The 55,735-nt window shown below is 72.1% G+C and carries 54 protein-coding genes (1 of these 54 cut by a window edge); 31 read left to right on the top strand and 23 right to left on the bottom strand.

Features of this window, described 5'->3' with window-relative positions; genetic code table 11:
- Positions 1-168, top strand: the end of a protein-coding gene (locus tag ACZ4VA_RS36580; RefSeq protein ID WP_356169635.1) for a DsrE family protein. Its footprint begins 195 nt before the window's first position; only the last 168 of its 363 coding nucleotides appear in the window; its start codon lies beyond the left edge, outside the window; it ends in the stop codon at positions 166-168.
- A 31-nt stretch (positions 169-199) separates the two neighbouring features.
- On the opposite strand, the gene ACZ4VA_RS36575 is transcribed toward ACZ4VA_RS36580, so the two are convergent.
- From ACZ4VA_RS36575 to ACZ4VA_RS36540, 8 genes are all read right to left on the bottom strand, one after another.
- Positions 200-463, bottom strand: a complete 264-nt coding sequence (locus tag ACZ4VA_RS36575) for a DUF3099 domain-containing protein (RefSeq protein WP_355779619.1) — start codon at positions 461-463, stop codon at positions 200-202.
- A gap of 89 nt (positions 464-552) precedes the next feature.
- Positions 553-840, bottom strand: a complete 288-nt coding sequence (locus tag ACZ4VA_RS36570; protein ID WP_054232391.1) for a DUF1416 domain-containing protein — start codon at positions 838-840, stop codon at positions 553-555.
- Positions 841-885: 45 nt separating this feature from the next.
- The gene (locus ACZ4VA_RS36565; protein WP_355779616.1) at positions 886-1,725 is read right to left on the bottom strand and encodes a sulfurtransferase; all 840 of its coding nucleotides are present in this window, start codon (positions 1,723-1,725) and stop codon (positions 886-888) included.
- Positions 1,726-1,876: 151 nt separating this feature from the next.
- Positions 1,877-1,957, bottom strand: coding sequence for a putative leader peptide (locus ACZ4VA_RS36560; RefSeq protein ID WP_350310325.1), 81 nt, complete (start codon positions 1,955-1,957; stop codon positions 1,877-1,879).
- Positions 1,958-2,188: 231 nt separating this feature from the next.
- Complete coding sequence (locus ACZ4VA_RS36555) at positions 2,189-2,932, bottom strand: LmeA family phospholipid-binding protein (RefSeq protein ID WP_355779614.1); 744 nt, start codon at positions 2,930-2,932, stop codon at positions 2,189-2,191.
- 124 nt (positions 2,933-3,056) lie between these two features.
- Positions 3,057-4,379 (bottom strand): hypothetical protein, encoded by a 1,323-nt coding sequence (locus ACZ4VA_RS36550; RefSeq protein WP_356242924.1) that lies wholly within the window; start codon positions 4,377-4,379, stop codon positions 3,057-3,059.
- A gap of 8 nt (positions 4,380-4,387) precedes the next feature.
- Positions 4,388-4,642: a MoaD/ThiS family protein gene (locus tag ACZ4VA_RS36545; RefSeq protein ID WP_355793193.1), complete on the bottom strand. Its 255-nt coding sequence runs from the start codon at positions 4,640-4,642 to the stop codon at positions 4,388-4,390.
- Positions 4,643-4,704: 62 nt separating this feature from the next.
- Positions 4,705-5,559, bottom strand: coding sequence for an alpha/beta hydrolase (locus ACZ4VA_RS36540; RefSeq protein ID WP_355793195.1), 855 nt, complete (start codon positions 5,557-5,559; stop codon positions 4,705-4,707).
- A 280-nt stretch (positions 5,560-5,839) separates the two neighbouring features.
- Here ACZ4VA_RS36540 and ACZ4VA_RS36535 point away from each other — a divergent pair, with 280 nt between their 5' ends.
- Together ACZ4VA_RS36535 and ACZ4VA_RS36530 are read left to right on the top strand one after the other, a co-directional pair.
- Positions 5,840-6,679, top strand: coding sequence for a response regulator transcription factor (locus ACZ4VA_RS36535; RefSeq protein ID WP_355793197.1), 840 nt, complete (start codon positions 5,840-5,842; stop codon positions 6,677-6,679).
- A gap of 23 nt (positions 6,680-6,702) precedes the next feature.
- Positions 6,703-7,725 (top strand): LacI family DNA-binding transcriptional regulator, encoded by a 1,023-nt coding sequence (locus ACZ4VA_RS36530; RefSeq protein ID WP_356169643.1) that lies wholly within the window; start codon positions 6,703-6,705, stop codon positions 7,723-7,725.
- Positions 7,726-7,777: 52 nt separating this feature from the next.
- On the opposite strand, the gene ACZ4VA_RS36525 is transcribed toward ACZ4VA_RS36530, so the two are convergent.
- Positions 7,778-9,532, bottom strand: coding sequence for a trypsin-like serine protease (locus ACZ4VA_RS36525; RefSeq protein WP_355793436.1), 1,755 nt, complete (start codon positions 9,530-9,532; stop codon positions 7,778-7,780).
- A 347-nt stretch (positions 9,533-9,879) separates the two neighbouring features.
- Here ACZ4VA_RS36525 and ACZ4VA_RS36520 point away from each other — a divergent pair, with 347 nt between their 5' ends.
- The 7 genes from ACZ4VA_RS36520 (at position 9,880) to ACZ4VA_RS36490 (ending at position 17,635) form a co-directional block, all read left to right on the top strand.
- Positions 9,880-11,070 carry a S1C family serine protease gene (locus tag ACZ4VA_RS36520; protein ID WP_356169646.1) on the top strand — a complete coding sequence of 397 codons (1,191 nt, stop codon included), beginning with the start codon at positions 9,880-9,882 and terminating at the stop codon, positions 11,068-11,070.
- Between the two features lie 40 nt (positions 11,071-11,110).
- Positions 11,111-11,302 (top strand): hypothetical protein, encoded by a 192-nt coding sequence (locus ACZ4VA_RS36515; protein ID WP_356169649.1) that lies wholly within the window; start codon positions 11,111-11,113, stop codon positions 11,300-11,302.
- A gap of 165 nt (positions 11,303-11,467) precedes the next feature.
- A complete protein-coding gene (locus tag ACZ4VA_RS36510) occupies positions 11,468-12,199 on the top strand; it encodes a response regulator transcription factor (RefSeq protein ID WP_355794427.1) in 732 nt (243 codons plus the stop codon).
- Positions 12,196-13,653, top strand: coding sequence for a sensor histidine kinase (locus ACZ4VA_RS36505; protein ID WP_388905039.1), 1,458 nt, complete (start codon positions 12,196-12,198; stop codon positions 13,651-13,653). The genes ACZ4VA_RS36510 and ACZ4VA_RS36505 overlap by 4 nt, the downstream gene beginning before the upstream one ends.
- A gap of 135 nt (positions 13,654-13,788) precedes the next feature.
- Entirely contained in the window at positions 13,789-14,211 is a 423-nt protein-coding gene (locus ACZ4VA_RS36500) for a DUF6507 family protein (protein WP_356169655.1), read from the top strand.
- On the top strand, positions 14,208-16,775 hold the full coding sequence (locus tag ACZ4VA_RS36495; RefSeq protein ID WP_356242911.1) for a hypothetical protein: 2,568 nt from the start codon (positions 14,208-14,210) through the stop codon (positions 16,773-16,775). The genes ACZ4VA_RS36500 and ACZ4VA_RS36495 overlap by 4 nt, the downstream gene beginning before the upstream one ends.
- Before the next feature lie 59 nt (positions 16,776-16,834).
- Positions 16,835-17,635 (top strand): immunity 49 family protein, encoded by an 801-nt coding sequence (locus tag ACZ4VA_RS36490; protein WP_468084146.1) that lies wholly within the window; start codon positions 16,835-16,837, stop codon positions 17,633-17,635.
- 85 nt (positions 17,636-17,720) lie between these two features.
- On the opposite strand, the gene ACZ4VA_RS36485 is transcribed toward ACZ4VA_RS36490, so the two are convergent.
- Positions 17,721-19,520 (bottom strand): bifunctional metallophosphatase/5'-nucleotidase, encoded by a 1,800-nt coding sequence (locus tag ACZ4VA_RS36485; protein WP_356242905.1) that lies wholly within the window; start codon positions 19,518-19,520, stop codon positions 17,721-17,723.
- Positions 19,521-19,753: 233 nt separating this feature from the next.
- Between ACZ4VA_RS36485 and mshD the strand changes: the two genes are divergently transcribed.
- Entirely contained in the window at positions 19,754-20,680 is a 927-nt protein-coding gene (gene mshD, locus ACZ4VA_RS36480; protein ID WP_468084144.1) for a mycothiol synthase, read from the top strand.
- Between the two features lie 34 nt (positions 20,681-20,714).
- Here mshD and ACZ4VA_RS36475 read toward each other — a convergent pair whose 3' ends face one another.
- Genes ACZ4VA_RS36475 through ACZ4VA_RS36455 form a run of 5 tightly spaced genes read right to left on the bottom strand, consistent with a single transcriptional unit; the run spans position 20,715 to position 25,177 of the window.
- A complete protein-coding gene (locus tag ACZ4VA_RS36475) occupies positions 20,715-21,368 on the bottom strand; it encodes an ABC transporter (RefSeq protein WP_388905050.1) in 654 nt (217 codons plus the stop codon).
- Complete coding sequence (locus tag ACZ4VA_RS36470; RefSeq protein WP_468084142.1) at positions 21,365-22,909, bottom strand: ABC transporter permease; 1,545 nt, start codon at positions 22,907-22,909, stop codon at positions 21,365-21,367. The genes ACZ4VA_RS36475 and ACZ4VA_RS36470 overlap by 4 nt, the downstream gene beginning before the upstream one ends.
- Positions 22,906-23,787 (bottom strand): ABC transporter ATP-binding protein, encoded by an 882-nt coding sequence (locus tag ACZ4VA_RS36465; RefSeq protein WP_356169672.1) that lies wholly within the window; start codon positions 23,785-23,787, stop codon positions 22,906-22,908. The genes ACZ4VA_RS36470 and ACZ4VA_RS36465 overlap by 4 nt, the downstream gene beginning before the upstream one ends.
- The gene (locus tag ACZ4VA_RS36460) at positions 23,784-24,638 is read right to left on the bottom strand and encodes a zf-HC2 domain-containing protein (protein ID WP_355794605.1); all 855 of its coding nucleotides are present in this window, start codon (positions 24,636-24,638) and stop codon (positions 23,784-23,786) included. The genes ACZ4VA_RS36465 and ACZ4VA_RS36460 overlap by 4 nt, the downstream gene beginning before the upstream one ends.
- Positions 24,635-25,177, bottom strand: coding sequence for an RNA polymerase sigma factor (locus ACZ4VA_RS36455; RefSeq protein WP_356169678.1), 543 nt, complete (start codon positions 25,175-25,177; stop codon positions 24,635-24,637). Before ACZ4VA_RS36455 ends, ACZ4VA_RS36460 begins: the two co-directional genes overlap by 4 nt.
- A 167-nt stretch (positions 25,178-25,344) precedes the next feature.
- On the opposite strand from ACZ4VA_RS36455, the gene ACZ4VA_RS36450 reads away from it, so the two are divergent.
- The 10 genes from ACZ4VA_RS36450 (at position 25,345) to pstB (ending at position 37,462) form a co-directional block, all read left to right on the top strand.
- On the top strand, positions 25,345-25,761 hold the full coding sequence (locus tag ACZ4VA_RS36450; RefSeq protein WP_355793854.1) for a GntR family transcriptional regulator: 417 nt from the start codon (positions 25,345-25,347) through the stop codon (positions 25,759-25,761).
- Entirely contained in the window at positions 25,758-26,657 is a 900-nt protein-coding gene (locus ACZ4VA_RS36445; protein WP_468084139.1) for an ABC transporter ATP-binding protein, read from the top strand. The genes ACZ4VA_RS36450 and ACZ4VA_RS36445 overlap by 4 nt, the downstream gene beginning before the upstream one ends.
- On the top strand, positions 26,654-28,708 hold the full coding sequence (locus tag ACZ4VA_RS36440) for a hypothetical protein (RefSeq protein ID WP_389392116.1): 2,055 nt from the start codon (positions 26,654-26,656) through the stop codon (positions 28,706-28,708). Before ACZ4VA_RS36445 ends, ACZ4VA_RS36440 begins: the two co-directional genes overlap by 4 nt.
- A 153-nt stretch (positions 28,709-28,861) precedes the next feature.
- Complete coding sequence (locus ACZ4VA_RS36435; RefSeq protein ID WP_388905046.1) at positions 28,862-31,228, top strand: RNA degradosome polyphosphate kinase; 2,367 nt, start codon at positions 28,862-28,864, stop codon at positions 31,226-31,228.
- Positions 31,209-32,390 carry a CHAD domain-containing protein gene (locus ACZ4VA_RS36430; RefSeq protein WP_356169690.1) on the top strand — a complete coding sequence of 394 codons (1,182 nt, stop codon included), beginning with the start codon at positions 31,209-31,211 and terminating at the stop codon, positions 32,388-32,390. The genes ACZ4VA_RS36435 and ACZ4VA_RS36430 overlap by 20 nt, the downstream gene beginning before the upstream one ends.
- Positions 32,391-32,452: 62 nt before the next feature.
- The gene (locus ACZ4VA_RS36425) at positions 32,453-32,866 is read left to right on the top strand and encodes an NUDIX hydrolase (RefSeq protein ID WP_355794344.1); all 414 of its coding nucleotides are present in this window, start codon (positions 32,453-32,455) and stop codon (positions 32,864-32,866) included.
- A gap of 473 nt (positions 32,867-33,339) precedes the next feature.
- Positions 33,340-34,470 (top strand): phosphate ABC transporter substrate-binding protein PstS, encoded by a 1,131-nt coding sequence (pstS, locus tag ACZ4VA_RS36420; RefSeq protein WP_355794343.1) that lies wholly within the window; start codon positions 33,340-33,342, stop codon positions 34,468-34,470.
- A gap of 100 nt (positions 34,471-34,570) precedes the next feature.
- Positions 34,571-35,578, top strand: coding sequence for a phosphate ABC transporter permease subunit PstC (gene pstC, locus ACZ4VA_RS36415; protein ID WP_355795725.1), 1,008 nt, complete (start codon positions 34,571-34,573; stop codon positions 35,576-35,578).
- Complete coding sequence (pstA, locus tag ACZ4VA_RS36410) at positions 35,575-36,639, top strand: phosphate ABC transporter permease PstA (protein WP_356169695.1); 1,065 nt, start codon at positions 35,575-35,577, stop codon at positions 36,637-36,639. Before pstC ends, pstA begins: the two co-directional genes overlap by 4 nt.
- 46 nt (positions 36,640-36,685) lie before the next feature.
- Positions 36,686-37,462, top strand: coding sequence for a phosphate ABC transporter ATP-binding protein PstB (pstB, locus tag ACZ4VA_RS36405; RefSeq protein ID WP_355783931.1), 777 nt, complete (start codon positions 36,686-36,688; stop codon positions 37,460-37,462).
- Between the two features lie 137 nt (positions 37,463-37,599).
- On the opposite strand, the gene ACZ4VA_RS36400 is transcribed toward pstB, so the two are convergent.
- Both ACZ4VA_RS36400 and ACZ4VA_RS36395 read right to left on the bottom strand, forming a co-directional pair.
- Positions 37,600-38,598: an inorganic phosphate transporter gene (locus ACZ4VA_RS36400; protein WP_355783928.1), complete on the bottom strand. Its 999-nt coding sequence runs from the start codon at positions 38,596-38,598 to the stop codon at positions 37,600-37,602.
- 7 nt (positions 38,599-38,605) lie between these two features.
- A complete protein-coding gene (locus tag ACZ4VA_RS36395) occupies positions 38,606-39,226 on the bottom strand; it encodes a DUF47 domain-containing protein (RefSeq protein ID WP_355783925.1) in 621 nt (206 codons plus the stop codon).
- A gap of 236 nt (positions 39,227-39,462) precedes the next feature.
- Here ACZ4VA_RS36395 and ACZ4VA_RS36390 point away from each other — a divergent pair, with 236 nt between their 5' ends.
- Entirely contained in the window at positions 39,463-39,819 is a 357-nt protein-coding gene (locus tag ACZ4VA_RS36390; protein ID WP_355783922.1) for a metal-sensitive transcriptional regulator, read from the top strand.
- Positions 39,820-39,912: 93 nt separating this feature from the next.
- Here the strand turns inward: ACZ4VA_RS36390 and ACZ4VA_RS36385 are convergent, their stop codons facing one another.
- Together ACZ4VA_RS36385 and ACZ4VA_RS36380 are read right to left on the bottom strand one after the other, a co-directional pair.
- Positions 39,913-40,101: a hypothetical protein gene (locus tag ACZ4VA_RS36385; protein ID WP_355783919.1), complete on the bottom strand. Its 189-nt coding sequence runs from the start codon at positions 40,099-40,101 to the stop codon at positions 39,913-39,915.
- Between the two features lie 116 nt (positions 40,102-40,217).
- Positions 40,218-41,060: an SCO4651 family lipoprotein gene (locus tag ACZ4VA_RS36380; protein WP_356169700.1), complete on the bottom strand. Its 843-nt coding sequence runs from the start codon at positions 41,058-41,060 to the stop codon at positions 40,218-40,220.
- A gap of 121 nt (positions 41,061-41,181) precedes the next feature.
- On the opposite strand from ACZ4VA_RS36380, the gene ACZ4VA_RS36375 reads away from it, so the two are divergent.
- Entirely contained in the window at positions 41,182-41,346 is a 165-nt protein-coding gene (locus ACZ4VA_RS36375; RefSeq protein ID WP_356169702.1) for a hypothetical protein, read from the top strand.
- Positions 41,347-41,551: 205 nt separating this feature from the next.
- On the top strand, positions 41,552-43,117 hold the full coding sequence (locus ACZ4VA_RS36370; RefSeq protein WP_468084133.1) for an FAD-binding oxidoreductase: 1,566 nt from the start codon (positions 41,552-41,554) through the stop codon (positions 43,115-43,117).
- A gap of 6 nt (positions 43,118-43,123) precedes the next feature.
- Here the strand turns inward: ACZ4VA_RS36370 and ACZ4VA_RS36365 are convergent, their stop codons facing one another.
- The 3 genes from ACZ4VA_RS36365 to ACZ4VA_RS36355 form a co-directional block, all read right to left on the bottom strand.
- Entirely contained in the window at positions 43,124-43,828 is a 705-nt protein-coding gene (locus ACZ4VA_RS36365) for a phosphatase PAP2 family protein (protein ID WP_355779656.1), read from the bottom strand.
- Between the two features lie 220 nt (positions 43,829-44,048).
- Positions 44,049-45,056 (bottom strand): C40 family peptidase, encoded by a 1,008-nt coding sequence (locus ACZ4VA_RS36360; RefSeq protein WP_356169730.1) that lies wholly within the window; start codon positions 45,054-45,056, stop codon positions 44,049-44,051.
- A 333-nt stretch (positions 45,057-45,389) separates the two neighbouring features.
- Positions 45,390-46,151 carry a trypsin-like serine peptidase gene (locus ACZ4VA_RS36355; protein WP_355779651.1) on the bottom strand — a complete coding sequence of 254 codons (762 nt, stop codon included), beginning with the start codon at positions 46,149-46,151 and terminating at the stop codon, positions 45,390-45,392.
- Between the two features lie 126 nt (positions 46,152-46,277).
- Here ACZ4VA_RS36355 and bla point away from each other — a divergent pair, with 126 nt between their 5' ends.
- The 7 genes from bla (at position 46,278) to ACZ4VA_RS36320 (ending at position 55,034) form a co-directional block, all read left to right on the top strand.
- The gene (gene bla, locus ACZ4VA_RS36350) at positions 46,278-47,345 is read left to right on the top strand and encodes a class A beta-lactamase (RefSeq protein ID WP_468084197.1); all 1,068 of its coding nucleotides are present in this window, start codon (positions 46,278-46,280) and stop codon (positions 47,343-47,345) included.
- A 418-nt stretch (positions 47,346-47,763) separates the two neighbouring features.
- A complete protein-coding gene (locus tag ACZ4VA_RS36345; RefSeq protein ID WP_099503752.1) occupies positions 47,764-48,072 on the top strand; it encodes a hypothetical protein in 309 nt (102 codons plus the stop codon).
- A gap of 186 nt (positions 48,073-48,258) precedes the next feature.
- Complete coding sequence (locus ACZ4VA_RS36340; RefSeq protein WP_468084130.1) at positions 48,259-49,104, top strand: hypothetical protein; 846 nt, start codon at positions 48,259-48,261, stop codon at positions 49,102-49,104.
- Positions 49,094-50,422, top strand: a complete 1,329-nt coding sequence (locus ACZ4VA_RS36335; protein ID WP_468084129.1) for a hypothetical protein — start codon at positions 49,094-49,096, stop codon at positions 50,420-50,422. Before ACZ4VA_RS36340 ends, ACZ4VA_RS36335 begins: the two co-directional genes overlap by 11 nt.
- The gene (locus ACZ4VA_RS36330) at positions 50,419-51,978 is read left to right on the top strand and encodes an SCO6880 family protein (RefSeq protein WP_355779642.1); all 1,560 of its coding nucleotides are present in this window, start codon (positions 50,419-50,421) and stop codon (positions 51,976-51,978) included. The genes ACZ4VA_RS36335 and ACZ4VA_RS36330 overlap by 4 nt, the downstream gene beginning before the upstream one ends.
- A 14-nt stretch (positions 51,979-51,992) precedes the next feature.
- The gene (locus tag ACZ4VA_RS36325) at positions 51,993-53,417 is read left to right on the top strand and encodes an ATP-binding protein (protein WP_356169717.1); all 1,425 of its coding nucleotides are present in this window, start codon (positions 51,993-51,995) and stop codon (positions 53,415-53,417) included.
- Positions 53,418-53,489: 72 nt separating this feature from the next.
- Positions 53,490-55,034 (top strand): type IV secretory system conjugative DNA transfer family protein, encoded by a 1,545-nt coding sequence (locus tag ACZ4VA_RS36320; protein WP_468084127.1) that lies wholly within the window; start codon positions 53,490-53,492, stop codon positions 55,032-55,034.
- Between the two features lie 34 nt (positions 55,035-55,068).
- Here ACZ4VA_RS36320 and ACZ4VA_RS36315 read toward each other — a convergent pair whose 3' ends face one another.
- Positions 55,069-55,614: a GNAT family N-acetyltransferase gene (locus tag ACZ4VA_RS36315; protein ID WP_355789962.1), complete on the bottom strand. Its 546-nt coding sequence runs from the start codon at positions 55,612-55,614 to the stop codon at positions 55,069-55,071.
- Positions 55,615-55,735: the final 121 nt, after the last annotated feature.

Here is a 55,735-nt window from a genome sequence, read left to right as displayed (position 1 = left end):
GAGCTGATCCACTCGATCATGTCGGCCGGCCGCATCACGCTGTGCACGCAGTGCGCGGCCCGCCGGGACATCGCGGAGAAGGACGTCATCGAGGGCGTGCGCATCGCGGGCGCCCAGGTGTTCGTGCAGGAGGCGATGGCCGACGGGACGCAGGCGCTCGTCTACTGAGACACCCCCGGGGGGCCGGGCCGTGTCCGGCCTACGGCTGCCGGCGGCGCTTCCCGTCGAGTTCGTCCCACCACTCGTCGGACGTGGCGTCGCCCGAGGGGTCGTCCCACCAGCGGTCCTCGGGCCCGCGCCGGTTGGCCACCATCGCGGCCACCGGCGGGATCACCATCGCGACCACGCACATGCCGACGGCCACGGGAACGGACCAGAGCCGGACGACTCCCCAGGCCAGGACGAACAGGCCGATGCACGTCGCCATGAGGGCGAAGTAGGCGTGCCGCCGTCGCGCGTACATACGTCCAGCGTAGGACGGGAACAGCCGAAGGGCCGCACCCCGAGCGTCCAACCCTGGGGTGCGGCCCTCCGGCCGTTCATGTGGTCTCGTCAGACGGCGATCGCGACCTCGGCGAGGCCACCCGTCTGCGCGACGACCGTGCGGTCCGCGGTGCCGCCGGGGACCAGCGCCCGGACGGTCCAGGTGCCCTCGGCCGCGTAGAAGCGGAACTGTCCGGTCGCCGAGGTCGGGACCTCGGCGGTGAACTCGCCCGTCGAGTCCAGGAGCCGGACGTAACCGGTGACGGGCTCGCCGTCGCGGGTCACCTGGCCCTGGATGGTGGTCTCACCGGGCTTGATCGTCGAGGCGTCGGGGCCGCCGGCCTTCGCTCCACACATATGTTCTGTCCTTCGGGTGATGAGAGGGGTCGCGGAGGCCGCGGGTTACTTGTTGGCGCCGAGCTCGATCGGCACGCCGACCAGGGAGCCGTACTCGGTCCAGGAGCCGTCGTAGTTCTTGACGTTCTCGACACCGAGCAGCTCGTGCAGCACGAACCAGGTCAGCGCGGAGCGCTCGCCGATGCGGCAGTACGCGATGGTGTCCTTGGCGAGGTCGACCTGCTCGGCGGCGTAGAGCTCCTTGAGCTCCTCGTCCGACTTGAAGGTGCCGTCGTCGTTGGCGTTCTTCGACCACGGGATGTTGCGGGCGCTCGGGACGTGGCCCGGACGCTGGGACTGCTCCTGCGGCAGGTGGGCCGGGGCGAGCAGCTTGCCGGAGAACTCGTCGGGCGAGCGCACGTCGACCAGGTTCTGCGAGCCGATCGCGGCGACGACGTCGTCACGGAAGGCGCGGATCGCGGTGTTCTGCGGCTTGGCCTTGTACTGCGTCGTCGGCCGGCTCGGGACCTCGTCGACCAGGTCACGGGAGTCGAGCTCCCACTTCTTGCGGCCGCCGTCGAGCAGCTTCACGTTCTCGTGGCCGTAGAGCTTGAAGTACCAGTAGGCGTACGAGGCGAACCAGTTGTTGTTGCCGCCGTAGAGGACCACCAGCGTGTCGTTGGCGATGCCCTTCTCCGACAGGAGCTTCTCGAAGCCCTCCTGGTCGACGAAGTCACGGCGGACCGGGTCCTGGAGGTCCTTGGTCCAGTCGATCCGGATCGCGTTGCGGATGTGGTTCTTCTCGTACGCGGACGTGTCCTCGTCGACCTCGACGACGGCCACGTTCGGGTCGTCCAGGTGCTCCTGGACCCAGTCGGCGTCTACCAGGACGTCGCTGCGGCTCATGCTCGTTCTCCTCCGGGGCAGTTGCGGCGGGGCTGTGCGGTGGGGCGGCGTGCGCGGTACACGGTCACGACAGCGGTGGCGTACGCGGCGCACGAGGGGCCCTGACGGGGATGGCCGAGGGCCGGGAATGCGGAAGTACGCGGACTTCCGCTCAGAAGGTGCGACAGAGCATGGCGGCGACGCGGCACAGGTCTACTGCCCGCCGCTTCGTGAGATCCGCCTGTCGCTTCATGACTGCGATCGTAGGGACGGACGGGCGCGGATGTCACCGGTGTGTCGCATTATGAGACGCGATCGTCCGTGATGTGGGATGCGGAGCCCTGCCGCGTCCGTGTCGCCCCCATTTCCCGGGCCCGCGGCGGCCGTCCCCGCTGCCGGCCGGACCGGGCATCTCGCTCTTCGGACACCAGTCCGAACGCGCCACGGGACGGAGTGCCGTGCCCCTCCCGGGCGCCCGGCTGGCCTAGCCGACGAGCCGGACGTTCGAGCCCTTCACCTTGATGTCGACGCCGTTCTCGGCGGCCTCGACCTTGTCCAGCTCGACGCCGCCGGGGAGTTCGTCGATCTTCTGCTGGAAGTCGGTTATGGCGCGGATCTTGCCCTCGGCGAGTTCGACGCCGAGCTTGGGCAGCGAGTCGGCGTGCACCCGCACCTTGTCGCCCGACACGCTGACCGAGCTGAGCACGGCGACCGGCTGGGGCAGCTTGGCGCCGAGGACGGTCGCCTCGACCTTGACCTTGATCTTGCCGTTCCCGCCGTCCGAGAGCCCGACGACCTTGGCGGTGACCCCGGGAGCGACCTGCACCGGCTCCGACTTGGCGGCCTTCAGCAGCTCGTCGTAGGCGATGGTGGCGGTGCCGGTGGCGCTGTCGGCGGTGGCCGAGCTGTAGTCGCCGCTGAACTCGACGCCGTGCATCTCGGCGTTCAGGTCGTCGATGCGGATCGAGTCGCCCGCGGCGCCCGTGCCGTCGGTCGAGGCCTGGTAGTTCTTGATGCCGATCTCGACGTCGTCCAGTTCGCCGCCCGCGACCTGGGTCAGGAACGGGAAGCCCTTGATGGACACGTCGGGGGTCTCGGCCAGGCTCTCACTGCTCTTGATCCGGTCGGCCGCCTCGTCCTCGGCGAAACCGACCGCGACACGGTCCGCGATCACGAAGAGACCGCCCAGGATCACGGCGACGATCAGAAGTATTCGCAGTGCGCGCATGCTCGGTGTTCCCCCAGTCGGCGGCCGGCCGACGACCTGGCCGGCCGTCCAGCGTGAGCCTAATCCCGCGGGGCCCCGGATCGGAGGGCCCCGCGGAGTTGTCGATCAGCTGTGACGAACGCCCCTACTGGCCGAGGGCGCGGCCCAGCAGGTAGACCGCCGGGGCCGCCGCGGTGAGCGGGAGCGCCACACCGGCCGTCATGTGGACGAAGCGGGACGGATAGTCGTACGAGGCGACCCGGTGGCCGATGAGCGCGCAGACACCCGCGCCGAGGCCGAGGAACGCGCCCCCGGTGCCCAGGTGCGTCAGTCCGCCCACCGCGATGCCCGCACCGGCGGCGGCCAGCAGCGCCACGACCACCGAGGCGGCCGTGGGCAGCGGCAGGGCGCGGGCCAGGACCGCGACGGCGACCGAGGCGGCGCCGACGGTCACGGCGTCCGGCTCGGCGGCGAGATGGCCGGTCGCGACGATCGCCAGAGCGGCCGAGACGACCGTCGCCATCAGCCCGTACATCCGGGTGTCCGGGTCGGCGTGGCTGCGCAGCTGGAGCACGAGGGTGAGCAGCACCCAGACCCCGAGCGTGCCGAGGATCGCAGCGGGCGCGTTCTCCCGCCCTGCCGCGAACAGGGCGGCGTCCGCGGCCAGCGCACCGGCGAACGCCAGCGCGATGCCCTGCCGGGCCGGCCACATGCCGTTCAGCCGGAACCAGCCGGCCGCGGTGACCGCCTGGAGCAGCACCAGCGGGACGGCGAGCGCGTACTGCCCGACCGCCGCGCCCCCGGCCAGCAGCAGCCCGAGCAGGGCGGTCAGGGCGGCGGGCTGCATCCCCGGCTCGATGATCGGCGATCGGCCCTCGGCCCTGGCCCGCTGGGCGTCGGTGATGCGGGCGTTGCCGGTGACGGTCGGCGGCCCGTAGCCGGGGGCGTCCTCACCGGCGGCCGGCACGGCCGCGCCGACGGGCGGGACCGGTGCGGCCGGGGCGGCCGCGGCCGGCTCCTGGTGGGCGGGACCGTAGCCGGACCCGGCGGACCCGTACCCGGGCCCGTCGGAACCGGTCCACTGGGCGCCGGGGTCCGCGGCGCCGGTCCAGCGGCCGTCGGAGGGGGCCCCGCCGTTCCACCGCTCACCGGGGTCGCCCGCGTCGCTCCACGCGCCGGCCGGGGCCTCGGGCGGCAGCGGCTGCCCGGCCGTGCCGTACGGGGACGGCACGGCGTACCCCTGCGGCGGCAGGTAGGCGGTGTCCGCGGCGGCGTGGGGCTGCGTCTGGGTCTCCCAGGTCTGGCCCTCCCACTGCTGCGTGTACTGGTGGGACTGCTGCGCCTCGTCGTACCCCTGCTGCCCGGGCCAGCCGGACTGCTGCGGGGCCGGAGGCTGCTGCTGAGCCTGCTGGTACGGGTCGTACCCCTCGTACGGGGGTTCGTACGGCTCGTAGGGCTGGTTGCTCATGCTCTCGGTCACCCTCCTGCGAACGGCGGGAGCACCTCGACCGTGCCGCCCTCGGCCAGCCGTACCGTCTCATGTGCGCGGGTGCCCACCGGGTCACCGTCGATGAGGAACGAGCACCGCTTCAGGACCCGGACGAGTTCGCCGGGGTGTCGCTCGCGTGCCGCGTCGAGCGCCTCGGCGAGCGTGCCCGCCTCGTACGGCTCCTCGGCGACGCCGGCCGCGGCCTTGGCGGCGGCCCAGTACCGCACCGTGCCCTTTGCCATCTGGTTCCTCGATCAGTGATGAAGTCGGCGCCGGCGTCGTCGATGACACCGGCACCGCCAGGCTAGCCCGCGTGCCGCGCGACCCAGCGCCCGATACGGGCCAGCAGCTCGTCCCCGGCCGCGTTCTCGGCGTGGCCCATCCCGTGCTCCAGCCACAGTTCGGCGTTGTCTCCGGCCGCCTCGGCCAGCATCTTGGGGTGGTCGACGGGGAAGTAGCCGTCTCGGTCGCCGTGCACGATCAGCAGCGGGGTGGGGGCGATCCGCGGGACCGACTCGACCGGGGACGGCGGCACCGGGTCCCACTCGCGGTGGTGGATGCGGGTGCGCAGTCCCACGCGGCCGACGACCCGGCCCACCGGGCGGGTTACCAGCCAGTGCAGGCGCCGCATAGGGGCCGTACCGCGGTAATACCAGCGAGCCGGGGCACTCACCGCCACCACGGCGTCGACGCGCGCCTCCGTGCGCCCCTCGTGCTGCGGAACCGCCGCGGCCTCGTCCGCCCCGGCATGGCGCAGGACCACCGAGCCGCCCATCGAGAAGCCGACGGTGGCGACCCTGGTGTGCCCGAGTTCACGTGCCCACGCCACCGCCGCCGCGAGATCGAGGACCTCGCGGTCGCCGACCGTGGAGCGGCCGCCGGAGGCCCCGTGGCCTCGGAAGGAGAACGTCACGACGGCCGCGTGACCGGCGAGGACGTCCGCCGCGCGGCGCAGGTGCGGGCGTTCCAGATCGCCCGTGAAACCGTGCGCGACGACGATGACCAGCTCGTCGGAGGTCCCCCTTCCGGGGGTGTACGCCGCGTCGATGCTGACGCCGTCGGAGGTGCGCAGAAACCTGCGCAAAGGGGTGCGGGCGCCTGTCTCACCTGGTGGAATTCTGTGAGATCGCGTCACACGACCTGCCGTACCTGAGCTCATGTGGGCTATTCTGCTGGGCAGAGGACTCGGGCAGAGAAGCCCCCGGGTCCTTTTGTGCTTTCCGAAGCGTTGTATACGAAGCCGGTATACGAAAGCGTTTCGGATCCGGTGCAGCGGATTCCTGGGCGCGGGATCCGCATCGCAGTACGAAGCAGTGCCGCAGACTCCCCCACCGCCCCCAAGGCGTGGGAGGTGCCCCCATCAGGGACCGAGGAGGAACCAGACGTATGGGCGAGCGAACCGTGCACGAACGTAGGACGACCCAGGCAGGTGGGGCGCGATGAGTTCTCTGCTGCTCCTGACCAACGCCCTTCAGCCGTCGACGGAGGTGCTTCCCGCTCTCGGCCTGCTCCTGCACACCGTGCGCGTGGCTCCGGCGGAAGGGCCCGCGCTGGTCGACACCCCGGGTGCCGACGTCATCCTCATCGACGGGCGCCGCGACCTCCCGCAGGTCCGCAGCCTGTGCCAGCTGCTGCGGTCCACCGGGCCCGGCTGTCCGCTGATCCTCGTCGTGACCGAGGGCGGCCTCGCGGCCGTCACCGCCGACTGGGGCATCGACGACGTCCTCCTCGACACCGCGGGACCGGCCGAGGTCGAGGCACGGCTGCGGCTGGCCATGGGCCGCCAGCAGATCGTCAACGACGACTCCCCCATGGAGATCCGCAACGGCGACCTCTCCGTGGACGAGGCGACGTACAGCGCCAAGCTCAAGGGCCGGGTCCTGGACCTGACCTTCAAGGAGTTCGAGCTCCTGAAGTACCTCGCGCAGCACCCGGGCCGCGTCTTCACCCGTGCCCAGCTGCTCCAGGAGGTCTGGGGCTACGACTACTTCGGCGGCACCCGCACGGTCGACGTCCACGTCCGGCGGCTGCGCGCGAAGCTCGGTCCCGAGCACGAGTCGCTGATCGGCACCGTCCGGAACGTCGGCTACCGGTTCGTCACCCCGGAGAAGGCCGACCGGACCGCCGCGAGCCCTTCCCGGCCGGGCGCGGCCGAGAGCGAGCAGAAGGCCGGGCCAAAGCCGGACGAGGCGGACGAGACGGCTCACCTCGACGCCGTGGCCGCCCCCGAGGTCGCGGCGGCGGCGCAGGAAGCGGCCGTACGCCCTGCCCAGAGGTAGGTCCATCCGCGTAGACTCCGCCCGTGGCCAAGGTGACTCGGGATGACGTGGCACGACTGGCGGGTACCTCCACCGCCGTCGTCAGCTATGTCATCAACAACGGACCCCGGCCGGTCGCCCCGGCCACGCGCGAGCGTGTCCTCGCCGCGATCAAGGAGCTGGCGTACCGCCCGGACCGGGTCGCCCAGGCCATGGCCTCGCGCAAGACCGAGCTCATAGGCCTGATCGTCCCGGACGCGCGCCAGCCGTTCTTCGGGGAGATGGCGCACGCGGTCGAGCAGGCCGCCGCCGAGCGCGGAAAGATGGTGCTCGTCGGCAACTCGGACTACATCGCCGAGCGCGAGGTCCACTATCTGCGGGCCTTCCTCGGCATGCGGGTCTCCGGGCTGATCCTCGTGAGCCACGCCCTGAACGACAACGCCGCCGCGGAGATCGAGGCCTGGGACGCCCGGGTGGTCCTGCTGCACGAGAAGCCCGAGGCCATCGACGACGTCGCCGTCGTCACGGACGACACGGGCGGCGCCCAGCTCGCCACCCGCCACCTGCTGGAGCACGGCTACGAGTACGTCGCCTGTCTGGGCGGTACGGCCGAGACGCCCGCGGTGGGCGACCCCGTCTCCGACCACGTCGAGGGCTGGCGGCGCGCGATGCAGGAGGCCGGCATCCCCACCGAGGGCCGCCTCTTCGAAGCCCCGTACAACCGCTACGACGCCTACCAGGTGGGCCTCGAGCTGCTGGCCGGGCCCGACCGTCCGCCGGCCATCTTCTGCTCCACCGACGACCAGGCGATCGGCGTGCTGCGGGCCGCCCGCGAGCTGCGCATCGACGTCCCCGGCGAGCTGGCCGTGGCCGGCTTCGACGACGTCAAGGAGGCGGCGCTCACCGACCCGCCCCTGACGACCATCGCCTCCGACCGCTCCGCGATGGCCCGCGCCGCCGTCGACCTCGTCCTGGACGACGGTCTGCGGGTGGCCGGATCGCGGCGGGAGCGGCTGAAGCAGTTCCCGTCCCGGCTGGTCGTACGACGGTCCTGCGGCTGCGAGTAGAAGCGGGGACCCGCGGGGCCGGTCACGGCCGTCCGCGGATCCCCGGGTACTCCTAGAACAGCAGGTTGTACTGGTTGAATCCGGTGCCCAGGCTGATCCGCGTGCCGAACAGGCCGCTGGACGCCTTGTTGGTGCCCGGGTAGAGCCAGAGCGTGCCGCCGGAGTCTCGGGCCATGACGTCGGCGACGCCGTCGCCCGTCACGTCGCCGTTCGCCACGTACGAGGTGAAGTTCCAGCCGGTACGGGCCTGGATCCGCGCGGACCACGGGGTGTGCTCCTGCTGGGTGCCCCGGTAGAGGTACAGGACGCCCGAGCTGTTGCGGACCAGCAGGTCGGCCCGGCCGTCGCCGGACAGGTCGCCGTGACCGAAGATCTTCACGTTCTTCCAGGCCCGGTCGACGACCTTGACGCGGGGGTAGAACTGGCCGGTGCCCTTGCCCGGGTACAGGTAGACCGAGCCGTCGGCGTCCACCGCGACCAGGTCGGGGCGGGCGTCACCGGTCATGTCGCCGGGGACCGCGTACGACTTGTAGCCGCCCCACACCGAGCTGATCTGCATCCAGGTGTACTCGCCGGAGGCGTGGTCCAGGTACTCGCGGTAGATCTTGCCGTCGGTCTTGTCGCGGACGATCCAGTCCTGGAAGAAGTCGCGGTCCAGGTCGGCCTGAAGGCCCCAGCTGATGCTCTCCCAGCCGCCGCCCAGGTACTTCCGCTGCGCGAGCGAGGTGCCCTTGCTGTCCTGCTCGAAGAGGCCGCCGGAGGGCGTGCGGGCCAGCAGGTCGGCGCGCCCGTCGAACGACTCGTCCGTGTCGTCGATGCGCGGCTGGGCCGCCCAGGTGTACGACGAGACCTTGGTGAACACCGGGTAGGCGCCCTCGGCGGTGCAGCCGGCGACACCCCACGAGACGATGCCGACGATCTTGCCGCCCAACACCACCGGGCCGCCGGAGTCACCGTTGCAGGGGCTCTTGGTGCCCTCGTCCGTGCCCGTCGCCGGGGTGCCCGCGCAGAACATGGAGCCCTCGACGAAGTCGTCCTCGCCGAGCACCGAGCGCATCGCGGAGTCGCAGGTGGCGTCGGCGACCATCGGCAGGTTCACCTTGCGCAGCGTCGCCGACAGGTCGGCGTCGGCGGCACCGGAGGTCAGGCCCCAGCCGTAGACCGTGGCCTCCTGCCCCGGGGTGTACCAGGGCGTGTCGTTGGCCGCCGCCAGGCGCATCCAGGGCTGCTCCAGCGGCCGGTCGAGGGTGAGCACCGCGATGTCGTTCTGGATGGTGTCGGGGTTGTAGCGCGGGTGGTTCCACTGGCGCCAGACCCCCGCGACGGTGCCGGTCGTGTCGTCGAGGAGACCGGCGGTGCCGGCTACCACGGCGCCGTTGCCGACCCAGTCGAGGCCCGCGACGCAGTGCGCGGCGGTGAGGACCTTGTTCGGGGCGACCAGGGTGCCGCCGCAGAAGTAGCCGTCGCCGGTGGCCGGGTCGTAGTAGGAGAGCTGGACCATCCACGGCGCGGACGAGATGCCGGTCGTGCTGCCGCCGATGATGAACGGGGTCTTCCGGGGCGTCTTCTCCGGGGTCGCCTGGTCCTGGACGGCCTTCAGGTAGCGGGCGCGCAGCTCCGCGTCGGAAGCCACCGGCGCGGGGGCCGCGGGCTGGGCGAGGCCCGCTTCGGGCAGTCCGGGCGGGGCGTCGGCGGCGGTGGCGGGCTGCGCCGCGAGGACGCCGGCGCAGCTCAGCGCCAGCGCGAGTGCGGCCGCGGGAAACGCCGTGGCGGGGCGTCTCAGACGGGCGCGCAGGGCACGTATCACTCAGGGCTCCTGGGTGGGTGTCGCCCGGGCCCTTCGAGACGTACGGGGCCCGGAAAAGGACTGACGGGACCCGAGAAGGGCGTACGACGCACCCGGCCCGGACCGCGCGTGGCGATCGGGCGAAACCGCGGAGCCCCCCTCCGGCGCGGTGATCGTAGGCCGCGCGCACCACCGGGCACACGGGCCGCACGGCGGGCAGACAAGTATTCGTCCGGCGCGTCCCGTGCCATCACGCCCACGCAACCCGCCGTTTCCCCGGGCGTCTTTATATCGGGCATACGAGGTTCTGTCGGGCTTCTCAGCGGCCCCTCAGGGAGCTCTCATGATGGGGCGCGAGTCTGCTTTCCATGACCGAGAGCTTCCGCCGCAGCGGCGAGTACGAGCACCCCCAGCGGGGCGACCAGTCCGGGTACGTCCAGGGCGACCAGCAGCCCGCGTACCCCCGGCAGCAGCACGCCTCCTCCCCCGTCGACCCCGAGTGGCCGCCCCCGCCGGCCTACGAGCCCGGCACTCCGGTCGCCGTCGCGCCGGGCACCACGGTGTGGCCGGGCGCGGGCCACCAGAGCGGCGGCCACGGCGACGGCGGCGCCTTCGGCGGGCACGGCAACCCCCCGCCCTCCCCGCCGGTCCCCGGTGCCGGGCCCGCCCCGGCCCCCGGACGGCGGGCCCGGGGTCCGCTGGGCCTGCTCGCCGCCGTGGCGATCGCGGCGGCGGCCGTGGGCGGCGGCACCGCGTACGCCTTCCAGGAGCTGACCGGCCCGGACACCGTGGCGACCAGCCCGAGCACCAACGTGGTCCCCGCCGCCAAGAAGGGCACCGTCGCCGGGGTGGCCTCGGCGGTCAGCCCGAGCATCGTGGAGATCAGCGCCACCTCGAACGCGGGCCGGTCCACCGGCTCGGGCGTGATCATCACCTCCGGCGGTGAGATCGTCACCAACAACCACGTCATCTCCGGCGCGTCCTCGATCAAGGTGACGACGAGCAAGGGCAAGACCTACACCGCGAAGGTCGTCGGCACCGACAGCAAGAAGGACCTGGCGCTGATCGAGCTGGAGCACGCCCCGTCCGGCCTGAAGGCGGCGAGCCTCGGCGACTCCTCCGCCGTCCAGGTCGGCGACCAGGTCGTCGCGATCGGCTCCCCCGAGGGCCTGACCGGCACCGTCACCAGCGGCATCGTCTCCGCGCTCGACCGCGACGTAACCGTCTCCACGGACGAGAGCCAGGGACAGCAGGGCGGCGGCAGCGGCCAGTGGCCCTTCGAGTACGGCGGCCGGGAGTTCAACGGCGACACCGGCTCCTCCACGACGACGTACAAGGCGCTCCAGACGGACGCCTCGCTGAACCCGGGCAACTCCGGCGGCGCGCTGATCGACATGAACGGCAACATCATCGGCATCAACTCCGCCATGTACTCGGCCGCCTCGGACTCCTCGTCCGGCTCGTCGGACGCCGGCAGCGTCGGCCTCGGCTTCGCCATCCCGGTCAACACCGTCAAGGCCGACCTGGACACCCTTCGTGCCGGCGGCTCGGACAGCTGAGCCGCCCCCGTCCGGGGACCGGCCACCTCAGGAGGTCGACATGATCACGCGTGCTCCGTTCCGGCAGGTCGTCCACTCCTCGGCGGGCGGTGACCCGGCCGGCCTGGGCCTGGCCCTCGCCGTCGCCCGAGAACTCCATCCGCCCCTCGCGCGGGCCCCCGAGGTGGCCGCGGCCGCCGCCCGGCCCGTCCGCGCGAACCGCACCCGCCGCCGTACCGCCCCGCGGGCCTGACCGGCAGCCGCGGCGCCGCGCGGGCCCGCCCCCGCCGACGTGCCGGGCGGCTGCACGCGCCGCCCGGTCCTCGCACCCGGCCGGCCCTGCGGAAGCGGCCGCCGACGTGCGAGGCTGAAAGTCCCCGCACCCGCCGTCCCATCGCACCCGAGGAACAGAACGCCGATGAGCCCCGCCGAAGGCGACCGTGAACCCCAGCGCATCCTGATCGTCGACGACGAGCCCGCGGTGCGCGAGGCGCTCCAGCGCAGCCTCGCCTTCGAGGGGTACGGCACCGAGGTCGCCGTGGACGGCGCGGACGCCCTGGAGAAGGCCATCGCCTACCAGCCCGACCTGGTCGTCCTCGACATCCAGATGCCCCGGATGGACGGCCTGACGGCGGCCCGCCGGATGCGCGGCGCGGGCACGACCACGCCGATCCTCATGCTCACCGCCCGCGACACCGTCGGCGACCGCGTCACCGGACTCGACGCGGGCGCCGACGACTACCTCGTCAAGCCCTTCGAGCTCGACGAGCTCTTCGCCCGCATCCGGGCACTGCTGCGCCGCAGCTCGTACGCGGCCACGGCGATCGGCACCCCGGAGGACGACGCGCTCACCTTCGCCGACCTGCGCATGGACCTGGCGACGCGCGAGGTCACCCGGGGCGGACGGCAGGTCGAGCTGACCCGCACGGAGTTCACGCTCCTGGAGATGTTCCTCGCCCACCCGCGCCAGGTCCTCACCCGCGAGCAGATCCTCAAGGCCGTCTGGGGCTTCGACTTCGAGCCGAGCTCCAACTCCCTGGACGTGTACGTGATGTACCTGCGCCGCAAGACCGAGGCGGGCGGCGAGCCGCGGCTCGTCCACACGGTGCGGGGCGTGGGCTACGTACTGCGCTCGGGCGGCGCCGAGTGAACCGAGTCCTGCGCCGGTTCCGGTCCCTGCCGATCCGGTCCCGGCTCGCCCTGCTGGTCGCGGCGGCGGTGGCCTTCGGGGTGGCGGCGGTGTCGGTGACGTGCTGGTTCATCGTGCGCGGGAAGCTGTACGACGAGATCGACGAGAACCTCCACTCCGTGAACGCGCCGCTGGAGAAACTCGACGTGGCGAGCGTGGCGAGCGACTGCCCCGCGGAGCCGTCCACGACCGTGCCGGGCGGTCCGCGGGGCAGCACGTACTACAGCCAGCTGGTCAAGGCGGACGGAACGGCCTGTGTGTTCCCGCTCTCGGTCGGCTCGGTCGAGGTCACCGACGGCGACAAGGCCGTGGCGAAGGACCCCTCGCCGGGCCTGGAGAAATACCGCAACGGCACCGACAGCGAGGGCAGGCCCGTCCGGGTCATGACCGTGCCGGTGATCGTGCAGGGCCCCGGCGGCCAGGCGATGGCGCGCGACACGGCCCTGCTCGTCGCGGTCCCCCTCAAGGACACCCAGTCCACCCTCAACGAACTCGCCCTGCTCCTCCTCCTCGTCTCCGGTATCGGTGTCGTCGGTGCCGGGGCCGCCGGGCTCGCCGTGGCCCGGGCCGGGCTCAGGCCCGTCGACAAGCTGACCGAGGCCGTGGAGCACGTCGCGCGGACCGAGGACCTCGCCGTCCGCATCCCGGTGGAGGAGGACAGCGAGGACGAGATCGCCCGGCTGTCCCGCTCGTTCAACTCGATGACCGCGTCGCTGGCGAACTCCCGGGAGGTGCAGCAGCAGCTGATCGCGGACGCCGGCCACGAACTGCGCACGCCTCTCACCTCGCTCCGTACCAACATCGAACTGCTCACCCGCAGCGAGGAGACGGGCCGCGCGATCCCGCCCGCCGACCGCAAGGCGCTGCTCTCCTCCGTGACCGCGCAGATGACCGAACTGGCCGCGCTGATCGGCGATCTGCAGACCCTCTCGCGGTCGGAGTCGGCCCAGTCGGGGGACCGCGTGCAGGTGGTCGCGCTGCGGGACGTCGTGGACGCGGCGCTGCGCCGGGCCCGGCTGCGCGGGCCGGAGCTGACGATCTCGGCGGACCTCCACCCCTGGTTCGTACGGGCGGAGCCGGCCGCGCTGGAGCGGGCGATCGTCAACGTGCTCGACAACGCGGTGAAGTTCAGCCCCGGCGGCGGCACCGTCGAGGTCGCGCTCGACGGCGGCGTCCTCACCGTCCGGGACCACGGCCCCGGCATCCCCGCCGACGAACTCCCCTACGTCTTCGACCGGTTCTGGCGCTCGCCCTCGGCGCGGGCGCTGCCCGGCTCGGGCCTCGGCCTGTCCATCGTGGCCCGCACCGTCCAGCGGTGCGGCGGAGAGGTCTCGCTGACCCCGGCGGAGGGCGGCGGCACCGTCGCGACGGTGCGGCTGCCCGGCGCGCCGACACCCCCGCCGGAGACTCCCTAGGCACCGTTCGGCCCCCAACTGGGCACGCGGGGAACTGCGTTGCCGCCGCACGCGTCTCTTTGGTACGAATGATCGGCCATTGCCGAGAAAACGTGTCTGATGAACGTGACTGTCAAAGGCTTTACGGGGGCTGGAATGACAGCTTGGGACATCGATCCCGTCGGCGTGCAGGCCACGCTGACGACGACGGGCGAGGCGGGCGGGGACCTGGAGAAGGCCGCCACCTCGCTGGTGACGAACATGGCGAGCGCGGCGTCCTCGGCGGGGACGGCCGTGCCGGGAGGGCAGTTCAGCGGGCCGATGGTCGGCCCGGTGCCGGCCGGCACCCCGCGCGTACCGGTCGGCCCGGTCGCCGCCGCGCTGAGCCAGTACCTGGAGGAGCGGCAGAAGAAGCTCGCCTACATGGCGCAGCGGACCGTGAACTCCCTGAAGGGCGCGGTGGCGGCGACCAACGCCTACAACCAGGGTGACCTGGACATGGCCGCCGAGGCGCAGGCGGCGGCGCTGAAGGAACCGAAGATCGATCTGCCGGGCGCTCCCGCGGGCGGTGCCAAGTGAGCGACCAGACGGCACTGAACCCGGCGGAGATACCGAAGTTCACCGGAAATCTGGAGCAGCTGGAGAAGGACGTCTCCGCGCTGAGCACGGACGCGTTCAACCTGTGGGACGCCGGATCGCAGATCGACACCCGCTTCAAGGGGCTGTCCGCGTACTACGAGGCGCCCGAGGCGGAGAAGCTGTTCGCCACCACCGCCCCGGTGGCCAAGGCGGGCGACGAGCTGTGCACCGAGGTGGGCACGGTCGCCTCGGCGCTGAGCGCCTACGCGTCGGAGATCCGGCCCATCGTCGCCAAGTTCGAGAGCCTGCGCCATGACGCGGCGGCCTTCGCGAGCAGCATCGCGGACGACGACGACTGGCGCGAGGACGCCGACCTGGTCGACGAGAACAACGCCCGGCGCAACGAGGTCAACGCGGCCTGGGCGGCGTTCCAGGCGGCGGAGCGCACCTGCTACGGCAAGATCGTCGCCCTGATCGGCGGGGCCCCGCTCACCGTGAACGACGGGTCCAACAAAGAGGGCATGTACGGCTACCGGGCCGAGGACCTGAACAACGCCCAGGGTCTGCCCTGGGGCGACCCGGTCGAGGAGTCCACGCCCTGGTACCAGATCCACGAGCACCTGTGGGACTTCACCAAGGGCTTCTTCGTCGACGGCGTGTGGGGCACGATCAAGGGTCTCGGCACGCTCGTCGGCTTCGACGGCTGGGACGCGGCGGGCCAGGCCTGGACGGGCCTCGGCAAGCTGCTGACCGGCCTCGTCATCACCGGCATGCCGATCGTCGGCACCGCCTACTGGCTGGTTCCCGACGACAAGCTGCCGTCCTGGCTGCGGGACTCGCGCACCGCGGTCGTGGAGACCGGCAAGGCCCTGATCGCGTACGACGAGTGGGGCAAGAACCCCTCGCGCGCGGCCGGTGCCGTCACCTTCAACGTCCTCACCACGGTCTTCACCGGCGGCACGGGCACGGCCGCGAAGACCGGCGCCATCGCCAAGGCCATCTCCTTCGCCGGCAAGGCGGGCCGCATCGTCGACCCGATGACGTACGTCGCGAAGGGCGTCGGCGTCGGCATCACGCGGCTCGGCGACGTGATGGCGAGCCTCAAGGCCGTCACCAACGGCACGTACATCAAGCTCGCCGACAGCACGTTCAAGATCACCGACCAGCCGCTGAAGATGGACGACCTCCCCGCGGGCCTGACGCCCGAGAACACGGTCCGCATGGAGACGCCGAAGGGCGAGGTCGTCTTCCTCGACACCAAGACGCTGGTCATGCACAACGCCGACGGCACCGTGCGGGAGTCCCTCGCGGACATCGCGCACGAGGGCACGGCCGCCGAGCGCGCCACCTCCGAGCACGGGGCGACCCCCGGCCGGGACGGCGAGCTGGTCGGCGTCGGCGCGCACACCGCCGACACGGCCGGCACGGTCGGGCGGGGCGGCGACCCGGTCGGCACCGGCGGGACCGGCTCCCACCTGCCCGGCGGCCACGGCACCGACACGCTGCCGCCGCGCACGGGCGGCCACGGCACCGGCGGGACGGGCGGCACCGGCGGCTTCGACGGCCTGGACGACCTGGGCCGCGGCGGCGACGACGGTCTCGGCGCCGGCACGCACGCGGACGACACCGCCGGGCCCACCGGCGGCGACCACACCCCCGGCGAGCCCCAGGGCGGGCGCCCGGCGGAGGGCACCCCGCGCGAGATCATGCAGCGCCACGTCGACCTGGCCAACAACGACCCGGCGTGGTTCAAGGAGCACTACCGGTCCAACGGCTACCGCCGGTTCGCCGAGGAGGAGGTGTTCGGGCAGCGCCTGCCGACCCTGGTCCCCGACCCCGCCAACCCCGGCAAGTGGATCTCCAAGAGCGACCTGCCGCCGGCGATTCCCGCGAAGTACGTCGACACCGGTTTCCCGTCCGGCGCTCGGACGACCATCCCGTCCGACACCCTGCACCAGCTGGACAACTGGGCGCACAACCGCCAACACGCCATCACGGCCGACAACACCGCCGAGGCGAACCTCGAGGCGGCCGAGAAGGCCTACAAGGCCAACCCCACACCGGAGTTGGAGGCGGCCCGGGACGCGGCCGAGGCCGCGCACTCGCCGCTGCACGGCGACATGCTCAAGCAGAGCGAGCTGTTCGGTGAGAACGTCGCGGAGACGCACGCGATCCCCGAGCACTACCCCAACGCGACCCGCGTGGACGACGGCGCCTTCGGCAACAACCGCTTCGACCAGGTCTACCGGACGCAGGACGGCCGGTACGTCGTCGTCGAGGCGAAGGGCTCGACCACGGCCCGGCTCGGCGATCGCACGAGCCACCTCGGCAACCGGGTCCAGCAGGGCACCCGGGAGTACTTCCAGACGATCCTGCACGAGATGGAGAAGCGCGCCCAGACCTCGAACAACGTGGACGAGATGGCCCTGGCGCAGGACCTCCGCCGAGCACTCAAGAACGGCGACGTGGACTACGTGCTCGTGAAAGCCGATGCCACCAAGGCCGGAACGTACGCTGGCTATGAGATGAAGCAGTTCGATATCGGCAAGCCCGGGAGCAACTGATGCCCACACACGTGCCACGTCAAGAGTTTCCGGGCGGCGATCCCACCCGGATCATCGAAATGAGCGATCAGGGCGCGATCGAGCAGATCGAGGACCTCGAAGAGTCCCCCGAGATGTTCGGCCTGACCTTCAACAGTGTGCTGAGCACGGCGAACCTGCACTGCCTCCACGACCCCACCGCCAACACCTCCGAGACGTGGGAGGCGTGGGTCGCCGCGATGCAGGTCGGCTCCGCGCTGTTCGCGGCGGCCACCACCGACGCGGACTCCGTCGAGTGCGTCATCGCGCACAAGACGCGGACGATCCCGGCCACCGGCCCGCGGCACTTCACCGACGCGGGCAACTGGATCACCGCGTTCTGGCTGGCGGTCGTCTGCCGCGACCAGACCCGCATGACCCAGCTGGCCGGGGTGCCGATCGAGGTGCTGCGGGCGTCGGGCGCGGTCTACGACGACTACGTCTACGACTGGGTGGACGCGCTCCAGACGTACTGGACGGAGCGCCCCGGGCTCGGTGAGAAGTTCTCCGCCGCCTTCCGCGGCACCGACCCGGATGTGCTCCGGGTCGCCGACCGGGAGCTGATGCTGCAGATCCTCTACCCGCCGCTGAACCTGTTCCTGCAGTTCCTCAAGCGGGACGCGGAGCAGTTCAACGAGGGGCTGGCCCAGGCGCTGCGGCTGCACAAGGTGTACTGGACCAAGGACGAGGACCGCCGGCTGTCCACCGACGGCGCCGTCGCCCTCGGTCCGCTGGCCGTCGCCTGCCTCGCCCTCGACGTCGGCATGCCGGTCGAGGTCGAGTCCGAGTACCTGCCCAAGCACCTGCTCCAGCGCAGCTGGCTCGGGGAGTTCCCCACCTGAGGAATCCCGGGGGAACACGAGAAGGGGGCCCGCACTTCGCGGGCCCCCTTCTCCGTCGGCCCGCGAAGTGCGGGCCCGCGGAGTGTTACTTCACGACCGTGATCCGGTCCGCCTTCGGCACCGGATACGGCGCCGCGGCCGAGGAGTTGGCCGTCAGGTACGACTCGAACGCGGCCAGGTCGTCGCCGCCGACCCGCACGTTGCCGCCCTTGCCGAGCTCGGTGAAGCCGTCGCCGCCGCCCGCGAGGAAGGAGTTCATCGCGACGCGGTAGGTGGCGTTCGGGTCGATCGGGGCGCCGTTCAGACGGATCGAGTCCGCGACCACCCGGGCGGCGCCCGTCTTGGTGAGGTCCAGCGTGTAGGTGAGACCCGAGGAGATCTGGAGGACCTTCGGGGCGGCCTCGTTGGCGCCGCTGACCTGCTGCTGGAGCCCGGTGACGAGCTGCGAGCCCTTGAGGTCGACCAGGTTCACCGTGTTGGCGAACGGCTGGACGGTGTACGCCTCGCCGTACGTCACCACACCGTCGCCCTCGCCCGCGCTCGACGCGTAGGTGAGGCCGGCGCGGATGCCGCCCGGGTTCATCAGCGCGACGTCGGCCTCGGGGTCGACGGACTTGGCGTACGCGAGCTGCGCGTCGGCGATCATGTCGCCGAGCGGGGACTCGGTGCCCCCGTTCGGGATCTCACCGGCGATGTAGCCGATCGGGCGCGAGGCCACCGGGGCGGCCAGCGCCTTCCACTTCGTGATCAGGCCGGTCATGTCCGCGGCCTTCGCCACGTCACGGGTGACCACGTGGTTCGCGGACTTCACCGCGGTGCGCGCGATGTCGCCCGTCCAGCGGTCGTAGGTCAGCGTGGTGTCCGTGTAGAGGCGGCCGAAGGACGCGGCCGAGGTGACCATGCGCGGGTTGCCCGCCGGGTCCGGGATCGTGCAGGCGTAGGCCTGGTGGGTGTGGCCGGTGACCAGCGCGTCGACGGCCGGCGTGACGTTCTTCGCGATGTCGACGATCGGTCCGGAGATGCCGTCGCCGGCACCCGGGCTGTCGCAGTCGTAGTTGTACGCCGTCGAGGCGGGCGCGCCGCCTTCGTGGATCAGCGCGACGATCGAGTTGACGCCCTGCTTGCGGAGCACCTTGGCGTACTTGTTGATCGTCTCGACCTCGTCGCCGAACTTCAGGCCCTTGACGCCCTCGGCGGACACGATGTTCGGGGTGCCCTCCAGGGTCACGCCGATGAAGCCGACCTTGACGCCGTTCTTCTTCCAGACCCAGTAGGGCTTGAGGAGCGGCTTGCCGGTCTTCTCCTTGGTGACGTTCGCCGCCAGGTAGGGGAAGTCGGCGCCCGCGAACTCCTCGCTGTCGTCGTAGCAGCCGTCCTTCGGGTGGCAGCCGCCGTTCTGCAGGCGGGCCAGCTCCGCGGCGCCCTCGTCGAACTCGTGGTTGCCGACGCTCGTGACGTCCAGGTCGAGCTTGTTCAGCGCGTCGATCGTCGGCTCGTCGTGGAAGAGGCCGGAGATCAGCGGGGAGGCACCGACCATGTCACCGGCGGCGGCCGTGATCGAGTACTTGTTGCCCGCGCGGGCCTGGCGCAGGTGCGTGGCGAGGTACTCGACCCCGCCCGCGTCGATGTTCTTGGTGGTGCCGTCCTCGTTCAGGTGCGTGACCCGGCCGGAGGAGCCGGTCGGCGGCTCCAGGTTGCCGTGCAGGTCGTTGAAGGACAGCAGCTGTACGTCCTGGTAGCGGCCGCTGCCCTGGTGGTGGCGGGCGGTCGCGGTGTCCGGGCCGGCGCTCGCGGGCATCGCGGCGGCCAGCGCACCGACGGTGGCGAGGCCTGCGGCGGCGGCGAGTATGCGACGGGTGCGTCTGTGCCGGGGCGTCGGCAGCATGGTTCCCCCTGTGGGAGCGTCGTACGGCTGTGGCTTGGGCGCAGCCTAGGATCAACGCGCGTAGCGCAACAGGGGGTTCGGGTTACGGACTGATTGCCATCGGCTCACGGTTGCCCGAATCGCGCCCCGGACGAGGGGTGCGCGGTGCCGCCGGGCCACCCGTGCGCCGCCACGCCGGGACCGGCCGCGCCCGGCTCCTTGTCCGGAAATCCTCGCGCCGTACCCTCGTATCCATGACCAGCGACGACACCGCACCCGCCGCCTTCTCCCGCTCCATCGAGACCTGCGCGCAGCTCTCCCCCGAACAGGCGGGGGCCGTGCTCGACCTGCTCGCCGAGGCCGCGCGGACCGACGGCCAGCAGGCGGTGTCCGAGCAGGGGCGGCTCCAGCTGAGCGGCGGCGAGCGCGAGGGCGTACGGCACCTGCTGCTGACGGTGGGCGGGGCCCTCGTGGGATACGCGCAGTTGGAGGACACCGACCCGGTGGAGGCGCCGGCCGCCGAGCTGGTCGTGCACCCCTCCCACCGCGGACGCGGGCACGGCCGGGCGCTGGGCACGGCGCTGCTCGCGGCCTCGGGCAAGCGCCTGCGGGTGTGGGCGCACGGCGCGCACTCCGCCGCGCGGCACCTCGCGCAGGTGCTGGGGCTGACGCTGTTCCGCGAACTGCGCCAGATGCGGCGGCCGTTGATCGGTATGGAGCTGCCCGAGCCGGTGCTCCCCGCGGGGGTCACCGTCCGCACCTTCGTGCCGGGCGAGGACGACGCGGCGTGGCTCGCGGCCAACGCCGACGCCTTCGCCCACCACCCCGAGCAGGGCTCCCTCACCCAGCGGGACCTGGACGACCGGACGGCGCAGCCGTGGTTCGACCCGGCGGGCTTCTTCCTCGCCTTCCGCGACGGTGAACTGGCCGGTTTCCACTGGACGAAGGTGCACGCGCAGGAGCGGCTGGGCGAGGTGTACGTGGTCGGGGTGCGCCCCGGCGCGCAGGGCGGCGGTCTCGGCAAGGCCCTGACGGCGATCGGGCTGCGCCATCTGGCCGCGCAGGGCCTGCCGACCGCCATGCTCTACGTGGACGCGGACAACAAGGCGGCGGTGACCGTGTACGAGCGGCTCGGCTTCACGGTCCACGAGACGGACCTGATGTACCGCACGGAGTCGTGACGCCCTGACCCGGCCCCTCCCGTCCCGGCCGGAGTCATCCGGCCGGGACGGGAGCCCGGCGCCGTGACACGGTCCGCCGGCGCGGGGGTTCGCGCGTCCAGGCGGCGCAGGCCAGGGCGCCGGCGGCGAGGAGCAGCGCCCACTGGTGGTGCGCCGCGCCCCACCGCTCGTCGTCCACGGTGACGAACGGGGTCCACCGGTCCGGGACCAGCAGCGGCGCCGCGACCGCCGCGACCAGGAACGTCACGGCCGCTCCGGTGCCGGGCTCGGCCTGGCCGGAGAAGCGGACGCCCGCCGCGGCGACGGCCAGCGCGAGGACGGCGGTGGCGGCGGCCTCCAGCGTGACGGCGCCGACGGGCGGGCGCCCCTCGGCGGGCACGAGGGCGAGCGCCGCCACCCACCAGAGCGCGGCGAACGGCGCCACGAGCGCCACGCGCAGGCCGGTGCGCAGCGGGCGCCCCGCCGGGACGGCCGCCGTGGTGTGCCGGGCGGGGTCGTCCAGGAGGAAGGCCAGCCCGAGGGCGAGGGCCAGCGCCGCCGCCCGCAGGAGGGTCAGGCACAACCAGGGGTCGGGCCGGCCGGGGAGCATCCGGGGCACGCCCGCGAGCAGCAGCCCGAGCGCGCCGCCCGCCGCGAGCGCCCACCGCGGCAGGGTCCGCGTGACGGGCCGCACCAGGGCCCGGGTCATTCCCCGCACGTGTCGGCCCCCTTCGGCACCGGCACGTCCAGCAGCTCGGCCGCCCGTGCCGTGGTCGTCCTCGGCGAGGTCAGCTCCGCCCAGTGGGCCTTGACCTTGGCGGTGATGCCGTAGCGGGGCTTCTCCAGCAGTTCGCGGACGACGTCGGTCTGCTGGGCGGTCATGGAGAGCGGGTTCGTCGGGGTGAGCGCGATGCCGGAGCCGCTGACGCGGTCGTCGAGGCGGACGTGCCGGAAGGCGGACATGGGGTCGGGCTGGGCGCCGAGCGCGAGCCACATCACGGTCACCACGCGGGCGTCGCACGCCTCGCCCATGGCGTACTCGTCGCCCGCCACCAGGACCGATGCGACGGCGACCGCGAACTCGGGTACCCGGTTGCCGCCCCAGCGCGTGCCGACGGTCACCCGGCCGGGTGTGCGGGACGGCTGGAGCGCGGCGTCGCCGTCCAGGCCGTACCGCGCGTCGACGCGCTGGCGCACGGTCAGCCGGGTGGCCCCGGCGCCGCCGCCCGCGAGGGAGCGCACGCGCCCGACGGCCTCGGCCCACTCGTCGGTCCGGCCGGACCACTCGGGGTAGGCGCAGTACGCGTCGCGGCCCTGGACGCGGCAGGACTGCATCTTCTCCGGGGCAACGGACGCCTTCTCCCGGGCGGCGGCCAGCCCGGCCGGCTCACCGGACGCCTGTCCCGCGACGCCCGCGCCGGTGGCGGCGAGCGCGGCGACGGTCACCGCGGCGACCAGCCGGTTGCGGCCGCCGGAGACGAGGACCGCCGCGCAGGCCAGGGTGAGGGCGAGTCCGGTCAGGTACAGGGCGTGCCAGGCGGCGGGGCGGCCCAGCAGCTCCGAGGGGAACGGCTCGGTGCCGGCGTCGCCGACCACGGGCCACAGCCACCGCTGCCAGTCGGCGTCCTCCAGTCCGGCGGACACCAGGGTGGCGAGGACCAGCCCGGCGACCACCAGGAGCGGTGCGGCGAACGCGGAGGGGACCAGGCGGGCGAGGAGCACGCCGATGATCCCGGCGAGCAGGACGACCAGCGGGCCGACGGCCAGTTCGGCGGGCGAACCGTGGCCCGCCGCGCCGGGCTTGAGGGCCGTGCAGGTGAAGTCGAGGAGGACGACCAGCGCGGTCAGCGCGGCGGCCGGGACGACCGACAGCAGGTGCGCGGCCGTACGCCGCCAGGGCTCCACGACCAGCACGTCGAAGGTCTGGTCGGTGCCGCGCCGCCGGGAGCGCAGGACCCCGCGGTTGGCGCTGACGAGTACGGCGACGGCGACGAGCAGGGGCCGGTCCTGCGTGGCCCGGTCGGCGTCCTGGAGGACCGGGAAGTCGTCCATGGGTTCGCCGCCGCCCCACAACTGCCAGCAGGTGTAGGCGAGGTACAGGGCGAACATGGCGAAGACCGGTATCTGCAGCAGCAGTTCACGGGACTCGAAGCGGGCCAGTGCGAGCACGGCAGCCGCCCGGGTCCGCCGGCCGGACGGTGCGGCGGGCGCGCTCTCCGCGCGGGCCGGGTCGATGACGGTGGTGCTCATGCCGCCACCTCCGCGGGCTCGCCGTCGAGGGTGAGCAGGTAGCCGTCCTCCAGGGTCGGTTCGAGCAGCTCCGCGCCGGGCGGCGGGTCGCCGACGTTGCGGAAGACGCCGGCGCCGGTGCGCCAGCCGGCCTTCGCGTGCGGCGCGCGCTCCGCGCTGCTCCACACCCGGCCCGCCGCGCGGGCGGTCAGTTCGGCGGGGGTGCCCTCGAAGCGGACCCGGCCGCGGGCCATGACGATCACCCGCCGGCAGAGCATCGCGACGTCCTCGGTCTGGTGGGTGGAGAGCAGCACCGTGCGGCCCTCCCCCGCCCTCGCGATCAGCTCCCGGAAGCGCATCCGCTGTTCCGGGTCGAGACCGACGGTCGGCTCGTCCAGGACGAGGAAGCCGGGGTCGCCGACGAGCGCGGCGGCGAGGGCGACGCGCTGCCGCATCCCGCCGGAGAGCTTCTTGATCCGCCGGCCGCGCACCTCGGAGAGATCGACGGCGTCGAGCACCCGGCGCACCTCGGCGTGCCGGGCGGCGCGGTCCGTCAGTTCCTTCAGGATCGCCACGTAGTCGACGAACTCGAAGGCGCTGAAGTCCGGGTGGAAGCCGGGGGTCTGCGGCAGGTAGCCGAGCGTGCGGCGCACCTCCTGCCGGCCGGCGGTCGTGCCGGGGTCGCGGCCGAGCACCGTGAAGGAGCCGCGGTCGGCGGTCAGGGCGGTCGCGAGCACCCGCAGCAGGGTTGTCTTGCCGGCGCCGTTGGGGCCCAGCAGGCCGGTGACGCCGTCCGCGAGCCGCAGCGACACGTCGTCGAGGGCGTGGGTGCTGCCGTAGCGCAGGGTCAGCCCTGCTGCCGAGACGGTGGGGGCGCCCCCCGGGAAGGCGGAGGTCATGCGGCACTCCTGTGGGTCGAGGCGGTGGATGAGTCGAAGCGGTCGCGGACGGCGTACAGCAGTCCGGCGGTGAGCAGTGCGACGGCCGCGGCGACGCCCTGGCCGGCCGCGGTGAACGGCGCGAGGATCCCCTCGGTCCTGCTGTCGGCGACGAGCAGCAGCCCGGCCCACGCGCCGCCGACGACGGCGGGCGCGGCGACCGGTCCGAGCCTGGGGGTCAGTGCGAGGGCGAGGCCGGTGAGGGCGAGCGCGGGCAGCAGCCAGGCCACCGCGCGCAGGCCGTACGAGGGCAGCGCGAGCGTGGCCAGGCCGTCGAGCGCCGTCCCGGTGGCCAGGACGGCGACCGTACGGATCATCAGCAGCCGGAATCCGTGGGTCGGGGAGACGACGGCCATCTCGTACGTCGGGTCGAGGGCGGGCCCGTACGACAGGGCGACCCCGGCGAGCGGAAGCAGCGGCGCGAGGGCGAGGAAGAGGGTGGGCGACTGACCGCTGCGCAGGGCGGTCGCCGCCGCGAGGGCCGTCATCAGGACGGCGACGACGGCGACGAGCCAGGCCCGCCGCAGCACGGGGGTGGCGGCGAGCAGGCGGGCCGTGTGGTCGGCGACGCCGATCCGCACCAGTAGGGACTCGACGAACCCCGGCCGCGGGGCGTCGAGTTCGGCGTCCAGCCGGGCCCACCCCTCCTCCAGCGCGACCGGGTCGGTGACCTCCGCCAGCGCCGCACGGCACCGCGCGCACGCGGCGAGGTGGGTGTCGGCGGACCACAGCCGGGGGGCCGTCAGTTCACCGCGCGCGTAGGCCCGCAGGTCGTCCTCCGGCACGTGCCAGGTGGTGTCGTTTCCGCTCATGCCAGCGCCTCCCGCAGCTGCTTGCGGGCGCGTGAGGCCCGTGTCTTGACGGTGCCGGGCGGGATGCCGAGCAGGACGGCCGCCTCCCGGGTCGTGAGGCCGTCGACCACGGTGGCCTGGAGGACCGCCCGCAGTTCCGGTGAGAGCCGGGTCAGCGCGCCGGCGAGGTCGCCGTGCTCGACGCCCGCGAGGACCCGTTCCTCGGCGGAGGCCTCGTCCCGGTGGCGCAGCCGGCCCAGCGCCTGGCGCAGCCGCCCACGCGCCCCGTCGCCGCGCAGGGTGTCGATGAGCCGGCGGGAGCCGACGCGCCACAGCCAGCCGGCCGCGTCCCCCTCCTCCCGGTAGCGGGCGGTGCCGCGCCACACGGCGAGGAACGTCTCCTGCACCACGTCGTCGACCACACCCGCGTCCGCGCAGCGTCCGCGCAGCCGCGCGGTCAGCCACGGCGCGAACCGCCGGTACAGCTCCTCGAAGGCGCGCCGGTCCCCGTCCGCCGCGATGGCCCGCAGCAGCTCCCCGTCGCTTCTCGTATCCCTCACGCCCCATCATCGGACGAGCCCCCCGGATCGGTTCACGAAGGGTCCGACGGGTTTCCGCGGGGCGGATTCCCGCAGGTGGGACGGGCGTTGGCCGTCCGCGTTTGACACCGGGACCACCCTTGCACCACCCTTTCACTACTAAATTAGTGAAAGGGTGGTTGGTCCGAGTGGTCGAGTACCGCATCGACCGGCGCAGCGGCGTCGCCACCTACGTGCAGATCGTCCAGCAGACCAAGCAGGCACTGCGCCTGGGACTGCTCGAACCGGGCGACCGGCTCCCCACGGCCCGCGAGGTCGTGGAGGCGACGGCGATCAATCCGAACACCGTCCTGAAGGCCTACCGCGAGCTGGAGCGCGAGGGCCTCGTCGAGGCCCGCCGCGGCCTCGGCACCTTCGTCCGCCGCTCGCTGGGCGCCGCCCCGGCGGACTCGCCGCTGCGGGCGGAGCTGGAGGACTGGGCGGCCCGCGCCCGGGCGGCAGGCCTGGACCGGGACGACGTCTCGGCGCTCTTCACCGCCGTACTGGAACAGTTCACGCACACCGAGGGGGAACAGCACATGAGCACCGAGGGGGGCCGGAAATGACGGACACCGCCATAGCGGCGGCCGGACTGGGCAAGCGGTTCGGACGCCGGGGAGGCTGGGCCCTGCGCGAGTGCGCGCTGCGGCTGCCCGCCGGACGCGTCTGCGCCGTCGTCGGCCCGAACGGCGCGGGCAAGTCGACGCTGCTCGCCCTCGCGGCCGGCGTCCTCGGACCGACCGAGGGCACGCTCACCGTGCTCGGCACGGACCCGGCCGCGGCCCGCGAACGCATCGCGTACGTCGCCCAGAACAAGCCGCTGTACCCGCAGCTCACCGTCGCCGAGACGCTCCGCCTGGGGCGCGAGCTCAACCCGGCCCGCTGGGACCCCGCCGTCGCCGAACGGATCGTGACGGCCGGCGGGCTCGCACCGAAGGCCCGGATCCGCTCCCTGTCCGGCGGCCAGCGCACCCGGGTCGCGCTCGCCTTCGCGCTCGCCAAACGGCCCGAACTGCTGCTCCTGGACGAGCCGATGGCCGACCTCGACCCGCTGGCCCGCCACGAACTGATGGGCGTCCTGCTCGCGGAGTCCGCCGAGCACGGCACCAGCGTCGTGCTGTCCTCGCACGTGGTCGCCGAGCTGGAGAACTCCTGCGACCACCTGATCATGCTCGGCGACGGCCGGGTGCGGCTCGCGGGTGACCTGGACGACCTGCTCGCCGCGCACGTCCTCACCACGGGCCCGAGCCGCGACCTCGCCCCGCACACCGTGATCGAGTCCCGCACCACCGGACGGCAGCAGACCGCCCTCGTCCGGCCGCGGGGCCCGCTCACCGGCGTCGGCGAGACCACCGCGCCCTCCCTGGAGGAAGTGCTGCTCGCGCACCTGCGCAGCCCCGAGGCCCCCGACCTGATCCTGGAGCCGTCCCACCGCTCCGCCGCCCCGGAGCCCGCCGTATGACCGCGCTGACCACGGCCGACGCCCCCGTGAGCGCGCGCCCCGCGGCCGGGCGCCCCGGCACCGTGCGCGCCGTGCTGCGGCTGCACCGAGCCGCCCTCTACGCCTGGGCGGCCGTGATCACCGCCGCCTCCGCGCTGATGCTGTGGGCGTACGCCGCGCTCGCCGGGCCCGCGAGCGACGCCTACCGCCGTCTGAGGGCCTGCGACTACTCCTGCGCGTACGACCAGGACGCGTACCTGGCCTTCAAGGACGCCTCGACGTACGCCCACTGGACCGTCACGTTCCTGCCGCTGCTCGTCGCGGCCTGGGCGGGCGCCGTGCTGACCGCGCGCGAGCTGGAGAGCGGCACCGCGCGGCTCGCCTGGACCCAGTCGGTCACCCCGGCCCGCTGGCTGGCCGCCAAGCTCGCCGTCCCGGCCGCGCTGGTCACCGCCGGGACCGTCCCGCTCGTCGTGCTGCACCACTTGATGTGGGACGCCGGGCGCGGCGGGAACAACCTCGCCTGGCACGACATCCTGGTCTTCCAGGCCAACGGCCCGACCACCGTCGCGCTGGCCCTGTTCGCCCTGGCCGCGGGCGCCCTGGCCGGACTGCTGCTGCGCCGCACCCTGGCCGCCCTCGCCGTCACCGCCGCGGCCACCGGGCTGCTCTGGTACGCGCTCAACGGCTACCGCGCCTGGTTCTGGCCGCCGGTCACCCGGACCACCTCCCTCCAGGAGGGCCCCTGGTACGGCGGGCTCACCACCGACCGCGGCGTCGTCGACGCCGCGGGCACCCAGCTGCCCATGCCGCACTGCGTCGCGTCCTGGGACCACGCCAGGGCCTGCGCCGACACCTTCGAGCGGCTGCACGTCACCGCCTTCTACAGCGACGTCCAGCCCGCCTCCCACTACTGGCCGCTCCAGCTCTCCGCCACCGGCGCCGCCCTGGCGCTGACCGCGCTCACGGTCCTCGCCGCCTTCCGGGTGCTGAAACGGCACACCGAGGGCACCGGGAACACCGGACGCGTCACCGGCGGCGCGGCACGCGTGACCGGCGGCACCACGGGCGTCACCGCCGCGACGAAGACGGCCCCCGCGCGGACCTTCACCGTCAAGGGGGTCTTCCGGGGGCCGGTCTGGGCCGTGCTGCGGCTGCACCGCCCCGCCCTGCGGACCTGGCTGGGACTCGTCGTCGTGGTGTCCGCGGCGCTGCTGTGGGCGCACGGCCCCGGCTTCGAGCACGCCCTCGCGGAATCCCGCTACGGGTGTCTCGCGCAGATGGACGCCTGCGACGTGGCCACCGGCCCCTGGGGAAGCCAGTACTACTCGGTCGTCGTCGCGCTCAGCACCCTCACGGTCTCCTACCTGCCCCTGCTCGTCGCCGCCTGGGCCGGCGCGACCCTGACCGGGCGCGAACTGGAGAACGGCACCGCGCAGCTCGCCTGGACCCAGTCGATCACCCCGGCCCGCTGGCTGACCGCGAAGCTCGCCGTCCCGGCCCTGCTCGTCGCCACCGGCACCGCCCTCCTCGTGGCGCTGCACCGGTGGATGTGGAACGACGGCCGGGAACTGCTCTGGGGCAGCTGGTACGACATGGACACCTTCCGCGCCAACGGCCTCGTCACCCCCGCCTACGCCCTGTGCGGCCTGGCCCTCGGCGTCCTCGCGGGCCTGCTGACGCGCCGCACGCTGCCCGCGCTGGCCGCCTCCTTCGGCGCCCTGCTCGTGGTGTACGTCCTCGGCAACGTCGACCGCGCGAGCCTGTGGCCCACCGAGACGCTCACCGGCAGGCACGCCCTCGACCCGCCCGAGAGCGTCCAGGTCGTGGAAAGCGGTGTGATCACCGTGGACGGCACGAGCGTGGGCGGCAACACGACGTGTACGCAATTCGGCGACGCGGCCCGGCTCAGGCACTGCATGGCGGACAAGGGCATCGCCGACTTCTGGACCACCTACCACCCCGCTTCCCACGTCTGGCCGCTCCAGCTGGTGGAGTCCGGGATCGTCCTCGCGGTCGCCGCCCTCGCGGTCGCCGGGTCGTACGCCCTGCTGAGGCGCCGCACGGCCTGAGCCCCGGCCCGGGTGCGTCCCCACGGGGGTGGGACGCACCCGGGCCTGCGTGGGCCCCGGAAGCCGCCATGGACGCCCGGGAGCCGCCCCCCGATATCCCGCACGTCATGTCGCCGTAACCATCGATTCAGACGGGCTTGCGACCCTCACCGAATGAACCCCGCCGTGCCCGAGCCCTCACCTCCGCCGGAGAACGGGAAGGCCGGGGGGAGCGGTCGTTTCGCCCTGACGCTCCCGCCCGCCCTCTCCGACGCGCCTGTCACGCCCCTGGCGCGGAACAATGGGTCCATGAACCAGCCCAGCGCCCAGGCACAGGTCCAGCACCCGCAGCCCTCCGTGGGCTCCATCGCCGCGCACCGGCCCCACACCGTGGCGGCCAACGTGTCCGACCTCGAACCGGATCTCGACGCCGATCTCGACGTGTACGAGGACACCGTGCAGGACGGCGTCCAGCTGCCCCAGGGCCGCTTCCTGGACCGGGAGCGCAGCTGGCTGGCGTTCAACGAGCGGGTGCTCGAACTCGCCGAGGACCCGAACACGCCCCTGCTGGAACGCGCGAACTTCCTGGCGATCTTCGCGAGCAACCTGGACGAGTTCTTCATGGTCCGGGTGGCCGGTCTCAAGCGCCGCATCGCCACCGGCGTCGCCACCCGCTCCGCCTCCGGCCTCCAGCCCCGTGAGGTGCTGGAGATGATCTGGGCCCGCTCGCGCGAGCTCATGGCCCGGCACGCGGCCTGCTACCAGGAGGACGTCGCCCCCGCGCTGGCCGAGGAGGGCATCCACCTGGTCCGCTGGAACGAGCTGACCGAGAAGGAGCAGGCCCGCCTCTTCACGCTCTTCCGGCACCAGATCTTCCCGGTCCTGACCCCGCTGGCGGTCGACCCCGCGCACCCCTTCCCGTACATCTCCGGCCTCTCGCTGAACCTCGCGGTGGTCGTACGGAACCCGGTCAGCGGCCACCGCCACTTCGCGCGCGTCAAGGTCCCGCCGCTGCTCTCCCGCTTCCTGGAGGCCTCCCCGGACCGCTACGTCCCCATCGAGGACGTCATCGCCGCGCACCTGGAAGAGCTCTTCCCCGGCATGGAGGTCCTGGAGCACCACACCTTCCGCCTCACCCGCAACGAGGACCTGGAGGTCGAGGAGGACGACACCGAGAACCTCCTCCAGGCCCTGGAGAAGGAGCTGATGCGGCGCCGCTTCGGGCCGCCGGTGCGCCTGGAGGTCGAGGAGTCCATCGACCGGTACGTGCTCGACCTCCTCGTCCGGGAGCTGAAGATCAGCGAGGCGGAGGTCTACCCGCTGCCCGGTCCCCTGGACCTCACGGGTCTCTTCGGCATCAGCCACCTCGACCGGCCCGAGCTGAAGTACCCGAAGTTCATCGCGGGCACCCACCGCGACCTCGCCGAGGTGGAGTCGGCGTCCGCGCCCGACATCTTCGCCGCCCTGCGCGAGCGCGACGTCCTGCTGCACCACCCGTACGACTCCTTCTCCACCTCCGTGCAGGCCTTCCTGGAGCAGGCGGCCGGCGACCCGGACGTGCTGGCCATCAAGCAGACGCTGTACCGGACCTCCGGCGACTCGCCCATCGTGGACGCGCTGATAGACGCGGCCGAGTCCGGCAAGCAGGTCCTCGTCCTGGTGGAGATCAAGGCCCGCTTCGACGAGCAGGCCAACATCAAGTGGGCCCGCAAGCTGGAGGAGTCGGGCTGCCACGTGGTCTACGGGCTCGTCGGCCTCAAGACGCACTGCAAGCTCTCGCTGGTGGTCCGTCAGGAGGGCGACACGCTGCGCCGCTACTCCCACGTCGGCACCGGCAACTACCACCCGAAGACGGCCCGCCTGTACGAGGACCTCGGCCTGCTCACCGCCGACCCGCAGGTCGGCGCGGATCTCTCCGACCTCTTCAACCGGCTCTCCGGCTACTCCCGCCGCGAGACCTACCGCCGTCTGCTCGTCGCCCCCAAGTCCCTGCGCGACGGCCTGATCTCGCGGATCAACAAGGAGGTCCAGCACCACAACGCCGGACGTCCCGCCCACGTCCGCATCAAGGTCAACTCGATGGTGGACGAGGCGATCATCGACGCCCTCTACCGCGCGTCGCAGGCCGGCGTCCCCGTCGACGTGTGGGTGCGCGGCATCTGCGCGGTCCGCCCGGGCGTCACGGGCCTGTCCGAGAACATCCGGGTCCGCTCCATACTCGGGCGCTTCCTGGAACACTCCCGGGTCTTCGGCTTCGGCAACGGCGGCGAGCCCGAGGTGTGGATCGGCAGCGCCGACATGATGCACCGCAACCTCGACCGCCGGATCGAGGCACTGGTCAGGGTCACCGACCCGGCCCACCGGGCCGCCCTGAACCGGCTGCTGGAGACCGGCATGTCCGACACGACCTCCTCCTGGCACCTGGGCCCCGACGGCGAGTGGACCCGGCACGCGACCGACGCGGACGGCCAGCCCCTGCGCAACGTCCAGGAGATGCTCATAGACGCCCGGAGGCGCCGGCGTGGCACAGCGACACCTTGACCCCACGGGCCCCACCGCGGGGCGGGCCCCGTCCGGCGGGGACCTCGACGCACTGCGGGGCGCCCCCACCGGGGAGGCGCTCGCGGGCTATCTGCGGGCCCAGGCCACGGAGTTCCTGCGCTCGCTGCGCCAGCACCGCGAGGCGGGCGGGGACGGCGGTCCGGCCGCGCGGGCCAAGCCCAAGCCCGGGGGGAACGGTTCGCAGGAGACCGTCGACGCGGCGCGCGCCCTGCGCCGCTCGGCCCGCCGGATCAGCGGCACCCTGCACACCTTCCGGCCGCTGCTCGACGCCGAGTGGTCCGAGTCCATGCGGCCCGAACTGGCCTGGCTGTCGGGCACGCTGGCCCGCGAGCACGCGTACGCGGCCCGGCTGGAGCGCCTGCTGCTGGCCCTGCACCGCCTGTCCGGGTCGGCGGCCTTCCCCGCGCAGTCCTCCTCCGCGGGCCGGGCGGCGGCCTCCGCCGGGGCGAGCCGGCCCGCCGGAGCGGACGGGGCGGCGACCGGCCCGGTGCCGCCGGCCCCCGGGCTCCCGGAGCGCGGCCACCTCACCGTGGGCGCCGCCAAGGCTGGCGCCCTGCTGGAACGGCAGCTGACCCTCGCCCGGACGCGCGCCCACTCGGCGGCCCTCCAGGCGCTCGGGTCGAGCCGCTTCCACGCGGTCGCCGACAGCGTCGCCGTCCTCGCCAGCGAGGTCCCGCTCACGCCCGGCGCGGCCACCGCCGACCTGCGCCGCCCGGCCACCGCCGCCGAGGAGCGCCTGTGCGACGCGGTCACCGCCCTGCCCCTCATCACGGCGGGCCACCCCTACAACGCCGAGGCCCTGGTGCACGGCCTCTCCGCCGACACGGCGCCCCAGCCGCAGGACGCGCCCTGGCACCAGGTCCGCCTGCTGCTGCGGCTGCACCGCTACGCGCGTGAGGTCCTGCACGGCGGCGAGGGCCCCCTGGACGTCCGCCTGCTGAACGCGGGCCGGGCACTGAACCAGCACCGGGACGCGGCGGAGGCGGCCTCGGCCGCCGCGTCGGCGGCCCGCACCCCGCGCATCGCCCCGGCGACGGCGTACGCCCTCGGCGTGCTCCACGCCGACCAGCGGCACGAGGTGGAGGCCGCCAGGTTCGCGTTCCAGCAGTCCTGGCAGAAGGCCGCGGTGGGCACCGCCTGACCGCGCGATCGAGCCACGCACGGCCGGCCGCGGCCGGAGCGGGCGGGAGGAGGCCGTGACGCATGACCGACACCACGATCCGGGCGGCGGGCTGCGTGCTCTGGCGCCGTTTCCCCGGCACCGGCGACCTGCGGCTCTGTCTGGTCCACCGGCCCAAGTACGACGACTGGTCCCACCCCAAGGGCAAGCTGAAGCCCGGTGAGGACCCGCTGGCCGGCGCGTTGCGCGAGGTGGAGGAGGAGACGGGGTACGCGGCCGAGCCCGGCGCCGCCCTGCCCGTCCTGCGCTACGTCGTCGGCGGCCGCCCCAAGGAGGTCCGCTACTGGGCCGCCGAGGCGCGGGCCGGCGGCTTCGTACCGAACCGCGAGGTCGACCGCATCCTGTGGCTCCCCCCGGCGGAGGCCCGCGGCCGGCTGACCCAGCCCCGCGACCGCGACCTGGTCGACGCCCTGCTCTCCGCGCTGCACCTCACCTAGGCCGTGTCCGCCGCCATCGCGCACCCGGCCCGGGGCACCCGGACGGCCGTGGAGTTACGCCGGGCGGGGGTACTCGGGCGCCGAGACGGCCAGGCCCGTACGGCGGCGGAGGCACCCCGGGTGCCGGGACGACCGCGCGGACGTACGGCAGGCGGAGGTATCCGGGCCCCCGCAAGGCCGTCGGCGAGCGTGGAAACCCGGATGTCGGTGTCCGGTTGCCTAGTGTTTCCGCGGCGACCGGAGTCACCCGAGTTGTCCGAAACCGACCCGTGTCCTCGACGTAAGCGTTCCGTGACCTCACCGCACCGCCCTCAGGGGTTCACCCCCCGTTCACTCACGCCAGTCGGCGGCTTCACCTGTTCTGCCTAATTTCGGCCTTACCCGGTGCGGACCGCTTCCTGGATGTGGCGCCCGCATGACACCGATCTCGCGCGCCGCCATCTGTAGGCGGCTCCTGGAAGGAACTCCCGAAAGTGAAGCTTCAGCGCAAGAACCGGCTTCGCGCCCTCTCCCTCGGTGCTGTCGCCGTCTCCGGCGCCCTGGCCCTCACGGCGTGCGGCTCGGACGACACCGGCAAGAGCAACGAGGGCGGCTCCTCGGCCACGGCCGGCAACAGCGCCATCAAGTGTGACGACGCCAAGGGCCAGCTCCAGGCCTCCGGGTCCTCCGCGCAGAAGAACGCGATCGACGCCTGGATCAAGGCGTACTCGGCCTCCTGCAAGGGCGTGCAGATCAACTACAACCCGACGGGTTCGGGCGCCGGCATCACGGCGTTCACCCAGGGCCAGACGGCCTTCGCGGGCTCCGACTCGCCGCTGAAGCCCGAAGAGGTCACCGCCGCGAAGAAGGCCTGCGACAACAACGCGGCCATCGACCTGCCCATGGTCGGCGGCCCGATCGCGGTCGGCTACAACGTCCCGGGCGTCGACAGCCTGACGCTGGACGCCGCCACGCTGGCCCAGATCTTCGACGGCAAGATCACCAAGTGGAACGACGAGGCGATCGCCAAGCTGAACGCCGACGCCAAGCTCCCGAGCACCAAGATCCAGACGTTCCACCGCTCGGACGACTCCGGCACCACGGACAACTTCACCAAGTACCTGAAGGCCGTCGCCCCCTCCGACTGGAAGTACGAGGGCGGCAAGGCCTGGCAGGCCAAGGGCGGCCAGTCCGCTCAGGGCTCCTCGGGCCTGGCCCAGCAGGTCAAGCAGACCGAGGGCGCGATCTCGTACTTCGAGCTCTCCTACGCCGGTGACGGCATCAACACCGTCGACCTCAAGACCGAGGCCGCCGAGCCCGTCAAGGCCAGCGTGGAGAACGCCACGAAGGCCATCGCCACCGCCAAGGTCGCCGGCACCGGCAAGGACCTGTCGCTGGAGCTGAACTACAAGCCGACCGAGGAGGGCGCCTACCCGCTCACCCTGGTCACCTACGAGATCGTCTGCGAGAAGGGCAACAAGGCCGACACCCTGGCCGCCACGAAGTCCTTCCTCACGTACATCGCGAGCGAGCAGGGCCAGCAGCAGCTGGCCGACGCCAAGTACGCCCCGATCCCCGACGAGATCATCACGAAGGTCCGCGAGACCATCGCGGGCCTGAGCTGACCTGAGTGTGCGGCCCGCCTCCCCGAGGCGGGCCGCACCGTCCGGTGCACCGCCGCCTGGAGCCGCCACCCGAACCGGCTCCGCAGACCGGAGAATCCTGATGGACATATCTACGCGTACCGCAGAGGCACCGCCCCCTGCCCCCCAGCCTTCCGCGGCCGAGCAGAAGAACGCCGCCCGCGGTGCCACCCGCCCCGGAGACCGGATCTTCCTCGGTCTCTCCCGCGGGTCCGGCATCTTCCTCCTGGTGATCATGGCCGCCATCGCGGCCTTCCTCACCTACCGCGCGTCCCTCGCGATCAGCAAGGACGAAGCCAACTTCTTCACCACCTTCGAGTGGAACACCAACGTCGAGCCGCCGTACTTCGGCATCGCGGTCCTCGCCTTCGGCACGGTCGTCTCGGCGATCATCGCCATGGCGCTCGCGGTCCCGGTCGCGGTCGGCATCGCGCTGTTCATCACGCACTACGCGCCGCGCAAGCTCGGCGGGACCATCGCGTACGTGATCGACCTGCTCGCCGCCGTCCCGTCCATCGTGTACGGCCTGTGGGGCGCCCTCGTCCTGGTGCCGCACATGAGCGGCCTCTTCGGCTGGCTCGACCACTACTTCGGCTGGACCGGCATCTTCGAGTGGCAGGGCGGCGCCCCGCGCTCGATGCTCACCGTCGGCATCCTGCTCGCGATCATGATCCTGCCGATCATCACGAACGTGAGCCGTGAGGTCTTCCGCCAGGTCCCGCAGATGCACGAGGAGGCCGCGCTGGCCCTCGGCGCCACGCGCTGGGAGGTCATCCGCATGTCGGTGCTGCCCTTCGGCCGCTCCGGCGTGATCTCCGCCTCGATGCTCGGCCTCGGCCGCGCGCTCGGCGAGACGATGGCCGTCGCCACCGTGCTCTCCCCGACCTTCGACATCAACGCCAGCCTGCTCGACCCGGGCGGCGGCACCTTCGCCCAGAACATCGCGAGCAAGTTCAGCGAGGCCACCGAACTGGGACAGGACGCGCTCATCGCCTCCGGTCTCGTCCTGTTCGTCATCACGCTGGTGGTCAACGGCGCGGCGCGCATGATCATCAACCGCCGCAAGGAGTACTCGGGGGCCAACGCATGAGCCACGCACCCGTCACCGACAAGCGCCCCAGCAGCCTCCGCGGCGCGCAGCTGCCGAAATGGTCCCCGTGGGGGATCGCCGCCGGGTCCGTCGTCCTCGCGGTGGGCATCGGCCTGGCCGGCGGCCTCGACAGCCGCGTCCAGTGGGGCCTGATCGCCGCGCTCCTGTTCGTCTTCGGCACGTACGCCATCGCGGCGCGCGTCGAGGGCCGCCGGCAGGCCAAGGACCGCGTCGCCACCAGCCTGGTCTGGGTCTGCTTCCTGATCGCCGTGATCCCGCTGGCCTCCCTGATCTGGGAGACCGCCAAGCGCGGCATCAAGGTCTTCGACGTCTACTTCCTGACCCACTCGATGGGCGTGGTCGCCGACACCGAGCCCGGCGGCGGCATCTACCACGCCATCCTCGGCACGCTGGAGCAGGTCGGCATCGCCACCCTGATCGCCGTGCCGGTCGGTGTCCTGACCGCGATCTACCTGGTCGAGTACGGACGGGGCGGGCTCGCCAAGGCCGTCACCTTCTTCGTCGACGTCATGACGGGCATCCCGTCGATCGTCGCCGGCCTCTTCGTCCTCAGCTTCTGGATCCTGATCCTGGACATGGGCTACTCCGGCTTCGCCGGTTCGCTCGCCCTGGCGATCCTGATGATGCCCGTGGTGGTCCGCTCCACGGAGGAGATGCTCAAGCTCGTCCCGAACGAGCTGCGCGAGGCGTCCCTGGCGCTCGGCGTGCCGAAGTGGCGCACGATCATCAAGGTGGTGCTCCCGACCTCGATCGGCGGCATCATCACGGGTGTGATGCTCGCGGTGGCGCGCATCACGGGTGAGACCGCGCCCGTCCTGCTCCTCGTTTGGGGTACCGGATTCATCAACAGCAACCCCTTCGAGGACCCGCAGGCCTCGCTGCCGCTGTACATCTACCAGCAGTACGCGAACAGCGCCGGCTCCGGCGCGGCCTACGACCGGGCCTGGGCGGCGGCACTCGCCCTCATCGCCTTCGTCATGATCCTGAACCTCGCGGCCCGCGGCATCGCCCGCTGGAAGGCCCCGAAGACGGGCCGCTGACGCGGCCATCAGCGACCCGAACCTTTCGAAAGAAGCAGTGATCCACATGGCCAAGCGAATCGACGTAAGCGGGCTGACCGCCTACTACGGCGCCCACAAGGCGATCGAAGACATCTCGATGACGGTCGAGCCGCGCTCGGTGACGGCCTTCATCGGCCCCTCCGGCTGCGGCAAGTCGACCTTCCTGCGCACCCTGAACCGCATGCACGAAGTCACCCCCGGCGGCCGCGTCGAGGGCAAGGTCCTCCTGGACGACGAGGACCTGTACGGACAGGGCATCGACCCCGTCGCCGTGCGCCGCACCGTCGGCATGGTCTTCCAGCGCCCCAACCCCTTCCCCACCATGTCGATCTTCGACAACGTGGCGGCGGGCCTGCGCCTCAACGGCTCGTACAAGAAGTCCGAGCTGAACGACGTCGTGGAGAAGTCCCTCAAGGGCGCGAACCTCTGGAACGAGGTCAAGGACCGCCTCAACAAGCCCGGCTCGGGCCTGTCCGGCGGCCAGCAGCAGCGTCTGTGCATCGCCCGCGCCATCGCGGTCGAGCCCCAGGTCCTGCTGATGGACGAGCCCTGCTCGGCCCTGGACCCGATCTCCACCCTCGCCATCGAGGACCTGATCGGGGAGCTCAAGGAGCGGTTCACGATCGTCATCGTGACGCACAACATGCAGCAGGCCGCCCGCGTCTCCGACCGCACCGCCTTCTTCAACCTGGCCGCGGTCGGCCGCCCCGGCAAGCTCGTCGAGATAGACGACACGGAGCGGATCTTCTCCAACCCGTCCGTCCAGGCCACCGAGGACTACATCTCCGGCCGCTTCGGCTGAGCCGGACCTCCTCCCCCAGCCCCTCGCGGTGCTGCATGGCGGTGCCACCGCGAGGACAAAGAAGCGGGTCCTCCCCTGAATCAGGGGAGGGCCCGCTTGCTGCGCGGAGCAGGAGGAGAAGCGCGGAGCGCGACCCCCTACAGCACCGCCGCGTTCACGATCCAGAAGCTCACCGCGGCCACGACACCGGCCGCCGGCATGGTGATGAACCAGCCCAGGATGATGTTCTTCGCGACGCCCCATCGCACGGCGTTGACGCGCTTGGTCGCGCCGACGCCCATGATCGCGGAGGTGATGACGTGCGTCGTGGAGATCGGCGCCTTGAAGAGGAACGCGGTGGCGAACATGATCGACGCCCCCGTGGTCTCCGCGGCGAAGCCCTGCGGCGGGTCCAGCTCGATGATCTTGCGTCCCAGCGTCCGCATGATCCGCCAGCCGCCGGCGTAGGTGCCGAGCGACAGCATCACGGCACAGGCGATCTTCACCCAGACCGGGATCGGGTCGTCGGAGCCCTGCACGTCGCCGATGACGAGGGCCATCACCACGATGCCCATCGTCTTCTGGGCGTCCTGCAGACCGTGCCCGAGCGCCATGCCGGCCGCCGACACCGTCTGGGCTATCCGGAAACCGCGCTTGGCCTTGTGCGGGTTGGACCGGCGGAACAGCCACATGATCGCGCACATCACCAGATAGCCGACGAGCAGGCCGACCACCGGCGAGATGAACATCGGGATGACGACCTTGTCCAGGACGCCGGACCAGATGACACCCGTGCCGCCGGCCAGAGCCGCGCCCACGAGTCCGCCGAACAGCGCGTGGGACGAGGACGACGGCAGGCCGAAGTACCAGGTCACCAGGTTCCAGGCGATGGCGCCGATGAGCGCCGCGAAGAGGATGCCCATCCCCTTCGAGCCCTCGGGCGTCTCGATCAGGCCCTTGCTGACGGTGTGCGCGACCCCGCTACCGAGGAAGGCACCGGCGAGGTTCATCACCGCGGCCATGGCGAGCGCCGCCCGCGGGGTCAGCGCCCGCGTGGAGACCGACGTGGCGATGGCGTTCGCCGAGTCGTGAAATCCGTTCGTGTACGTGAATCCGAGCGCGACCCCGATGGTCACGATCAGTGCGAAGGTGTCCATGAAGAGGTCAGGACTCCTTGACGGCGATGGTCTCCACCGTGTTCGCCACGTGCTCGAACGCGTCCGCCGCTTCCTCCAGCACGTCCACGATCTGCTTCAGCTTCAGCACCTCGATGGCCTCGTACTTGCCGTTGAAGAGCTGGGCGAGCAGCTTGCGGTGGATCTGGTCGGCCTGGTTCTCGAGGCGGTTGACCTCGATCCAGTACTCGGTCAGGTTGTCCATGGTCCGCAGGTTCGGCATGGCCTCGGCGGTCAGCTCCGCCGCGCGGGCCAGCACCTCGATCTGCTGCTCCACACCCTTGGGGAGTTCCTCGACCTGGTACAGCACGACCAGGTCGACGGCCTCCTCCATGAAGTCCATGATGTCGTCGAGGGACGAGGCGAGGTTGTAGATGTCCTCGCGGTCGAACGGCGTGATGAACGAGGAGTTCAGTTGGTGGAAGATCGCGTGCGTGGCGTCGTCACCGGCGTGTTCCGCGGCCCGCATACGCTCTGCGATCTCGGCCCGGGCGGAGGAGTCCGCCCCGAGCAGTTCCATGAGGAGCTTCGAGCCCGTGACGATGTTGTCCGCGGATGCGGCGAACATGTCGTAGAAGCTCGTCTCCCTGGGGGTCAGACGAAAGCGCACGTGGGGTCCTCGGGGTCCTTTTGTTTCGGTCAGGCTGATGCTAGGCGCATCATCCGGCCACGGCTAACCGGCCGTCCCCCAGTGTCGCCCATCGGGCACAGTGCTCCGCACGGGGTCCCGGTCCCGGCGCCGGGCAAGGGCCACATACCCCGTGAAGTTCGATACCATATACCCACCAGGGGTATATGTAACCGGCGAACCAGACAGGTTTGCCGCCGGATCAGCAGGAGGACGCGATGACGACCACCGAGGCCGGCGCGACGGCGCCCTCCGGCCGGCCCGAGGACGCCCCGACGGACCACGACCGGGGTGTGCACGGGTACCACAAGCAGAAGGACGAGCACCTCAAGCGGCTGCGCCGGATCGAGGGCCAGATCCGCGGCCTCCAGCGCATGGTCGACGAGGACGTCTACTGCATCGACATACTCACCCAGGTCTCCGCCTCCACCAAGGCGCTGCAGTCCTTCGCGCTCCAGCTCCTGGAGGAGCACCTGCGCCACTGCGTCGCGGACGCGGCAGTCAAGGGCGGCGCCGAGATCGACGCGAAGGTCGAGGAGGCCACGAAGGCCATCGGCCGGCTGCTGCGCACCTGAGCCCCGGGGCGTGCCCCGGCCCGGCGGTCGGCGGCGGTGTCTCTCGGGGTGCGCATCCTCGCCGAGAGCCAGGAGTGTGCGTACTCGCGGAGACTAGGAGTGCGCGTCCTCGCGGAGGGCGCGCTCCTCGGCCACTTTCAGGACCGCGTCGATACTCTCCAGGCTGAGCCGGTCCTCGTCGGCGGCCGAGGCCGCGATGATCAGTTCTCCGCACAGCTCGATCTCGGCGAGAGCCACGTGGTCCTGAACCGCCGTACCGCCGACCGGAGCCACGTACCTCACCTCTTCCTGCCGTCACCGGCTTCCTAGAGTAGGGAGCGGCCTACACGACGCGCATGGCACCAACGGACCATTTCCGGCCCCGCGCATTCCGGCCTTTCCCGCGCCTCCACGATGCCCTACGGCTCCGCGATCCGGCCCGCGAAGATGTCGGCGGACCCGGGGAGCCGCACGTCCACCGGCGTCCCGAAGGCGTACAGCAGAGTCGTCGAGGCGACCGCGACCGCGTCCTTGCGCACGCCGTTCACGAAGCTGAAGCGGTGCCGGACCTTGCGGACGCGCCCCTCGTCGTCGAGGTAGGCGTCGAAGGGCACCTCGACCGTGGCGAACCCTTTCGCCGCCGCCTTCAGCGCCTGCCGGTGCCCGTCGGAGGCCTCCTTCGCGGCGACGACCAGGTCGGCGGTGCCGCGGTAGTGCCGGACCGGGGTGCCCGCGACCTCGGTCGATCCGACGTACGTCGCCGTGCGCGTCCCGCGCAGCAACTCCGCCGCGGCGAACGGGTCGGTGGCCCCGCCCGTCACCAGGTTCCCGTCGGAGAGGCCGGCCGTCTCGACGCGCACCCACTTGTCGGCGGGCACCCCGGCGCCCCGGTTCTTCATGAACAGGGCACCCGGCGCGAGGAGTTCGGTGATGGGCCGGTGACCGGGGGCGCCCGCCGGATCCTGAGGGAGCATCACCTTCAGCCGTCCCAGGCGTCCTTCGAAGTCGTACACACCCTCGCCGCGGATGGTGACGCGTGTCCCGCCGGTGGCCATCTCCATCGACGTACGGGCCTTGGAGCTACCCGCTCGCACCAGCGCGGCGGCCGATCCCCGCAGCACCTCGACGGCGTCGGCGCCGGTGCGCCCGTCCTCGGCGACCGCCCCGCCGCCCGCACACCCGGTACCGCAGACCGCGACCCCCAGCGCGGTGACGACGGCGACGAGCGCCGGTCCGGTCCGCCTGTGCTCCCGCTCCACCATCGCCTGCCTACCCCCAAGCCGGTCCATCCGTCTACGGGCCCCCTGTGACCCGGTTAACGACGGGTATCAGTCCCCGTCACGCGTACTCCGGCCGTTCACTTGCCTTGGGTAACGTGTCGGCGTGGCGCAGCAGAACGATGTGGACGCTTCCCGGGAACACCGCACGACGACGATCGAGCAGGGCCGCTTCTGCCTGGCCCGCTGCACCTGCGGCTGGCGCGGTCCGGCGCGAAGGGCCCGCAGCCTGGCGAGAACGGACGCGGCGACCCACGCCGAGTCCGGCTGACCCACCCTCCCGGACCGCCCCGGGGTTTGCCCCGGGCGCCTCGGGCGACAGGAGTGTCCTGGGGGTGCGACCTCCGGGAGCGGGGCGAAAAGGGGCGTAGAGGCCCAAACCCCCTCACCGCGGCGGCCGTACGGCCCGGGAGGGAACCCCCGGGTCCGCCACCCCGTCTCGTCCCAGGGGAGCGGGAGCCATCGGGAGGGCACACATGTACCGGCGCACATTCATAGGCGGGGCCACCGCCGCACTGACGGCGGCGGCCACGACCGCGTGCAGCGGCCACGACAGGGCGGGCGCCGGCGGCGGCGCCGCGGAACGGACCGCGTCCCGCACCACGACGACCACGGCCACCCACGCCGCGGCGGCGGCGGCGAACTGGACCGGCCTGGCCAGGGACCTCGACGGCCCCCTGATACGCCCGGGCGACGGCTCCTGGCCGGCCGCCCACCAGCTCTACAACACCCGCTTCGACACCCTGAAGCCCGCCGCCGTCGCCTACGTGTCCCACACCGACGACATCCGCACCGCCCTCGCCTACGCCCGCGCCCACGGCGTGAAGGTGTCGATCCGCAACGGCGGCCACTCCTACGCGGGCTGGTCCTCCGGCAACGGCCGTCTGGTCGTCGACGTCTCGAAACTGAGCCGCATCCGCGCCTCGGGCGGCGAGGCCGTCATCGGCGCCGGGGCCAAGCTGATCGACGTGTACCGGGCGCTGGCCGCGAAGGGCGTCACGATCCCCGCCGGCTCCTGCCCGACCGTCGGCGTCTCGGGCCTCACCCTCGGCGGCGGCCACGGCGTCGTCTCCCGGGCGTACGGCCTCACCTGCGACAACCTCACCGGGGCGACCCTGGTCACCGCCGCGGGCAAGCAGCTCACGGTGAGCGCGAGCGAGCACAAGGACCTCTTCTGGGCCCTGCGGGGCGCGGGCAACGGCAACTTCGGCGTCGTCACCGAACTGCGCTTCCGGACCCGTCCGGCGCCCCAGTGCGTGACGGCGTACATGTCCTGGCCGTGGTCCAGGGCCGCCGCCGTGTTGAAGGCCTGGCAGGAGTGGGGGCCGGACCAGCCCGACGAGATCTGGTCGTCCTGCCACCTCGCGAGCGCACCGGGCGGCACCCCCACGGTCTCCGTCTCGGCGTTCTCCCTCGGCACGTACGGCGAGCTCCAGAACGCCGTGGACCGGCTGGCCGACCGGATCGGCGCCCCCGCCCGCAGCGTCTCGCTCAAGCGGCGCTCGTACGAGGAGTCGATGGAGGTGTACGCGGGCTGCTCCGCGTTCGCCGAGGACGCCCAGTGCCATCTGCCGGGCTCGACCCCGGGCCGCAGTCCGCGGGGCGCCCTGGGCCGGGAGACCTACGCGGCCCGCTCGGACTTCTTCGACCGCTCGATCCCGGCGGCCGGGGTGCAGACGCTCCTGACGCAGATGGCGGGCGTCCGCGGCGGCTCCGGCAGCATCGCGCTCACCGCGCTGGGCGGAGCGGTCAACCGGATCTCACCGACGGCGACGGCCTTCGTCCACCGGCGCTCCCGGATGCTCGCCCAGTACATCGCCTCGTGGCGGGCGGGCACCTCCGGCACCGCCGCCCAGGGCTGGCTGGACACCGCCCACCACGCCATGTCCCGGCACGCCTCGGGCGCCGCGTACCAGAACTACACGGACCCGACCCTCACCGACTGGCGCAAGGCGTACTACGGCGACGCGGCCCCCCGCCTGACGGCACTGAAGAAGCAGTACGACCCGGACCGCTTCTTCACCTTCCCCCAGGCGCTCTGACGCCGCTCAGGCGGCCAGGTCCCGGTCCTCGGGCCGCTCCGTGAGAGCGGCCCCCGGGATGAGCGCGTCCCGCTCCGCGGGCACCCCACCGCGGGCCCGGACCAGCCGGCCGGCCCGCGGGGACCGCTCGACCGCCCGGACGACCGGTGTCAGCAGGGCCATGGCGAGCGGCGAGAGCAGCAGGGCGACGGCGGTGCCGAGCGCGAACCCGCCGACGACGTCCGTCGGGTAGTGCACGCCCATGTAGACCCGGCAGAAGCCCTCCAGGAGCGCGAGGCCGATGCCGGCGAGGCCGAACTTCCGGTGCGCGACGAAGAGTCCGACGCCCATCGCCATGGTGAGCGTGGCGTGGTCGCTGACGAACGAGAAGTCGGTCTTCCCGGAGACCAGTACGTCCAGTCCGCGGTGGTCGACGAAGGGCCGCGGGCGCTCCACGAAACCCCTTATCGGCACGTTCACCAGGACGGCGATCCCGGCCGCCAGCGGCGCCCAGACCAGCGCGGCCACCGAGGGCGCCGCGTTCTCCCCGCCGCGCCGCCGGACCGTCCACCAGCACCAGAGCACGAGCAGCACCATGGCGAGCAGCAGGCCGTACTCGCCCACGAACTCCATGACGCGGTCGAACCAGTGCGGCGCGTCCTTGGCCAGGCCATTGATGTCGTAGAGCAGGCTGACGTCGGGGTTGGAACCGGAATCGGCGAGTCCAGCCATTGCGCTGAGGCCCCTTCGTCGTCTTTTCTCCCACGGCCGCACACGCTCGTGCGCCGCTCGGTGCCACCCCCGTGAACCGCGTTCCTCTGTCTGGACACGCGTTACGTCAACAGGAACGCACAGTCCCCTTCCGTACGTTCCACCCTCCACCGAATGATCACGCAGACGTTACCGAAGAGAGATCCATCGCCGCAGCTCAGAGGGTTGATTCCGGCAGGTTTCAGACCGCCGTGGGGAGTGCTTTCGCGCCATCTTCCGTCACTCGGGTCGCACCGAAGTAGTCGGGGGTGTCGACCGGGTCGAATCGGATGACGGCACCCGTGCGCGGTGCGTCGATCATGTACCCGCCGCCGACGTAGATGCCCACGTGCCGGATGGTCCGCGAATTGGTCAGGTCGTCCGAGAAGAAGACCAGGTCCCCGGGCAGCAGTTCGTCGCGGCTCGGGTGCGGACCGGCGTTGTACTGGTCGTTGGCGACGCGCGGCAGCGTGACGCCGACACTCTCGTACGCGGCCTTCGTCAGCCCCGAGCAGTCGAAGCGTCCGCCCTGGTCGGCGGTGCCGTTGCCACCCCAGAGGTAGGGGGTGCCGAGCTTCTTCTGCGCGTAGTAGATGGCCCCCGCGGCCTGCTCGGACGGATCGACCCGGGTAACCGGAGCGGCGAAGCTCTTCTCCAGCGTCGTGATCGTCTTCACGTAGTTCTGCGTCTCCTTGTACGGCGGCACGCCCCCGTACTTGATGACCGCGTACGCGCCCGCGTTGTAGGCGGCGAGCATGTTCTCGGTCTGGTTCCCCGGGGCGTCCTTCACGTACTTCGCGAGGGTGCAGTCGTACGAGGCGGCCGAGGGGATCGCGTCGTTCGGGTCCCAGACGTCCCGGTCGCCGTCCCCGTCGCCGTCGACCCCGTGCGTGGCCCACGTACCGGGGATGAACTGCGCTATCCCCTGCGCCGCCGCCGGACTCTTGGCCCGCGGGTTGAACCCGCTCTCCTGGTACAGCTGGGCGGCCAGCAGTGCGGGGTTGATCGCGTCGCAGAGGTTGCCCCACTTCTTCACGAGGTCCTGGTAAGCGGCCGGCACGGCGCCCTTGGCGAGCCCGACCGAGCCGCCGCCCACGCCGTTGGCGAGGTTCCCGGCGACGAGGTAGACGCCCGCGACGAGCAGCATCACGAGGCTGAGCCCCGCCCCCGCGGCGGCGAGCGCCACGACCCCAGCCTTACGCACCGTCAACCGCCCCTCACCGCACAGGAGTCCGCCGACGTCAGTGTAGAGGCGGCCCCGGCTGCGCGGGATGATCACGCACGAGAAGAAACCGCACGTGGCGGACGGGTCCGGGCGGCACGATCGGTCCGGACGCGGTCCGCATGCCACGCAAGACGGTTACACGCCAAAATCGGCTTCGTCGCGTTCCGGCGTACACAGTCCGGGATGTGACGGCGGATCAACACCGGGGGTTTCGCCGGCTCTCACGTGCCTTCCGGGAAGTGGCCGTCCCACCCTCTCCCCCGGAGCGTGACCGGCTGCTCGCGCCCCGCCCGGGGAGTCCCGCCCGTCCCGCCGGGCTCACCGCTCGGCGGACGCCGTGCGGTGGAGCGCGGCCGCCTCCTCGCCGAGGACGACGCTGTAGGAGACGTCGGCCGTGTTCCCGCCCTCCTCGTGGCCGCCGATGACGCCGACGACCCGCCCGTCGCCGTTCACCCACGGGCTGCCGCTGGTGCCGCCGGTGAAGCCGGGGCACTCCACGCGCTGCTGGGTGCCGCTGTGCGCGCTCGGCCTCGCGGTACACGTGACCGGCACCTCGCGGGACCTCGGGTACCCGGTCACCGTCACTGCGGTCGCCCCGGTGGCCTGCCCGATGGCGAGGGGACTGCCGCCGACGACGTCCTCGACCTCCAGCCCCGCCAGGTCGTCCACGACGGCGAACGCGAGGTCGCTGTCCTCGTCGCGGTCCCGCCGCCACGCCTCGGCGACGTACGTCCTGCCGACGTCCCAGACGCCGTACGGCGCCCTGCCGTCCCGGTAGCCGGGCGCGAACCGGAACCTCCCGCCGCCGTCCAGGCAGTGCGCGGCGGTGACGATCAGGTTCCGTCCCTCGCTGTGCACCACGGACGCCGTGCAGAAGTGGCCGCCCGCCAGGGCGCCCGTGCCGCGGAACAGGGCGCCGACGCGGGCCGTCGGCCAGGTCGCGGGCGCGTCCACGGTCACCCCGAGCGGTCCGACGCCGTCGTCCGCGGCGGCCACCGAGGAGGTCGTGGCGGCCAGCACGAGTACCACGGCGGACAGAGCGTGCCGCCGTGGACTCCCGGGACGAGTGGTGCGCCGCATCACCCGTCCACTTTGACCCAGCCCCCCGGAAAAATCTCCGCGACCCGGAGAGCAAAGGCCGACAGGCATCCGGTAAGCCCCGAACCCCGCACGCACCCATGACAGACGCCCTCGCCCGCACCCCGAATCGCCCCGGCGGGGTCACCCCTCCCCGTACGCCACCGTGAAACCGGTGACCCCACGACCGTCGTCCCTACCACCCAGGAGAAGTGGGACGCCGGCGTACGAGGCGTACGGACAGGCGAGACCGGCCACTTCGCACGCGTACAGGAGGACCGAGCGATCTTAGAACCGACGACAACCCGCCGCACCCTGCTCACCACGGCCGCAGCGGTCACCTCCACGGCGGCGCTCGCGCTCACCGCCGGCTCCGCGCACGCCGACCCCGGCGCCCGGGACGCCCGTTCCCGTCTGCGGGAGCTGGAGGAACGTCACGGCGCCAGGGTGGGCGCGTTCGCCCACAACCTGAGGACCGGGAGGACCGTCGGCCACCGGGCCGGGGAACGCTTCCCCATGTGCTCGGTGTTCAAGACCCTCGCGGTCGCCGCCGTCCTGCGGGACCTGGACCGGCACGGCGAGACGCTCGCCCGGCGGCTCCACTACACCGCCGCGGACGTGGCGGCCGCCGGAGGCGGGGCGATCACCGTCAAGCCCGAGAACGTCGCCGCCGGCATGACCATCGCCGAACTGTCCGACGCGGCGATCCGCTACAGCGACAACCTGGCGGCCAACCTGCTGCTGCGCGAGCTCGGCGGGCCCACGGCCGTCACCCGGTTCTGCCGCTCGCTCGGGGACCGGCGGACCCGCCTGGACCGCTGGGAGCCGGAACTGAACACGGCGGAGCCCTGGCGCCGGGAGGACACCACCACCCCGGCGGCCATCGCCCGCACCTACGCCCGCCTGACCCTGGGCGACGCCCTGTGCGAGCGGGACCGCACCCGCCTGACGGCCTGGCTCCTCGGGAACACGACCAGCACCAAGCGCTTCCACGCGGGCCTGCCCGCGGACTGGTCCATCGCCGACAAGACGGGCACCGGCTCCCACGGCACCGCGAACGACGTGGGCATCGCCTGGACCCCGGACGGCACCCCCGTCGTCCTGGCCGTCCTCACCACGAAGCCCGCGCGGGACGCCGCCCCCGACGACGAGCTGGTGGCCGGGACGGCCGACGTCCTTGCCACGGCGGTGACCTGAGGGGGCGTCGGTCCGCCCGCTCCCCCTTGTCGCCCGGTTCCGGATCCGGAGATAACCTCTGTATCGGACAGGCACCGCCCGGAACGGGCCGGTCAGTTTCCGTCCGCACCGCGGACCGCCCCGGGAGGGTTCCGAGGCGTAAAAGGGGTTAACGACGGAACCACACGGCAGGTTCCGGTTCGACTTCATTGCCCGGCGTGACCTGCCGTGATACACAGAGTGACCATACGACCCCTTGCCATCCGTCCCGCGCTCCCGAGAGGGTGCCCCGCGGGACGGCGGGCAAGGGATTCGCACGAAACCCGCCAACCAATGACGTCAAGTCGACATACGACAGCGTCTTTGTCGGCGAGAATGAGCTGACCTCTGCGCAGTGGCAGGGGGTGGAGAGAACTACCCACAAGGGGCGGTGACTTACATGCTTTTCGCAGCCGAAAAGGGCGACATCACCACGATCATCGGCGGGATCGCTCCGGACTGGGGGCCCTTCGGCAGCCTGGGCAACGAGGCGAAGGTGATGATCGAGGTCGTGATGGCGGTCGCCATCCTGCTGTGCCTCGGGATCGCGATCTGGGGTGCCGCGAAGCAGCGGATCGGCGCGACGGCGCTGCGCGACACCTTCAGCGCCGAGCAGGGCAAGGGCCTCATCATCGCGGGACTGACGGGGGTCTTCATCATCGGCTCCCTCGGCACGCTCTTCACCATCGTCTACGGCATGGCCGTCTAGACCCGGCCGGGCGCGCCCGGTGCCCCCTCCGACCCACCCGTCCGTCGTGCCCACCGGCTGAGGTTGCGTTTCCCTGATGTCCAGTCACCACACCGCGCCCGCGCGGGAACCAGCACGGCTACCGTCGTACTGCTACGCGTTTCGGTACGAGGCGTTTCGGTACGAGGTCGAGGGGGCGTGCGCGGTATGAGTCTCGGTGACGATCACGGTTACGGTGACACCTCCCGCGGTGACGACGGCGGGTACGGCGGCTCCGGGCAGACCCGGACGCGGCTGCCCGACCGGGGTGGCGACGTCTACGGCGGTGCCCGGCGGGGCCGGTCCTCGTCCCGGAGCCTGATCACCGTCGTCGGTGTCGTCGTCCTGCTCATCGCGGCGATCGCCTTCGCGAACCGCGGCGAGGACGACGCCCCTTCGGGGTCGGGCGGCGGCGACAAGGCGGAGACCGCCCCGACGGCCCCCTCCGGGGAACGCCCGGTCCAGTCGAAGACGGGGGACATCCCCACGGGGTACGCACACGACCAGCAGGGCGCGCAGAGCGCGGCGGCGAACTACGCCGTGGCGCTCGGGTCCGACGGCATGTTCACGACTACTGAGCGGCACGGGATCGTCCAAACCATCGCGGATCCCTCTGCGGTGGGCCGGCTGCAGTCCGGTTTCGACGCGGACTACTCCGCCGACCTGCTGAAGAAGATCGGTCTCACCGAGAACGGCACCGCCCCCGCGGGGAACACGTTCGTCTATCGCACACTGCCCGTGGGCACCAAGGTCACCTCCTCCAGCGATGCCGCGGCCACTGTCGAGGTCTGGTGCAACAGCCTCTTCGGACTCACCGGTGAAAGCTCTACCAAGCCCGTGACCAGCAGCTGGTTCACCGTGACCATGAAGCTGAACTGGAACGGAGACTGGAAGGTCCTGGAGACCAGCCAGAAAACCGGCCCGACCCCCGTCAACGGAGACAACCCCGTCTCAGGAGCCGACGAGATCGGCAAGGCGGTCGAGGAGTTCGGAGGGTTCACGTATGCCCGGTAGCTCGCACCGCGCGCTCAAGCTCACCGGCGCCGTAGCAGCCGTACAGACGGCAGCCGTGCTGATGGCATCCCACGCGTACGCGGCTCCAACGCCGAAGCCCTCGGACGATCCGTGCTCACTGATCGCCGGCCCCGCCAAGCAGTACTGCGAGCGCGGTGACAACCGGCGTGGGGCGACCCGGGGTGGGACCGACGGGCCCGATCTCACCTCCCCCCTCGACCCCCTCTCCTCCCTGGCCAAGGGCTGTGCCGACGCCGCTTCCTGGACCGTCGACAAGCTCTCGGAGGCCGTGAAGGAGACGGCCAACGTCGACTACACGAACCCCAAGTTCCTCCAGCAGTACGCCGTCGTGTTCGCCGCGTCGACGATCCTCACGCTGCTGCTGTGGCTGCTCGCGGTCGCGAAGAGGGCGGTGCGGGGCGTCCCGCTCACCACCGCCCTGTCCGAGGCCGTCGGCTTCCTCTGGCTGACCGTGCTGGCCTCGGCCTTCACGCCGCTGATCCTCTACACGGTCGTCTCGGCGACGGACGGCGTCAGCGACGTGCTGGCGAAGACGACGGGCAACCAGACCGACGCGTTCTTCGGCACGTTCTCCGAGGCCCTCGCCAAGGGCGACGACATCGGCGGCGGCCCCATCATGCTGATGCTGGTCTCGCTGATCTCGATCGTCGCCGCCGGAGTCCTCTACCTGGAGCTGTACCTGCGCGCGGTCCTGCTGTACGTCGGCGCCCTCCTCGGCGTCGTCGTCTACGCGGGACTCGTCGACAAGAACCTCTGGGGCCACGTCCGCCGCTGGGCGGGCGTGATGATCGCGGTGATCCTCGTCAAGCCGGTGATCGTGATCGTCCTCGGCCTCGCCGGGGCGCTCGCCTCCGACGGCGGCCCCGACTCGCTCGCCGCGATCGTCTCCGGCCTCGCCATCATCCTGCTGGCCATCTTCGCGAGCGGCATGATCTACCGCTTCGTCCCCGGCTTCGGCGACGAGATCGCCAACTCGCGCAACAACCGCATCATGCAGGGCGCCGAAGGCAAGGCCGCGGCCGTGATGAGCTCGCCGGCCACCCTCGTCGCCCAGGGCATCAAGACCCACAGCACCCGCGCCGACAGCGGCGGCGGTGGAGGCGGCGGCCAGTCGTCCCCCCGTCCCGCCAACCCCGCGTCCGGCGGTGTGGCCGCGCACAGCACGCGTACGCCCGCGGGAGGCGGCGGATCTGTCCCCTCCGCCGCACCCCCGCCGCGTACCAGCCCGGCCAACACCCCCCACGCGAGCAACGCCCGCAACAGCAGTACCAACCGCACGGGAGGTGAAGGGCGTTGACGACCGAGTCCCACGTGTCCCATCCGGTCACGCCCCGCCGTACATATCTGATCGGCCGCGCCCGGCCGAACGCGATCGTCGGCCGGAACCGCGAGTCGGGCGAGATCGCGCTCATCATCGTGGGCGCGTTCCTCGGCATGATGTGCGGACTCCTCGTCCCCGTCCTCGCCCTGCGCATCGTGCTCCTGATGGGCTTCCCGCTGCTGGCGCTCGCCGCGGTGTACGTCCCGTACAAGCGGCGGACCTTCTACAAGTGGTTCGAGATCAACCGCAGTTACAAGCGCTCCCTGCGCCGGGGCACCGCCTACCGGTCCCACGTCATGGAGGCCGGCACCCGGATCGACGGACGCGAGGTCGAGATCGGCCCCCCGCCGGGCATCGGCCGCATCAGCTGGCTCGCGGCCCCCTTCGGGCCGGACGAGATCGCCGTGCTGCTGCACGCCGACCGCCGTACGGTCACCGCCGCCATCGAGATCGAGGGCCCCGGCGTCGGCCTGCGGGACAGCGAGGACCAGGAGGCCCTCGTCGACCGCTTCGGGACCCTGCTGAAGCACGTCGCGAACGGCGACGGCTTCGTCACCAGGATCCAGATGCTCGCCCGCACGCTCCCCGCCGACCCGGACGCCCACGCCAAGGACGTCGCCGTACGCGGGGACGACCGGGCACCCGGCTGGCTCCAGCAGTCGTACGACCAGCTCCAGTCGATGGTGTCCACCAGCAGCGAGCAGCACCGCGCGTACCTCGTCGCCTGCATGCACTACTCGCGCGAACTCGCCGCCGAGGCCCAGGCCATGGCCCGCGCGGCCCGGCCGCACGGCGGCAGGAAGCTCGACCGGGACGCGGGGCTCGCCGTCGTCATGGCGCGCGAGCTGACCGACATCTGCTCCCGGCTCCAGGAAGCGGACATCCGCGTACGGCAGCCGCTCGGGCAGGGCCGTCTCGCCTCGCTCGTGCACTCCATGTACGACCCGGACCACCCGATCGACCACATCCAGGCGATGACGAAGCGCAACGCCTGGCCGGCCGAGCTGGACGCGATGGAGCCGACGTACCTCCAGGCGAAGACCCGCGAGTCCTCCACCCGCGAGCCCTGGTGCCACGCCACGGCCTGGGTGAAGGAGTGGCCGATGACCCCCGTCGGCGTCAACTTCCTCGCCCCGCTGCTGGTCCACACGCCGGACGTCATCCGGACGGTCGCCGTCACGATGGACCTCGAACCCACCGAGGTCGCCATCGAGCGGATGCTGACCGAGAAGACGAACGACGAGGCGGAGGCCAGCCGCGCCGCCAAGATGAACCGCACCGTGGACCCGCGTGACATCGCCTCCCACAACCGTCTCGACCAGCGCGGCGAGGACCTCGCCAGCGGTGCCGCCGGCGTGAACCTCGTCGGCTACATCACGGTGTCCTCGCGCAACCCCGAGGCGCTCGCCCGCGACAAGCGGACCATCCGCGCGTCGGCCGGGAAGTCGTACCTGAAGCTGGAATGGTGCGACCGCGAGCACCACCGCGCGTTTGTGAACACACTGCCGTTCGCCACCGGAATCCGCAGGTAGGGGCTGATGCACTGATGCGGGATCCGCTCTCCGTCCTCACGGACGCCTTCACGTCCTTCCTCTTCGGCAAGGTCGAGACGACCCGCCTGCCGGTGCGTACGTCGACGGGCCAGGCCCAGGCGGTCTACCTGCCGACCGCCGCACCCGGCCTCGGCGACTCCGGCGTGATCATCGGACGCGAGGTGTACTCCGGCAAGGGCTACATCTACGACCCGTTCCAGCTCTACGGCCAGCAGCTCCCCGCTCCGCACTGGCTGGTGCTCGGCGAGTCCGGCAACGGCAAGTCGGCGCTGGAGAAGACGTACGTCATGCGCCAGCTGCGGTTCCGCGACCGGCAGGTCGTCGTCCTGGACGCCCAGGGCGAGGACGGCGTCGGCGAGTGGAACCTCATCGCCGAGGAACTCGGCATAACTCCTATCCGGCTCGACCCCACGGCCGCCCTGGACATGGGGATCCGGCTCAACCCGCTCGACCCGGCGATCACCACGACCGGGCAGCTCGCGCTGCTCCGGACGATCATCGAGGTCGCGATGGGCCACGGCCTGGACGAGCGGTCCGGCTTCGCGCTGAAGGTCGCGCACGCCTACGTGAACGAGACGATCGTCGAGCGCCAGCCGGTGCTCACCGACATCGTCGAGCAACTGCGCCACCCCGAGCCGGAGTCGGCCGAGGCGATGAACGTCGCCATAGACGACGTACGGGCCTGGGGGCTCGACGTCGCCCTGGTCCTGGACCGGCTGGTGGACGGTGACCTGCGGGGCATGTTCGACGGCCCGACGACGGTCGGCATCGACCTGGACGCCCCGCTCATCGTCTTCGACCTGTCCCACATCGACCGGAACTCCATCGCGATGCCGATCCTCATGGCCATCGTGGGCGTGTGGCTGGAGCACACGTGGATCCGGCCCGACCGCAAGAAGCGCATCTTCCTGGTCGAGGAGGCGTGGCACATCATCAACAGCCCCTTCGTCGCCCAGCTGTTCCAGCGGCTGCTGAAGTTCGGGCGCCGGCTCGGTCTGTCCTTCGTGGCGGTGGTCCACCACCTGTCCGACGTGGTGGACGGGGCGGCGGCCAAGGAGGCGGCGGCGATCCTGAAGATGGCGTCGACGCGGACCATCTACGCCCAGAAGGCGGACGAGGCACGGATGACGGGCCGGGTCCTCGGGCTGCCCCGCTGGGCGGTCGAGATCATCCCGAGCCTCACCCCGGGCATCGCGGTGTGGGACGTGAACGGCAACGTCCAGGTGGTCAAGCACCTGATCACGGAGACCGAACGGCCACTGGTGTTCACGGACCGCGCGATGACCGAGTCCTCCGAGGACCACCTCGCCCACGACGCCCTGCGCGCCGCGGAACTGGAGGCCGAGGAGCGGGCCGCGGCCTTCATGGAACAGCACCTGAACGACCTCGACGGTTCGTCCGAGTCCACGGTGGCATGAACGACGGCATGACCGGTGCCGGAGACGGCGTGCGTACGACGCCGGCACGAGACGCGAGAACGGCGGCGTGAGATGAGACGGGACGAACGCGCCCCTCGCCCCGAGGGCGACGGAGGCATTCCCGACGGTCTGCTGGTGGGGATCCTCGCGTTCCTCCTCGGCATGACGCTGATGGTGTGGTCGGCGACGGGCCTCGCCGGCCTGTTCGCCCACGGTGTCTGGCCGGACGCCGTGACCTTCGGCCGTACGCCGCTGGCCATGCGGCACCTCATCGGCCGCCCGCACGACATCCCCGGCGCCTGGCCGGACACCCCCGGCGGCCAGCTCTCCGGCTACGGCCTGTTCTGGGGCCTGTTCATCGGCCAGCTGATGATCCTCGTGGTGCTCACGGTCTTCGTCATGGGCACGGTGGCCCGCTGGCGCGCGACGAAGCCGAAGGGACGCGCCGCTCAACTCTCGGAGCCGACCGAGGGCCTGACCGTCCGGGAGGACCCCGCCAAGCAGGCCCCAGCGCCCCTGGAGCGGCTGGAAGGGGCGCCCGGACGGGAAGACCCGGCACCACGGCCGGAGCGCCCGGCACAGCCCCTGGAGCAGACCGCGCCGGAACCCCTCACACAGTTGAGCGCGATGCCTCCCGCCGTCCCGTCCCCCGTCGCCGGCTGGGACACCCCGGCCCCCCTGGTGCCCCCGCAGCGGAGCCCCGTCTTCCTCGGCCCCCCGGACACCCGCCACCCCCTCGCCGTCCAGGCGGTGCGGGACGCGGAGGGCGCCGCCCTCGTCATCACCTCCAGCCCCGCCGTCTGGTCGGAGACCAAGGACGCCCGGGCCAAGCTCGGCCCCGTCCTGCTCTACGACCCCGCGCACCTGTGCGACACCCCGGCCCGCCTCCACTGGTCCCCCGCGGCCGGCTGCGAGGACCGGGACACCGCCAGGGCGAGAGCCGCCGCTCTCCTCGCCCCGGTACGCCCGGGAGCGAAGGTCGACCAGGCGATGGCCGACGTGGCGGAAACGCTCCTCCGCAGCTACCTGCACGCGGCCGCGGTCGAGGGCAAGGCCATCCGCCACGTCCACCGCTGGGCCCAGGGCAGCCAGGTCCAGGACGCCGTACGGGCCCTGCGCACGAACCCGAAGGCCGCCACGGGCTCGGCGGGCGAACTGGAGGCGGCCCTCACCTCGCACCCCGAACGCCGCGACATCGCCCAGGAGTTGACGGCGAGAGCGCTGTCCTCGCTCTTCACGGTGAACGTGCGCGAGTCCTGCACTCCCAACCGAACTGATGCACTCACCTTGGATTCCTTCGTCAACGAAGGGGGCACGCTTTATGTGGTCGGTGAACCCATCGAGGACCCCAAGGCGAATCCCGGCGCGATGCCGCTCCTGACGGCCCTCGCCTCAAGCGTGGTCGAGCGCGGCCGGCGCATGGCCGAACGGTCATCCTCCGGTCGCCTCGACCCACCACTCACGCTCGTCCTTGACGACGTCGCCGCGGTCGCCCCGCTCCCCCAGCTCCCGGATCTGCTCACCGGCGGAGCGGAGCGGGGCCTGCCCACGCTGGCCCTGCTGCGGTCACAGGAACAGAGCCGCTCGCGCTGGCCGCAGTACGACCTCCCGGTCTGAGGACGCCCGTCCGCTCAGCGGTCCGCCCTCACGGTCAGCGCCGCCTGACCTCGAACTCGATCTCCCGCTCCTCGGGGTTCCCCGGCACGGCGGCCGTCGCTCCGGTGGGTACGAAGCCGGCCTTGCGGTAGGCCGCCTCCGCACGGGAGTTGCGTTCGTGGACGAACAGCCGCACCCGCTCCAGGCCGAGCCCCCAGGACCACTCCAGGGCCGCGTCGAGCAGTGCGCCGATCAGCCCGTTGCCGCGCTGCCCGTCGCGCACGAACACCCCGACGACGTGCCCCTGGGACTCCTCGACCGCGCCCCCGAAAGGATCGTGCGTCCCGGCCTTCTCGACGAGCACGGTCAGCGAGCCGGCCCACTCCCCGTCCGGCCCCTCGGCCACGAACTGCTGACGCTCCGTCGTGCCCTCGGCGGCCCCGGCGGCCCGCTCCCGCCAGTACGAGTCGGGTCGCGCGGCTGCTTCCTCGTACGCCTCCAGGAAGGCGATGGGAGCGACGGGGTCCTGGAGCGCGGCGAGCCGGAGCGCCTTCACGGCGGGCCATTCGTCGGCACGTATGGAACGGATCACGTGGGTCATGCAGCCACCGTAATACCGCGGGAATTCACGTACAACGCAGAAAACCCCCGTACCGGTATCCCCGGTACGGGGGTTCTCTTTCAAAATTTGTTCGGCGGCGTCCTACTCTCCCACAGGGTCC

It is taken from the genome of Streptomyces sp. NPDC028308 (assembly GCF_055565855.1).
Note: the sequence above shows the minus strand (reverse complement) of the source record. Positions and strands in the feature narration are given on the sequence as shown.

What these genes read in the sequence shown, in the direction of transcription:
- ACZ4VA_RS36575 (WP_355779619.1), bottom strand. Translation starts at nt 463, where the DNA reads ATGTACGCGCGACGGCGGCACGCCTACTTCGCCCTCATGGCGACGTGC.
- ACZ4VA_RS36570 (WP_054232391.1), bottom strand. Translation starts at nt 840, where the DNA reads ATGTGTGGAGCGAAGGCCGGCGGCCCCGACGCCTCGACGATCAAGCCC.
- ACZ4VA_RS36565 (WP_355779616.1), bottom strand. Translation starts at nt 1,725, where the DNA reads ATGAGCCGCAGCGACGTCCTGGTAGACGCCGACTGGGTCCAGGAGCAC.
- ACZ4VA_RS36560 (WP_350310325.1), bottom strand. Translation starts at nt 1,957, where the DNA reads ATGAAGCGACAGGCGGATCTCACGAAGCGGCGGGCAGTAGACCTGTGC.
- ACZ4VA_RS36555 (WP_355779614.1), bottom strand. Translation starts at nt 2,932, where the DNA reads ATGCGCGCACTGCGAATACTTCTGATCGTCGCCGTGATCCTGGGCGGT.
- ACZ4VA_RS36550 (WP_356242924.1), bottom strand. Translation starts at nt 4,379, where the DNA reads ATGAGCAACCAGCCCTACGAGCCGTACGAACCCCCGTACGAGGGGTAC.
- ACZ4VA_RS36545 (WP_355793193.1), bottom strand. Translation starts at nt 4,642, where the DNA reads ATGGCAAAGGGCACGGTGCGGTACTGGGCCGCCGCCAAGGCCGCGGCC.
- ACZ4VA_RS36540 (WP_355793195.1), bottom strand. Translation starts at nt 5,559, where the DNA reads ATGAGCTCAGGTACGGCAGGTCGTGTGACGCGATCTCACAGAATTCCA.
- ACZ4VA_RS36535 (WP_355793197.1), top strand. Translation starts at nt 5,840, where the DNA reads ATGAGTTCTCTGCTGCTCCTGACCAACGCCCTTCAGCCGTCGACGGAG.
- ACZ4VA_RS36520 (WP_356169646.1), top strand. Translation starts at nt 9,880, where the DNA reads ATGACCGAGAGCTTCCGCCGCAGCGGCGAGTACGAGCACCCCCAGCGG.
- ACZ4VA_RS36515 (WP_356169649.1), top strand. Translation starts at nt 11,111, where the DNA reads ATGATCACGCGTGCTCCGTTCCGGCAGGTCGTCCACTCCTCGGCGGGC.
- ACZ4VA_RS36510 (WP_355794427.1), top strand. Translation starts at nt 11,468, where the DNA reads ATGAGCCCCGCCGAAGGCGACCGTGAACCCCAGCGCATCCTGATCGTC.
- ACZ4VA_RS36500 (WP_356169655.1), top strand. Translation starts at nt 13,789, where the DNA reads ATGACAGCTTGGGACATCGATCCCGTCGGCGTGCAGGCCACGCTGACG.
- ACZ4VA_RS36490 (WP_468084146.1), top strand. Translation starts at nt 16,835, where the DNA reads ATGAGCGATCAGGGCGCGATCGAGCAGATCGAGGACCTCGAAGAGTCC.
- ACZ4VA_RS36485 (WP_356242905.1), bottom strand. Translation starts at nt 19,520, where the DNA reads ATGCTGCCGACGCCCCGGCACAGACGCACCCGTCGCATACTCGCCGCC.
- mshD (WP_468084144.1), top strand. Translation starts at nt 19,754, where the DNA reads ATGACCAGCGACGACACCGCACCCGCCGCCTTCTCCCGCTCCATCGAG.
- ACZ4VA_RS36475 (WP_388905050.1), bottom strand. Translation starts at nt 21,368, where the DNA reads ATGACCCGGGCCCTGGTGCGGCCCGTCACGCGGACCCTGCCGCGGTGG.
- ACZ4VA_RS36470 (WP_468084142.1), bottom strand. Translation starts at nt 22,909, where the DNA reads ATGAGCACCACCGTCATCGACCCGGCCCGCGCGGAGAGCGCGCCCGCC.
- ACZ4VA_RS36465 (WP_356169672.1), bottom strand. Translation starts at nt 23,787, where the DNA reads ATGACCTCCGCCTTCCCGGGGGGCGCCCCCACCGTCTCGGCAGCAGGG.
- ACZ4VA_RS36460 (WP_355794605.1), bottom strand. Translation starts at nt 24,638, where the DNA reads ATGAGCGGAAACGACACCACCTGGCACGTGCCGGAGGACGACCTGCGG.
- ACZ4VA_RS36445 (WP_468084139.1), top strand. Translation starts at nt 25,758, where the DNA reads ATGACGGACACCGCCATAGCGGCGGCCGGACTGGGCAAGCGGTTCGGA.
- ACZ4VA_RS36440 (WP_389392116.1), top strand. Translation starts at nt 26,654, where the DNA reads ATGACCGCGCTGACCACGGCCGACGCCCCCGTGAGCGCGCGCCCCGCG.
- ACZ4VA_RS36435 (WP_388905046.1), top strand. Translation starts at nt 28,862, where the DNA reads ATGAACCCCGCCGTGCCCGAGCCCTCACCTCCGCCGGAGAACGGGAAG.
- ACZ4VA_RS36425 (WP_355794344.1), top strand. Translation starts at nt 32,453, where the DNA reads ATGACCGACACCACGATCCGGGCGGCGGGCTGCGTGCTCTGGCGCCGT.
- pstC (WP_355795725.1), top strand. Translation starts at nt 34,571, where the DNA reads ATGGACATATCTACGCGTACCGCAGAGGCACCGCCCCCTGCCCCCCAG.
- pstA (WP_356169695.1), top strand. Translation starts at nt 35,575, where the DNA reads ATGAGCCACGCACCCGTCACCGACAAGCGCCCCAGCAGCCTCCGCGGC.
- pstB (WP_355783931.1), top strand. Translation starts at nt 36,686, where the DNA reads ATGGCCAAGCGAATCGACGTAAGCGGGCTGACCGCCTACTACGGCGCC.
- ACZ4VA_RS36400 (WP_355783928.1), bottom strand. Translation starts at nt 38,598, where the DNA reads ATGGACACCTTCGCACTGATCGTGACCATCGGGGTCGCGCTCGGATTC.
- ACZ4VA_RS36390 (WP_355783922.1), top strand. Translation starts at nt 39,463, where the DNA reads ATGACGACCACCGAGGCCGGCGCGACGGCGCCCTCCGGCCGGCCCGAG.
- ACZ4VA_RS36380 (WP_356169700.1), bottom strand. Translation starts at nt 41,060, where the DNA reads ATGGTGGAGCGGGAGCACAGGCGGACCGGACCGGCGCTCGTCGCCGTC.
- ACZ4VA_RS36370 (WP_468084133.1), top strand. Translation starts at nt 41,552, where the DNA reads ATGTACCGGCGCACATTCATAGGCGGGGCCACCGCCGCACTGACGGCG.
- ACZ4VA_RS36365 (WP_355779656.1), bottom strand. Translation starts at nt 43,828, where the DNA reads ATGGCTGGACTCGCCGATTCCGGTTCCAACCCCGACGTCAGCCTGCTC.
- ACZ4VA_RS36355 (WP_355779651.1), bottom strand. Translation starts at nt 46,151, where the DNA reads ATGCGGCGCACCACTCGTCCCGGGAGTCCACGGCGGCACGCTCTGTCC.
- ACZ4VA_RS36345 (WP_099503752.1), top strand. Translation starts at nt 47,764, where the DNA reads ATGCTTTTCGCAGCCGAAAAGGGCGACATCACCACGATCATCGGCGGG.
- ACZ4VA_RS36340 (WP_468084130.1), top strand. Translation starts at nt 48,259, where the DNA reads ATGAGTCTCGGTGACGATCACGGTTACGGTGACACCTCCCGCGGTGAC.
- ACZ4VA_RS36335 (WP_468084129.1), top strand. Translation starts at nt 49,094, where the DNA reads ATGCCCGGTAGCTCGCACCGCGCGCTCAAGCTCACCGGCGCCGTAGCA.
- ACZ4VA_RS36325 (WP_356169717.1), top strand. Translation starts at nt 51,993, where the DNA reads ATGCGGGATCCGCTCTCCGTCCTCACGGACGCCTTCACGTCCTTCCTC.
- ACZ4VA_RS36320 (WP_468084127.1), top strand. Translation starts at nt 53,490, where the DNA reads ATGAGACGGGACGAACGCGCCCCTCGCCCCGAGGGCGACGGAGGCATT.
- ACZ4VA_RS36315 (WP_355789962.1), bottom strand. Translation starts at nt 55,614, where the DNA reads ATGACCCACGTGATCCGTTCCATACGTGCCGACGAATGGCCCGCCGTG.